The 57,671-nt window shown below is 31.1% G+C and carries 55 protein-coding genes, 2 tRNA genes and 2 pseudogenes (1 of these 59 running past the window's edge); 10 read left to right on the forward strand and 49 right to left on the reverse strand.

What is annotated here, in order from left to right; genetic code table 11:
* Positions 1 to 394: 394 nt before the first annotated feature.
* From B0A75_RS15765 to idi, 8 genes and pseudogenes are all read right to left on the reverse strand, one after another.
* Positions 395 to 816 (reverse strand): annotated as a pseudogene (locus B0A75_RS15765) (DUF4294 domain-containing protein); the annotation flags it as partial.
* A 127-nt stretch (positions 817 to 943) separates the two neighbouring features.
* Positions 944 to 1,020 (reverse strand) — tRNA-Thr (locus B0A75_RS15770).
* A 106-nt stretch (positions 1,021 to 1,126) separates the two neighbouring features.
* Positions 1,127 to 1,200: transfer RNA gene (locus tag B0A75_RS15775), tRNA-Thr, on the reverse strand.
* 76 nt (positions 1,201 to 1,276) lie between these two features.
* Complete coding sequence (locus tag B0A75_RS15780) at positions 1,277 to 1,543, reverse strand: hypothetical protein (protein ID WP_068843886.1); 267 nt, start codon at positions 1,541 to 1,543, stop codon at positions 1,277 to 1,279.
* 57 nt (positions 1,544 to 1,600) lie between these two features.
* Positions 1,601 to 2,569, reverse strand: a complete 969-nt coding sequence (locus tag B0A75_RS15785; protein ID WP_089055251.1) for a type I phosphomannose isomerase catalytic subunit — start codon at positions 2,567 to 2,569, stop codon at positions 1,601 to 1,603.
* 57 nt (positions 2,570 to 2,626) lie between these two features.
* On the reverse strand, positions 2,627 to 3,085 hold the full coding sequence (locus tag B0A75_RS15790) for a peroxiredoxin (RefSeq protein ID WP_089055252.1): 459 nt from the start codon (positions 3,083 to 3,085) through the stop codon (positions 2,627 to 2,629).
* Positions 3,086 to 3,088: 3 nt separating this feature from the next.
* Positions 3,089 to 3,499, reverse strand: coding sequence for a 6-carboxytetrahydropterin synthase (locus tag B0A75_RS15795; RefSeq protein ID WP_089055253.1), 411 nt, complete (start codon positions 3,497 to 3,499; stop codon positions 3,089 to 3,091).
* Between the two features lie 20 nt (positions 3,500 to 3,519).
* Positions 3,520 to 4,047 carry an isopentenyl-diphosphate Delta-isomerase gene (gene idi / locus B0A75_RS15800; protein ID WP_089055254.1) on the reverse strand — a complete coding sequence of 176 codons (528 nt, stop codon included), beginning with the start codon at positions 4,045 to 4,047 and terminating at the stop codon, positions 3,520 to 3,522.
* A gap of 300 nt (positions 4,048 to 4,347) precedes the next feature.
* Between idi and msrB the strand changes: the two genes are divergently transcribed.
* Both msrB and msrA read left to right on the forward strand, forming a co-directional pair.
* Positions 4,348 to 4,905 (forward strand): peptide-methionine (R)-S-oxide reductase MsrB, encoded by a 558-nt coding sequence (msrB, locus tag B0A75_RS15805; RefSeq protein ID WP_089055255.1) that lies wholly within the window; start codon positions 4,348 to 4,350, stop codon positions 4,903 to 4,905.
* Positions 4,906 to 4,913: 8 nt separating this feature from the next.
* On the forward strand, positions 4,914 to 5,522 hold the full coding sequence (gene msrA / locus B0A75_RS15810) for a peptide-methionine (S)-S-oxide reductase MsrA (protein ID WP_089055256.1): 609 nt from the start codon (positions 4,914 to 4,916) through the stop codon (positions 5,520 to 5,522).
* Positions 5,523 to 5,583: 61 nt separating this feature from the next.
* Here msrA and B0A75_RS15815 read toward each other — a convergent pair whose 3' ends face one another.
* The gene (locus B0A75_RS15815; RefSeq protein ID WP_089055257.1) at positions 5,584 to 6,021 is read right to left on the reverse strand and encodes an META domain-containing protein; all 438 of its coding nucleotides are present in this window, start codon (positions 6,019 to 6,021) and stop codon (positions 5,584 to 5,586) included.
* Between the two features lie 502 nt (positions 6,022 to 6,523).
* Here B0A75_RS15815 and B0A75_RS15820 point away from each other — a divergent pair.
* Positions 6,524 to 7,480: a quinone oxidoreductase family protein gene (locus tag B0A75_RS15820; RefSeq protein ID WP_089055258.1), complete on the forward strand. Its 957-nt coding sequence runs from the start codon at positions 6,524 to 6,526 to the stop codon at positions 7,478 to 7,480.
* 67 nt (positions 7,481 to 7,547) lie between these two features.
* On the opposite strand, the gene B0A75_RS15825 is transcribed toward B0A75_RS15820, so the two are convergent.
* Together B0A75_RS15825 and B0A75_RS15830 are read right to left on the reverse strand one after the other, a co-directional pair.
* On the reverse strand, positions 7,548 to 8,627 hold the full coding sequence (locus B0A75_RS15825) for a DUF6630 family protein (RefSeq protein ID WP_089055259.1): 1,080 nt from the start codon (positions 8,625 to 8,627) through the stop codon (positions 7,548 to 7,550).
* A 163-nt stretch (positions 8,628 to 8,790) separates the two neighbouring features.
* The gene (locus B0A75_RS15830) at positions 8,791 to 10,350 is read right to left on the reverse strand and encodes an NAD(P)/FAD-dependent oxidoreductase (protein WP_089055260.1); all 1,560 of its coding nucleotides are present in this window, start codon (positions 10,348 to 10,350) and stop codon (positions 8,791 to 8,793) included.
* 477 nt (positions 10,351 to 10,827) lie between these two features.
* Between B0A75_RS15830 and B0A75_RS15835 the strand changes: the two genes are divergently transcribed.
* Positions 10,828 to 11,067 (forward strand): hypothetical protein, encoded by a 240-nt coding sequence (locus B0A75_RS15835; protein ID WP_089055261.1) that lies wholly within the window; start codon positions 10,828 to 10,830, stop codon positions 11,065 to 11,067.
* Positions 11,068 to 11,127: 60 nt separating this feature from the next.
* Here the strand turns inward: B0A75_RS15835 and recQ are convergent, their stop codons facing one another.
* Entirely contained in the window at positions 11,128 to 13,323 is a 2,196-nt protein-coding gene (gene recQ, locus B0A75_RS15840; protein ID WP_089055262.1) for a DNA helicase RecQ, read from the reverse strand.
* 88 nt (positions 13,324 to 13,411) lie between these two features.
* Between recQ and B0A75_RS15845 the strand changes: the two genes are divergently transcribed.
* From B0A75_RS15845 to lptB, 4 genes are all read left to right on the forward strand, one after another.
* Positions 13,412 to 14,377 carry a KpsF/GutQ family sugar-phosphate isomerase gene (locus B0A75_RS15845; protein WP_164975037.1) on the forward strand — a complete coding sequence of 322 codons (966 nt, stop codon included), beginning with the start codon at positions 13,412 to 13,414 and terminating at the stop codon, positions 14,375 to 14,377.
* Positions 14,377 to 15,192, forward strand: coding sequence for a twin-arginine translocase subunit TatC (gene tatC / locus B0A75_RS15850; protein ID WP_089055263.1), 816 nt, complete (start codon positions 14,377 to 14,379; stop codon positions 15,190 to 15,192). The genes B0A75_RS15845 and tatC overlap by 1 nt, the downstream gene beginning before the upstream one ends.
* A complete protein-coding gene (locus B0A75_RS15855) occupies positions 15,185 to 15,538 on the forward strand; it encodes a carboxymuconolactone decarboxylase family protein (protein WP_089055264.1) in 354 nt (117 codons plus the stop codon). Before tatC ends, B0A75_RS15855 begins: the two co-directional genes overlap by 8 nt.
* A gap of 87 nt (positions 15,539 to 15,625) precedes the next feature.
* A complete protein-coding gene (gene lptB, locus B0A75_RS15860) occupies positions 15,626 to 16,366 on the forward strand; it encodes an LPS export ABC transporter ATP-binding protein (RefSeq protein ID WP_089055265.1) in 741 nt (246 codons plus the stop codon).
* A gap of 152 nt (positions 16,367 to 16,518) precedes the next feature.
* Here the strand turns inward: lptB and B0A75_RS15865 are convergent, their stop codons facing one another.
* Both B0A75_RS15865 and B0A75_RS15870 read right to left on the reverse strand, forming a co-directional pair.
* Positions 16,519 to 17,376, reverse strand: a complete 858-nt coding sequence (locus B0A75_RS15865; protein ID WP_089055266.1) for a glycoside hydrolase family 25 protein — start codon at positions 17,374 to 17,376, stop codon at positions 16,519 to 16,521.
* 10 nt (positions 17,377 to 17,386) lie between these two features.
* Entirely contained in the window at positions 17,387 to 18,103 is a 717-nt protein-coding gene (locus B0A75_RS15870; RefSeq protein WP_089055267.1) for a CDP-alcohol phosphatidyltransferase family protein, read from the reverse strand.
* 191 nt (positions 18,104 to 18,294) lie between these two features.
* Between B0A75_RS15870 and B0A75_RS15875 the strand changes: the two genes are divergently transcribed.
* Both B0A75_RS15875 and B0A75_RS15880 read left to right on the forward strand, forming a co-directional pair.
* Positions 18,295 to 19,362 (forward strand): putative type IX sorting system protein PorV2, encoded by a 1,068-nt coding sequence (locus tag B0A75_RS15875; RefSeq protein ID WP_449404169.1) that lies wholly within the window; start codon positions 18,295 to 18,297, stop codon positions 19,360 to 19,362.
* Between the two features lie 37 nt (positions 19,363 to 19,399).
* Positions 19,400 to 20,536 (forward strand): lipoprotein N-acyltransferase Lnb domain-containing protein, encoded by a 1,137-nt coding sequence (locus B0A75_RS15880; RefSeq protein WP_089055269.1) that lies wholly within the window; start codon positions 19,400 to 19,402, stop codon positions 20,534 to 20,536.
* Here the strand turns inward: B0A75_RS15880 and B0A75_RS15885 are convergent, their stop codons facing one another.
* The 35 genes and pseudogenes from B0A75_RS15885 to rfbG form a co-directional block, all read right to left on the reverse strand.
* Entirely contained in the window at positions 20,537 to 21,931 is a 1,395-nt protein-coding gene (locus tag B0A75_RS15885) for a sugar transferase (protein WP_089055270.1), read from the reverse strand.
* A gap of 63 nt (positions 21,932 to 21,994) precedes the next feature.
* Positions 21,995 to 23,338: an O-antigen ligase family protein gene (locus B0A75_RS15890; protein ID WP_089055271.1), complete on the reverse strand. Its 1,344-nt coding sequence runs from the start codon at positions 23,336 to 23,338 to the stop codon at positions 21,995 to 21,997.
* Between the two features lie 4 nt (positions 23,339 to 23,342).
* Positions 23,343 to 24,413, reverse strand: a complete 1,071-nt coding sequence (locus B0A75_RS15895) for a glycosyltransferase (protein ID WP_089055272.1) — start codon at positions 24,411 to 24,413, stop codon at positions 23,343 to 23,345.
* The gene (locus tag B0A75_RS15900; protein ID WP_089055273.1) at positions 24,410 to 25,525 is read right to left on the reverse strand and encodes a glycosyltransferase; all 1,116 of its coding nucleotides are present in this window, start codon (positions 25,523 to 25,525) and stop codon (positions 24,410 to 24,412) included. The genes B0A75_RS15895 and B0A75_RS15900 overlap by 4 nt, the downstream gene beginning before the upstream one ends.
* A gap of 76 nt (positions 25,526 to 25,601) precedes the next feature.
* The gene (locus B0A75_RS15905) at positions 25,602 to 26,747 is read right to left on the reverse strand and encodes a glycosyltransferase family 4 protein (protein ID WP_089055274.1); all 1,146 of its coding nucleotides are present in this window, start codon (positions 26,745 to 26,747) and stop codon (positions 25,602 to 25,604) included.
* Position 26,748: 1 nt separating this feature from the next.
* Entirely contained in the window at positions 26,749 to 28,128 is a 1,380-nt protein-coding gene (locus tag B0A75_RS15910; protein WP_089055275.1) for a CDP-glycerol glycerophosphotransferase family protein, read from the reverse strand.
* A 9-nt stretch (positions 28,129 to 28,137) separates the two neighbouring features.
* Positions 28,138 to 29,019 carry a hypothetical protein gene (locus B0A75_RS15915; protein ID WP_089055276.1) on the reverse strand — a complete coding sequence of 294 codons (882 nt, stop codon included), beginning with the start codon at positions 29,017 to 29,019 and terminating at the stop codon, positions 28,138 to 28,140.
* Positions 29,019 to 30,452 carry an MBOAT family O-acyltransferase gene (locus tag B0A75_RS15920; RefSeq protein ID WP_089055277.1) on the reverse strand — a complete coding sequence of 478 codons (1,434 nt, stop codon included), beginning with the start codon at positions 30,450 to 30,452 and terminating at the stop codon, positions 29,019 to 29,021. Before B0A75_RS15920 ends, B0A75_RS15915 begins: the two co-directional genes overlap by 1 nt.
* Positions 30,453 to 30,606: 154 nt before the next feature.
* Positions 30,607 to 31,266 (reverse strand): acylneuraminate cytidylyltransferase family protein, encoded by a 660-nt coding sequence (locus tag B0A75_RS15925; protein ID WP_089055278.1) that lies wholly within the window; start codon positions 31,264 to 31,266, stop codon positions 30,607 to 30,609.
* A gap of 1 nt (position 31,267) precedes the next feature.
* Positions 31,268 to 32,359: a glycosyltransferase family 4 protein gene (locus tag B0A75_RS15930; protein WP_089055279.1), complete on the reverse strand. Its 1,092-nt coding sequence runs from the start codon at positions 32,357 to 32,359 to the stop codon at positions 31,268 to 31,270.
* 53 nt (positions 32,360 to 32,412) lie between these two features.
* Positions 32,413 to 33,414: a glycosyltransferase family 2 protein gene (locus B0A75_RS15935; RefSeq protein WP_089055280.1), complete on the reverse strand. Its 1,002-nt coding sequence runs from the start codon at positions 33,412 to 33,414 to the stop codon at positions 32,413 to 32,415.
* A gap of 36 nt (positions 33,415 to 33,450) precedes the next feature.
* Entirely contained in the window at positions 33,451 to 34,365 is a 915-nt protein-coding gene (locus B0A75_RS15940) for a glycosyltransferase family 2 protein (RefSeq protein ID WP_089055281.1), read from the reverse strand.
* The gene (locus B0A75_RS15945) at positions 34,366 to 35,229 is read right to left on the reverse strand and encodes a hypothetical protein (protein WP_089055282.1); all 864 of its coding nucleotides are present in this window, start codon (positions 35,227 to 35,229) and stop codon (positions 34,366 to 34,368) included.
* The gene (locus B0A75_RS15950; RefSeq protein WP_089055283.1) at positions 35,222 to 36,514 is read right to left on the reverse strand and encodes an ABC transporter ATP-binding protein; all 1,293 of its coding nucleotides are present in this window, start codon (positions 36,512 to 36,514) and stop codon (positions 35,222 to 35,224) included. Before B0A75_RS15950 ends, B0A75_RS15945 begins: the two co-directional genes overlap by 8 nt.
* A 39-nt stretch (positions 36,515 to 36,553) precedes the next feature.
* Complete coding sequence (locus B0A75_RS15955) at positions 36,554 to 37,420, reverse strand: ABC transporter permease (protein WP_089055284.1); 867 nt, start codon at positions 37,418 to 37,420, stop codon at positions 36,554 to 36,556.
* 94 nt (positions 37,421 to 37,514) lie between these two features.
* Entirely contained in the window at positions 37,515 to 39,482 is a 1,968-nt protein-coding gene (locus tag B0A75_RS15960) for a polysaccharide biosynthesis protein (protein ID WP_089055285.1), read from the reverse strand.
* Positions 39,483 to 39,565: 83 nt separating this feature from the next.
* Positions 39,566 to 40,450 (reverse strand): glucose-1-phosphate thymidylyltransferase RfbA, encoded by an 885-nt coding sequence (gene rfbA / locus B0A75_RS15965; RefSeq protein ID WP_089055286.1) that lies wholly within the window; start codon positions 40,448 to 40,450, stop codon positions 39,566 to 39,568.
* Between the two features lie 56 nt (positions 40,451 to 40,506).
* The gene (gene rfbD, locus B0A75_RS15970; RefSeq protein ID WP_089055287.1) at positions 40,507 to 41,352 is read right to left on the reverse strand and encodes a dTDP-4-dehydrorhamnose reductase; all 846 of its coding nucleotides are present in this window, start codon (positions 41,350 to 41,352) and stop codon (positions 40,507 to 40,509) included.
* Positions 41,352 to 41,900 (reverse strand): dTDP-4-dehydrorhamnose 3,5-epimerase, encoded by a 549-nt coding sequence (rfbC, locus tag B0A75_RS15975; RefSeq protein WP_089055288.1) that lies wholly within the window; start codon positions 41,898 to 41,900, stop codon positions 41,352 to 41,354. Before rfbC ends, rfbD begins: the two co-directional genes overlap by 1 nt.
* Before the next feature lie 10 nt (positions 41,901 to 41,910).
* Entirely contained in the window at positions 41,911 to 43,044 is a 1,134-nt protein-coding gene (locus B0A75_RS15980) for a DegT/DnrJ/EryC1/StrS family aminotransferase (RefSeq protein WP_089055289.1), read from the reverse strand.
* The gene (locus tag B0A75_RS15985) at positions 43,034 to 43,465 is read right to left on the reverse strand and encodes a WxcM-like domain-containing protein (protein ID WP_089055290.1); all 432 of its coding nucleotides are present in this window, start codon (positions 43,463 to 43,465) and stop codon (positions 43,034 to 43,036) included. The genes B0A75_RS15980 and B0A75_RS15985 overlap by 11 nt, the downstream gene beginning before the upstream one ends.
* Positions 43,455 to 44,426 (reverse strand): MraY family glycosyltransferase, encoded by a 972-nt coding sequence (locus B0A75_RS15990; protein WP_089055291.1) that lies wholly within the window; start codon positions 44,424 to 44,426, stop codon positions 43,455 to 43,457. The genes B0A75_RS15985 and B0A75_RS15990 overlap by 11 nt, the downstream gene beginning before the upstream one ends.
* Before the next feature lie 98 nt (positions 44,427 to 44,524).
* Entirely contained in the window at positions 44,525 to 45,430 is a 906-nt protein-coding gene (locus tag B0A75_RS15995; protein WP_089055292.1) for an NAD-dependent epimerase/dehydratase family protein, read from the reverse strand.
* Position 45,431: 1 nt separating this feature from the next.
* The gene (locus B0A75_RS16000) at positions 45,432 to 46,187 is read right to left on the reverse strand and encodes a glycosyltransferase (protein WP_394335291.1); all 756 of its coding nucleotides are present in this window, start codon (positions 46,185 to 46,187) and stop codon (positions 45,432 to 45,434) included.
* Positions 46,188 to 46,208: 21 nt separating this feature from the next.
* A pseudogene (locus B0A75_RS20860) lies at positions 46,209 to 46,463 on the reverse strand (glycosyltransferase); the annotation flags it as partial.
* Between the two features lie 193 nt (positions 46,464 to 46,656).
* A complete protein-coding gene (locus B0A75_RS16005) occupies positions 46,657 to 47,472 on the reverse strand; it encodes a glycosyltransferase family 2 protein (RefSeq protein WP_089055294.1) in 816 nt (271 codons plus the stop codon).
* A gap of 2 nt (positions 47,473 to 47,474) precedes the next feature.
* Positions 47,475 to 48,377 carry a glycosyltransferase family protein gene (locus tag B0A75_RS16010; RefSeq protein WP_089055295.1) on the reverse strand — a complete coding sequence of 301 codons (903 nt, stop codon included), beginning with the start codon at positions 48,375 to 48,377 and terminating at the stop codon, positions 47,475 to 47,477.
* 34 nt (positions 48,378 to 48,411) lie between these two features.
* Positions 48,412 to 49,620 (reverse strand): O-antigen polymerase, encoded by a 1,209-nt coding sequence (locus tag B0A75_RS16015; protein ID WP_089055296.1) that lies wholly within the window; start codon positions 49,618 to 49,620, stop codon positions 48,412 to 48,414.
* Positions 49,621 to 49,631: 11 nt separating this feature from the next.
* Positions 49,632 to 50,456 carry a glycosyltransferase family 2 protein gene (locus B0A75_RS16020; protein ID WP_089055297.1) on the reverse strand — a complete coding sequence of 275 codons (825 nt, stop codon included), beginning with the start codon at positions 50,454 to 50,456 and terminating at the stop codon, positions 49,632 to 49,634.
* A 62-nt stretch (positions 50,457 to 50,518) separates the two neighbouring features.
* Entirely contained in the window at positions 50,519 to 51,445 is a 927-nt protein-coding gene (locus B0A75_RS16025) for a glycosyltransferase family 2 protein (protein WP_089055298.1), read from the reverse strand.
* A 29-nt stretch (positions 51,446 to 51,474) separates the two neighbouring features.
* On the reverse strand, positions 51,475 to 52,839 hold the full coding sequence (locus B0A75_RS16030; protein WP_208861281.1) for a polysaccharide biosynthesis protein: 1,365 nt from the start codon (positions 52,837 to 52,839) through the stop codon (positions 51,475 to 51,477).
* 1 nt (position 52,840) lies between these two features.
* Positions 52,841 to 54,145: a lipopolysaccharide biosynthesis protein RfbH gene (gene rfbH / locus B0A75_RS16035; RefSeq protein ID WP_089055300.1), complete on the reverse strand. Its 1,305-nt coding sequence runs from the start codon at positions 54,143 to 54,145 to the stop codon at positions 52,841 to 52,843.
* 34 nt (positions 54,146 to 54,179) lie between these two features.
* Positions 54,180 to 55,898 carry a thiamine pyrophosphate-binding protein gene (locus B0A75_RS16040; RefSeq protein ID WP_089055301.1) on the reverse strand — a complete coding sequence of 573 codons (1,719 nt, stop codon included), beginning with the start codon at positions 55,896 to 55,898 and terminating at the stop codon, positions 54,180 to 54,182.
* A gap of 4 nt (positions 55,899 to 55,902) precedes the next feature.
* Positions 55,903 to 56,814, reverse strand: a complete 912-nt coding sequence (locus B0A75_RS16045; RefSeq protein WP_089055302.1) for an NAD-dependent epimerase/dehydratase family protein — start codon at positions 56,812 to 56,814, stop codon at positions 55,903 to 55,905.
* Positions 56,807 to 57,671: the 3' portion of a CDP-glucose 4,6-dehydratase gene (gene rfbG, locus B0A75_RS16050; RefSeq protein WP_089055397.1), read on the reverse strand. 227 nt of this gene lie beyond the right edge of the window; 865 of the gene's 1,092 nt are visible here — the last part of the coding sequence; its start codon lies off the right edge, out of view; it ends in the stop codon at positions 56,807 to 56,809. Before rfbG ends, B0A75_RS16045 begins: the two co-directional genes overlap by 8 nt.

The raw sequence follows: 57,671 nt of genomic DNA on the forward strand, positions 1-57,671 counted from the left end.
TTTTCTAACTCCTATTTTGAGGAGTTCTTAGCTGTTTTGGCTGTTTTTCTTGTTTTACAACACGAACTCTTGGAAGTAAAAGCTGATTTTCGGTGTTTTCCAATCGTCTTCCAACACAAAGAAGCCGCGTTTTCTCTTTTTAACTCGGCTTATCTTCTCAAAATAGACTTCGTAATTAAAATCGAAACATAAATCATTCTGCTTGCAGAGACAAAACAAAAGATTCTAGCCTTCTCCGCAAATTAATCCCTTTTCAAAATCTCAAAACTATCCTATCTCATCCCTTTTTTACTCGTACATATATTATAGTACATTTTTACACTTATATATGTATAAAAACAAACCCGACAGGTTTTGAAAACCTGCCGGGCTATGATTACTATATATTATAGTATTAGTTTTTATTAAATGCTTTTGCTTTCGCTTCCCAATACTCCATCAAATTATCATAATTCACAGGATTAACTGGTGTTTGATTGAGCAAACGCCCAGATTCAAAAGCACGAACCAGAATTGTTTCTATTAGATAGCCTTCATTTACTTCATATATGGCTTATACTCGGTTTTTAGACTTATATCAAATAAATTCGCTGTTGTATTCGACACAAATGCCTTGAAACCGCTTTTTAAAGTCTTTATCAGCTCATAGGTCGTGCCCCCCCCCCTTTGACGATAAATCAATTTTACAAGGATCTGACCTTGCTTTCTAGACAACATCTTTAACCTGTCTTCAAATTCATTATTAAGGTAACCCTCAACGATCTTGAAATACTTTTTCTTTTCGCGATTACTACTCAAACGTACCATACCTTTATTCCAAAAAAAACCAAAGCCACAATTCAAATCCCTTCAACAAGAAACAAACCTCATCCTTCACCCCTCTAAACACAATTACCAGAAGGCACAAATAAAAAAAACCATCACAAATGTGATGGTTTTCTTTTGGAGCCGATAGAGGGACTCGAACCCACGACCTGCTGATTACAAATCAGCTGCTCTAGCCAGCTGAGCTACATCGGCCTATTTTCCGGGTGCAAAGATAAAATTGTTTTTTAATATTCCAAAAAAAATTTCACACCACTCTTTATTATTAAAAAACCACCACATTTCTGTGATGGTTTTGTTGAGCCGATAGAGGGACTCGAACCCACGACCTGCTGATTACAAATCAGCTGCTCTAGCCAGCTGAGCTACATCGGCCTCATTACGGGTGCAAATATAAAGCGGTTTTTCGTTTTACCAAAATAATTTTGCCCTTTTTTATACTTTTTTTTGCTTACAATTCGTTGATTTTAGCAATCAATTGATTAGCAGTTTCTTCCAATTCAACATTTATTTGTTTGAAGTGCGCTTTTTTATTTTCAACGTTCTTTGCATTCACTTTTGTGATCAAAGTATCAAAAGCCGTAATCGCTTCATCAACTAAAGCATTCGTTTCTGGAGTAGGATTTCCTGTTGTAGACATTTCAAACAAGTAAACCGCCTCAATAATATCTCCTAATACAAAATTGATGTCTTTCTTTAAATTTTTAACGTTTGCCATTTTTATTATAATTTTAATTTGCGTCTGCAAAAATACACATAATCTTTATATTACACGCTATGAAATGTAAATTTCTAAAATTGAAGCTTTTCCATTCAAAACAAATGATCTTACAGCGGCAGGAATTAATACTGTATCTCCTTTTATATAAGTATGCTTGAAGTCATCATATTCAATTTCAAAACTTCCATCGATACACATATAAACGGTAAATGTTTCACCAGATTTAAAAATTTCAGTATTACTTTCTAATGGAATATAATTCGTAGTAAAATAAGGACAATCAACTACAACATTTGAAGTGTTTGTTTTTGAATCGTATTCTTTCTGTGTATTAACTTTATTGTAGTTAATTGCATCAAGTGCTAAATCTACATGAAGCTCTCTTTTATTTCCTTGTGCATCTACACGATCAAAATCGTATAAACGATAAGTAATATCTGATGTCTGTTGAATCTCTGCAACTACCAAACCTGCACCAATTGCATGAACAGTTCCTGTTTCTAAAAAGAAAACATCTCCAGCTTTTGCTTTTACATTGTCTAGAATAGAAACTAAAGTATTATCTCTTAAATGTTTTAAATATTCCTCTTTACTTGAGTTCTCTTTAAAACCAACAATAATTCTAGAATCAGTATCAGCCTGCATTATATACCACATTTCGGTTTTGCCAAATGAATTATGACGCTCTTTTGCTAATTTATCATTTGGATGAACTTGAATTGAAAGATCTTCTCTTGCATCTAAATATTTAAAAAGCAACGGAAATTGTTTACCGAAACGCTCATGAACTTTTGTTCCCAAAAGCTCATTTGGAGTTTCACCAATAAGCTCCATTAATGTTTTTCCTTTTAATTCTCCGTTAGACACAATACTAATATCACCTTCTACTGTAGACAATTCCCAACTTTCACCAGTAATTTTAGAAGAAATGGGCTTATTTAATATTGTTTTTAATTTTTCGCCTCCCCAGATTCTTTCTTTTAAAATTGGTTCAAATTGCAAAGGGTATAAACTTGATTTCATATTTTAATTTTGAGACTAATAGCTTAAATAAACATAAACTAAAAGCTTTTATTTTATTTATAGTACTAACTCTTTAATTATTTCTAATGCTTTTGGAATGTGCTTTGATGCATTTACACTATCAAAAATATAAATGACAACACCATTTCGATCAATAATATAAGTAACACGTCCTGGCAGAAGACCAAACAAGTTGTTACGTACACCAAAAAGATGTCGCAGTTTTTTATCTTGATCTGAAAGTAAGATAAAAGGCAGCTGATGTTTATCTGCAAATTTATGATGCGATTTTACACTGTCACTGCTAATACCAATTACTTCTGCACCTAAAGTCGCAAAATCTTCATATTGATCTCTAAAACTACAGGCTTCAGTTGTACAACCAGGTGTATTATCTTTTGGATAAAAATAAATCACTAAAGGCTTGCGGCCTAAAACACTCTGGCTTTCAAAAATATCCCCGTGATTATCTTTTGCAGTAAAATTCGGAACTATATCTCCTATTTTTAATGACATTTATTATTCTCCTTTATAAGTTACAAAATTGCGATCTGTTTCATAAAGCACGATTTCTAAATCAAAATCAGGCTGAATTCTTTTTCTAATTTTATTCCATATCACAACAGCAATATTTTCTGCGGTTGGATTCAAATCTCGAAATTCTGGAACATCCAGATTCAGATTTTTGTGATCAAACGGAACTTCTACTTCTTCAAGTATAATATCCGCTAATACTTTCACATCTAAAACAAAACCAGTTTCTGGATCAATTTTACCTGTAACACTTACTGTTAAACCATAATTATGACCATGAAAATTGGGATTATTACATTTTCCAAAAACAGCAGTGTTCTTTTCTAATGTCCAATCTTTTCTATGTAATCGATGTGCAGCATTAAAATGTGCTTTTCTTGATATGGTTACTCTCATTTAGGTTTGGTTAGCTTTGGTTATAATTTGTGATCTTCGAGATAATGATCAAATTCATCAAAAATTATCTTAAACCACACAGTATAAAGTTCAGGCTGTTTTTCAATATCAGCTTTAACATCTTCTATTTTCATCCATTTCCAGTCTTCAACTTCATCTGGATTTATTAAAGGCTCTTCATTATAATACCCAATCATTACATGATCAAGCTCGTGCTCTGTCAAACCGTTATCAAAAGGTGCTTTATATATAAAGTGAAATAATTCTTTCAGCTCCGCTTTAAAACCCATTTCTTCAAACAGTCTTCGACTTCCTGCTTCTATATTGGTTTCACCTTCACGCTGGTGACTGCAGCATGTATTAGTCCAGAGTAATGGAGAATGGTATTTATGATGTGCACGCTGCTGCAGCATCATTTCATTTTTATTATTTAAAATAAAAACTGAAAAAGCACGATGTAAAACAGCTTTTTCATGAGCTTCTAATTTTGGCATCAAACCAATCTGCTCATCATTTTGGTTAACTAATATTACGTTTTCTTCTGTCATATGGCGCATTAATCAAACAAAAATACGAAAAAAGAAATGGCTTAAAAATCTCAGCAGACATTGTGAAAAGTTTAACTTGTCTCGAATCTACACAAAATACTGACTTACAACATACTATATATTACCTTTTCTTTTAAAATCCTTTAAAAATAAGATTTAAAAACTGTATTGATGAGTTTTACGTAGATAATAAAAAGTTAAAACATACTTAAATATATCTGAATTGTAAAATACACGACATTTGAAGGGAAAATGTAGTCGTATCTTTGAAAAAGAAACAGAATTAAAGCTTTAAAAAAAATGAAAACAAAAAAACAAATTCTTAGTCTTTGCTTTTTAATTCCACTTTTTATTTTACAGGCATGCGGGCAAAATACTAAAAAACAAACTGCAAATACTGTTACTGCTATGGAAAATAAAATCAGCAAACCCGGAAATCCATACTATTCAAATACTGACACAACTAAATTAAATGTGAGTAATGCTGCATGGAAAAAAGTACTTCCTGAAGATGTTTATGCGGTCATGCGCGAAGCTGACACTGAAAGGCCTTTTACCGGAAAATATTGGAATACTGATGAAAAAGGAACTTATTACTGCGCTTCATGCGGAAACAAACTTTTTAGATCTGGTGCAAAATTCGCAAGCAGCTGCGGCTGGCCAAGCTTTTTTGAGCAAGACAATAAAAAAAGTGTGGTTTACAAAAATGATAATTCTCTCGGGATGGAAAGAATCGAAGCGCTTTGCGGCCGCTGCGGAGGGCACTTAGGACATTTATTTGATGATGGACCCGCTCCTACTGGAAAACGTTATTGCATGAATTCGATCGCTCTGGATTTTATTCCTGACAACAAATAAACTGAAAAATGAAAAATACAATTTTAATCTCCCTTTTTGCGCTAGCCTTAAACGGATTTTCGCAAACTAAAAAAGCTTCAAATCTAGATACTATTACACTTGGCGGAGGATGTTATTGGTGTGTTGAAGCTGTTTACGAAAATCTGGATGGGGTAAAATCTGTTGTTTCTGGATTCTCTGGCGGAAAAAATGCAAATCCTACTTATGAAGAAGTCTGCACAGGTACAACTGGTCATGCGGAAGTAGTTCAAATTACATTCGACAAAAATGTAACAGATATAAACGAAATCTTCAAAGTATTTTTTACTGTCCACGATCCGACTACACTAAACAGACAAGGTGCTGATGTTGGAACACAATATAGATCTGTGATTTTTTACAAAAATACTGAACAAAAAAAAGCGGCTGAATCTATTATTTCCGAATTGAACAAAGCAAAAGTTTACAGTAATCCTATTGTAACTAAAGTTGAACCTTTTAAAGCTTTTTATAAAGCTGAAGATTATCATCAAAATTATTATTCAAACAACAAGAATCAACCCTATTGCAAAATGGTAATTCAGCCTAAACTGGAAAAATTTGAAAAAGTTTTTAAAGACAAACTAAAGAAGAAATAAAAAAAGAACATAAAAAAGGGGAAATGATTTTTAATTTCCCCTTTTTTATGCCCTTTTAAAACTATTGTTTAGCTACTTTTTTAAATCTCATCATTGGCACATCGCCTTGAATTAAATTTAATTTTCCATCTTTATCAACAGAGTAACTTGTAATTTTTCTCATTTGTTTTAAAAATTGCTGTTCACCGCCGCCTTCACAAAACATCATTGTAGTTGGTCCCGGTTCTCCAAAAGTCAGCGATTTTCCATTTAAAGTATATGGCGCACTATAACCATTACATCCATTATTACCAAAAACTTTTGTTTCTTTCTGATCAAAACTAATTTGTGGTTTTTTATTTGGATACAAACCTTCAAAAGCAATTCTAGGACCCGAAATATATTCTAATTCCCAAGTTGTATCATAAATATTTGCTGTGCTTTTACTCTCTTTTGATGCCATACATGAAGTAAGTAATAAGGTTAAAACTGAAACGACTGCAAGTGTAAGTTTTTTCATAAAGATGTTTTTTTTAGATTAATATTTTTTGTTCTCGAAAATTTAAATTCTTCTATAAACATTGCTTTCTCAATATTCATGCCTGTTTGCACAGATTGCTAAAAATTCTAAATCTTTAAAAATTTAATTTAAGTCTGAAAAATGTACTTCAGTAATAAATTCTATTTCAATATAAATCACACTTTTCTGACATCTAAATTACATATTTTTTATTCAAAATACTACCAATCAATTATTTAATACAAAATATTCCGTTGTTCTTTTTTTAGTAATTTACGATAATCAAAAAAAACAAAACCATCCGCTAAAATCAAAAACTAACAAACCAGTTTTTTTTATTCTTATTCGTCTTAACTATTATTCATTCTCCAAAAAATCTTAATAATCCCTTTATATAGATAACTATTGGGAACGACTGAGAGAAAATAAATCTAAGCCTCAAATATTCTGAGACTTTTTCTTTTGATTTTTTCCGAACTTTACATTCTTAAATACATTAAAAATGAAAGCACTTACCTTCTCTACTTTTGGAGAATCAGATGTTTTAGAATATATCGAAATCCCGAATCCGCAGTTAAAGAGCGATGAAATTCTAGTTGAAATGAAAGCTATTGGATTAAATTTTGCGGATGTTTATAGACGAAAAGGAAATTATCATTTAAAAGGAAACCCACCTTTTATTGCTGGTTATGAAGGTGCAGGAATTGTTGTTGATTCTAATAATTCAGATTATAAAATAGGAGATCGTGTGGCTTTTGCCGATGTTCCTTTTGCTAATGCTGAATTAGTTGCTGTTAATACAAATCATGTTATTCCTTTGCCAGACGATATTTCTTTTGAAACTGCTGCTTCTGTTTTACTGCAAGGTTTGACTGCACATTATTTAGCAACCGACAGCCATAAAACCACAAAAGGCGAAACTGTTCTAATTCATGCAGCCGCGGGAGGTGTTGGTCAACTTTTAACACAAATCAGTAAACTGCTGGGCGCGAATGTTATTGGTATAACCTCATCTGCAGAAAAAGCAAAAATAGCAATTAAACACGGAGTAGATCATGTTTTACTATATAATGAGGATTGGAAATCAGATCTTTTTAAAATAATCCCAAAAGGTGTCGATGTGGTTTACGACAGTATTGGAAGTACTTTAATGCAAAGTTTTGAAGTTACGAAAGAATGCGGTCAAGTTGTTTTTTTCGGAATGGCGGGCGGAGATCCTGAATTTGTAAATCCTAGAATGTTAATGGACAGTTCTAAAACTTTAACTGGAGGTGATTTGTGGAGTTATTTAAATTCTAAGGAAGAAAGAATAAAAAGAGCCAATCAACTATTTAATTGGATATTAGATAAAAAAATCAAACTTTCAGAACCAACTTCATTCAAACTATCGGAAGGAAAAACAGCACACGATTTTTTAGAAAGCAGAAAAAGCACTGGAAAAATAATTTTGATTCCTTAAACTTTTTTTTCGCCACAAATTCATGAATTATTTAAAACAAAACGTGACTCGTGGCGAAAAATATACTTTACAATTGATCAATTTCTATTTTAGTCAATTCTGACAATTCTAAAATTCTGTCGACTTCATTTTTGTTGGCAACAAAAAACAAATAGCTGTCTCCTTTTGTGTCATAACTCATTAACTCTAATTCTTGTTTTGCTAACTCTTTTTGTATATAAGGAAACAAATCGTGACTGTAAGTTTCTTCAGGATAATCAAATTTAAAATCTTGATCAATCAAATCAGACACTATGGCTTCAGCTTCTTCTGCATCAAACTTCCAGTCGCTTTGCCAGCTGTTTATTCCTTCGAAAAAGTCAAACTCATCATCGTAATCATAGTCCTCAACTCCTTCCTCATAAGCTTCAAAAAGAGTCCTTGCTTGATCTTTTAACAATTCTTCTTTCATTTCGCCTCTCGAAATCAATCGCAAAAATTCTTGAAAATGCTCAATTGAAGTACTTTCAGCTATTAGACTTTCTGTTGAAGGTTTTACAACTGTTGCAGGTATTTCGGCTCCTAAATATTCGCAAATACCCTGCAAAACAATTTCAAAATCCTTAAAACCAATTTTCTGAATTTCATTAGTGGGTTCTTTTATATCAACTGCTTTAAGTTCTAAAAGTCCACGTGTATAATCATAAAAATAGCTATTATTATATAGTAATTTAAAATCGTTTGTTTCCATGCTGTCTGTACAACAAAAGAAAACAATGAAATTATTTAAAACATGCTTCAAATGTTTTTTCATTTCTGGAGCGGGCTTTGAGAAAAATTCGATGTGAATGTAGTAATAATTCAATCCTTCCTTTATCTCTTCATCTGAAAGCGGCCCTATATTTACCTTTTTATATACCTCATTTAAAATTTCGTATGCATTATTAAAACCTGCTTTTTTGATTTCTGCTTTTCCCTCATCATGATCAAATGAATCTGGAACAGAATATAAGGTTACAGAAACAGTGTCATGAATTCCTTTCATTTTGAAATTCAACCTGCTGGATTCGTGGTATAAATGAGAATAAACTTCGTATAAAACATCAAAAGAAACAATCGACTTTGGGTCGTTATTTCTATTAAACAAATTAGAGAAAAAACTGCTCATTAAAATTAGGGTTTAAAGAATCGAAACAATTACTAAATTAACTATTCAAAACTATGGTTTATTTACTACAAAAATAACAAACCAATATTTTTTTTATACCCAATACATTATACTATGCGACTTTTAAATAATTTATAAAAACGTTGTAACAAAAAACAAGCTCTTATTTCAATGTTTCTGCAATCATCAAAGCACATTTTTCCCCGTCGATTGCCGCAGAAATAATTCCTCCTGCATAACCCGCTCCTTCGCCACATGGATATAAGCCTTTTATCTGTAAGTGCTCTAAAGTTTGAGCATCTCTTGGAATTCTGACTGGCGATGAAGTTCTGCTTTCTGGTGCGTGTAAAATTGCTTCATTAGTCAAATAACCTCGCATTGATTTACCAAATTCCTTAAAACCTTCACGTAAAATCTGTGATAAGAAACCTGGAAAAACCTGTCCCATTTCGACAGAAGTTGTTCCAGGAACATATGATGTTTTTGGAATATCCGCAGAAACTTTGTTTTGTGTAAAATCAACCATTCTTTGTGCCGGAACTTTTTGAGTTTGTCCAGCTAAATGCCATGCTTTTTGTTCAATGCTTTTTTGAAATTCCATTCCAGCAAGAGCGCCAAATTTTGCAAAAGGTTTAAAATCTTCTAGCTTCAACTCAATTACAATTCCTGAATTTGCTGTTGCTTGATCTCGTTTCGATGGTGACCATCCATTTGTAACGACTTCGCCTGGGCTTGTAGCACAAGGTGCAATTACTCCACCTGGACACATACAGAACGAATACATTCCGCGACCATTTACTTGTTTTACAATCGAATATGGTGCCGGCGGCAAATGTTCCCCTCGGTAATCACAGCTGTATTGAATACTATCGATTAATTCCTGCGAATGTTCTGCACGAACTCCTAAAGCAAAAGGTTTTGCTTCAATTAAAATTTTCTTTTTATCTAATAATTCAAAAATATCTCGCGCCGAATGTCCAGTTGCTAATATTAATTTATTAGCAAGAATTTTATCGCTATTTTGAGTTACAACTCCCTCGACTTCATTGTTTTTTACCAAAATATCAGTTACGCGAGTATCAAACAAAACCTGACCACCAAACTCAATGATTTTATTTCGAATATCTTCAATAATTTTTGGCAGTTTATTAGTCCCGATATGCGGATGTGCTTCAATCAAAATATCTTCTGAAGCCCCAAAAGCAACCAAAAGTTCTAAAATCCTAGTAACGTCACCGCGTTTTTTAGATCGCGTATACAATTTACCATCAGAGTAGGTTCCTGCTCCGCCTTCTCCAAAACAATAATTTGAATCTTCGTTTACGATATGTTCTACATTTATTGCTTTTAAATCACGTCGGCGTCCGCGAACATCTTTTCCTCTTTCCAGTACAATTGGTTTCAAACCTAATTCAATTAATTGCAAGGCAGCAAAAAGTCCAGCTGGACCTGCACCAACAACAATGACTTCTTGTGCAGAAGAAACGTCTTTATATATAGGTAGTTCAATTTTGGTTTCCTGAAACGGTTCTCCTTTTAAATAAATAAGAACTTTCAAGTTTATTTTAATCGCTTTTTGACGTGCATCAATAGAGCGTTTTAAAATCGAAACATGCTGAATTTCTTGAGCAGAAATTTTAATTTGCTTAGACAAATGGTCTTTTAGCAATGATTCGTTTGCAGCAATTTCTGGTGTTACTTGAAGTAAAAGTTCTTTAGGCATTTTTTTGTGTTTATTCTATTAGCTTTTCTTTCTATGAAAAGAAGATGCAAAAGTACTACTTTGAACTGACTTTATGTAATTAACCGCAAAGTGCGCTAAGTTTTTTTTAGATACAGTTTTATAAAATACAAAGTTCGCAAAGCTTTATGTTGACGTAACTTTGCGAACTTTATGTTTTCCATGTTTAAAGAAAAAATAAATCTTAGCGCACTTTGCAGTTAATTTATGCAGCAACTTTCCATTTCCTAAAATCTTTACTATTTATTTTTAGCCACAGATTATTGGGATTAAAAAGATTTATTTAAGAACGGTTAGACATACTGTCGTGCGTCTAACCTATTACGGGCACACGTTACGTAAACACACTGCAGTGCATCTCTACACAAAAAAAACTTAGAACCTTAGCATCTCAGAATCTTAGAACCTTTAAAAAAGACTTTGTACCTTTGCCACTCTGAATCTTTTCACTTAAAAAAAATGTCAAGAAAAATAAAACTAATCTGGGATTTTCGTGGCCCAGCTTCTGCAAAAACAGCCGAACATCATGAAATTCATTTAAAAGAATATATTACAATCGAAAAACTTCCTTTAAATATTACGGGATTTAAAATCATAGACGATATGTACGCCATAGCTTTTATGGTGGTAACTGATGAAAATATGATTCAAGTTAGGGATGCTTTGAAACCACATCGAGGAGAGATTTATTCTGAGTAAGATGTAAAATGAAAAATGTGAGATNNATCTCACATTTTTCATTTTATATCTAACTTATAACTAGTTAGCTACTTCACTGATAAACTTAATACGCATCAAACGTAATTCATCAATATCGTAATCACCGTCGAATTCTTTTAGGGCATCTTCGATTTTGTCTGATTCTGATTCCATGAAATAATCGTGAATTTCTTCTTGCTGATCATCATCGAGCATATCATCAACCCAATATTTGATATTCAGCTTCGTTCCCGAATATACAATTTGCTCCATTTCTTTAATTAAAGCATCCATCGAAAGTCCTTTTGCAGAAGCGATATCGCTTAAGGGTAATTTTCGATCTATATTCTGAATGATATACAATTTATTGGCAGAATTTACTCCGGTAGATTTTACTACTAAATCATCTGGACGAATAATATCATTGTCTTCAACATATCTGCTGATTAAAGTAACAAATTCGCTTCCGTATTTTTTAGCTTTTCCTTCTCCAACTCCGTGAATGTTGTACAATTCAGTTAATGAAATTGGATATTTTAAAGCCATATCTTCAAGCGAAGGATCTTGAAAAACAACAAACGGTGGAACACCTAATTTTTTGGCGACTTTTTTACGCAGTTCGCGCAGCATTCCTATTAAAACTTCATCAGCAGTACCCGATGATTTTGATGAAGCAACAATAGCTTCATCATCAGCTTCACTGTATTCATGATCTTCTGACATCAGGAATGAAACTGGTTTTTTGATAAAATCTAAACCTTGTTTCGTGATTTTTATTACGCCATAAGTTTCAATATCTTTTGACAAATAGCCGCTTACTAAAACTTGTCTAAGTAAAGCCATCCAATATTTCTCGTCATGATCTGAACCTGAACCAAAAAAAGACTGCGTATCTGTTTTATGCGCTTTTATAACGGCATTAACACGACCAATTAAAGTAAAGACAATTTCTTTTGACTTATATATATGTTTGGTATCGCGAACAATTTCAAGCAATTTAACCACTTGATCTTTGGCTTCAACTTTATTTTTAGGATTACGAACATTGTCATCCATATCTGCACCTTCACCAGTTTCGCTGTCAAACTCTTCACCAAAGTAATGAAGTAAAAATTTACGGCGTGACATTGAGGTTTCTGCATAAGCTACCACTTCTTGCAAAAGGGCAAAACCAATTTCTTGTTCAGCAACTGGCTTACCAGACATAAATTTTTCTAATTTCTCTACATCTTTATAAGAGTAATATGCCAAACAATGCCCTTCGCCGCCGTCACGACCTGCACGGCCTGTTTCTTGGTAATAACTTTCTAATGATTTTGGAATATCGTGGTGAATTACAAAACGAACATCGGGTTTATCAATTCCCATTCCGAAAGCAATTGTTGCAACAACTACGTCAACATCTTCCATCAAAAACATATCCTGATGTTTTGCTCTCGTTTTTGCATCTAAACCTGCATGATAAGGAACAGCGCTAATTCCGTTTACTTGTAAAACCTCAGCAATCGATTCTACTTTTTTTCGGCTCAAACAGTAAATAATTCCTGATTTGCCTTTATGTTGTTTGATAAATCGAATAATATCCGACTCAATATTTTTAGTTTTTGTACGTACTTCGTAATATAAATTAGGTCTGTTAAACGAAGCTTTAAAAGTATTTGCATCCACCATATCCAAGTTCTTCAAGATATCTTCTTGTACCTTTGGTGTGGCAGTAGCAGTAAGTCCAATAATTGGCACTTTACCTAATTGTTTAATTATATTTCTAAGATTCCGGTATTCTGGTCTAAAATCATGTCCCCACTCTGAAATACAATGTGCTTCATCTATAGCAACAAATGAAATGGGTACACTTTGCAAGAAAGTAACATATTCTTCTTTTGTTAAAGATTCTGGAGCTACATACAAGAGTTTAGTCAATCCAGACGAAATGTCTTTTTTAACTTGTGCAATTTCTGTTTTGGTAAGTGAGGAATTCAGTACATGTGCAATTCCGTTTTCTGAAGATAGGCTTCGAATCGCATCTACCTGATTTTTCATCAAAGCAATTAAAGGAGACACAACAATGGCTGTTCCTTCCTGAATTAAAGCGGGTAATTGATAACAAAGAGACTTTCCTCCGCCAGTAGGCATAATTACAAAAGTATTCTTTTTATCTAAAATACTCGTAATGACTTGCTCTTGCAAGCCTTTAAATTGGCTAAAGCCGAAATACTTCTTTAATTCCTTATGTATTTCAATTTCGTTTGAATTCATTCTTTATTTAAATGGATATTTTTGTATAAATTTGCAACACATAAAGATACAACTTTCTTTTATACATACAAATTTTAAATATTCTGTTTTGATCACAAAAGAAAATATATTGGCGATTGCCAAAAAAACCATACTCTCTGAAAGTGAAGCAATTACAAAGTTAATCGATTTTCTTGATGAAAATTTCTTCGAAGCAACCCAGCGCATATATGAAACTAAAGGTCGTTTGATCGTTACCGGCATAGGAAAAAGCGCCATTATTGCTCAAAAAATGGTTGCTACTTTCAACTCTACCGGAACGCCTTCTATGTTCCTGCATGCTTCAGAGGCAATTCATGGCGATTTAGGAATGATACAAAATGAAGACATCATTATTTGCATTTCAAAAAGCGGAAACAGCCCTGAAATTAAAGTATTAGTACCGTTATTAAAACGCTTCGGAAATACTTTAATCGCTATTACCGGAAATATAACTTCAGCTTTAGCCAAAGGTTCTGACTATGTTTTAAATACCACCGTAGATACTGAGGCCTGCCCTATTAATCTGGCTCCAACAAACAGCACAACTGCACAACTTGTAATGGGAGACGCGCTTGCTGTATGCCTTATGGAAATGCGTGATTTTAAACCTGAAGATTTTGCAGTTTATCATCCGGGAGGTGCTTTGGGCAAAAAATTACTGCTTCGCGTAAAAGATATGATTGAGCATTCGTTAAAACCAATGGTAACTCCTGAAACGTCTGTTAAAAAGGTAATTTTCGAAATCTCTGAAAAAAGACTAGGAGTTACGGCAGTTATCGAAAATGATAAAATCGTAGGCATTATTACTGATGGAGACATAAGAAGAATGCTGAACGACAGAGATTCTATTGCAGATTTGACTGCTAAAGACATTATGTCTAAAAACCCAAAATTAGTATCTTCAGAAACTATGGCTGTTGACGCCTTAAATATTCTAGAAGATTTTTCTATAACACAGCTTATCGTTGCAGACAACGGCGAATACAAAGGAGTACTGCATTTACATGACATTTTAAAAGAAGGAATCGTATAATGGCAAAGAAAAATCTTGGCGAAATGTCATTTTTAGATCATCTTGAAGAACTAAGATGGTTATTAGTTAGAAGTACTTTTGCTATATGTATTATGGCATTTGTTACTTATTTTATTAGTGATTATTTATTTGATGAAATTATTCTAGGCCCAACAAGACCTACTTTTTTCACTTATCAGTGGTTTTGCGACTTATCTCATCAATTAGGATTTGCTGACAGTATTTGTATTACTGAATTGAATTTTATTATTCAGAATACAGAAATGGAAGGACAGGTTAATATTTTTGTATGGATGTGTCTATTGGCTGGTTTTATCTTAAGTTTTCCTTATATTTTATGGGAAGTTTGGAAATTTATCAGTCCTGCATTGTATGAAAAAGAAAGAAAAAATGCGAAGGTTTTTATATTTACTTCTTCGTTACTTTTCTTCTTAGGAGTAATATTTGGTTATTATGTTGTAATACCAATGTCAGTAAATTTCGTTGCTACTTTCTCTATAAGTAAAATGGTTGTAAATCAATTTACAATAGAATCTTATATGGGAATGGTAAAAACGAGTATTCTGGCGAGCGGATTATTTTTTGAACTGCCAATTATCATTTATTTCTTAACTAAGTTAGGTTTAGTAACTCCTGATTTTTTAAGAAAATATTGGAAATATGCAGTTGTTATCATCTTAATCGTTGCCGCAATTGTAACTCCGCCAGATGTAGTGAGCCAAACTATTGTAGCAATACCAATGTTAATTATCTACGAAGTAAGTATTCTAATATCTAGAATTGTTTATAAAAATAAATTGAAAGAAAATGTCTGATATTATTCAAGAATTCAACGACTACCGTTCTAAAATGAACGAAAAACTGCTTGCTGATAACAACAAAATTGTAAAGCGAATTTTTAATCTTGACACTAATGCTTATGCACCGGGAGCTCTTGATGTAAAAACCAAAGAACTTTTAGGTTTAGTCGCATCTGCAGTTTTACGCTGTGACGATTGCGTAAAATATCATCTTGAAACAAGTCATAAAGAAGGCGTTACAAAGGAAGAAATGATGGAAGCGATGGGAATTGCAACTCTTGTTGGAGGAACAATTGTAATCCCGCATTTAAGAAGAGCTTACGAATTTTGGGAAGCTCTCGAAGAAGCTGAAACTAAATAATTGTTAATAGGTTTATTTGTTGAATCGTTTATTCGTTAATTTGTGACGAATAAACGATTTGAACGTTTAAACGATTAAACTAAAAAAATGAAATTAAGAGCCGATAATTTAATCAAAACCTATAAAGGCCGAAGTGTTGTAAAAGGAATTTCTGTTGAAGTAAATCAAGGAGAAATCGTTGGACTTTTGGGACCAAATGGGGCTGGAAAAACAACTTCTTTTTATATGATCGTAGGATTGGTAAAACCAAACTCAGGAAACATTTATCTTGACGATTTGAACATTACTGATTACCCGATGTACAAACGTGCGCAACAAGGAATTGGCTATTTGGCACAAGAAGCATCTGTTTTTAGAAAATTAAGTATTGAAGACAATATCTTGAGTGTTTTACAGCTGACAAAACTTTCTAAGGAAGAACAATATGCTAAGATGGAGAGCTTAATTGAAGAATTCAGTTTAGAACATATTCGCACGAATAGAGGTGATTTACTTTCTGGAGGTGAACGTCGTCGTACTGAAATTGCTCGCGCATTGGCAACAGATCCAAAATTTATTTTGCTTGATGAACCTTTCGCTGGAGTTGACCCTGTTGCGGTTGAAGATATTCAAAGAATTGTGGCACAATTAAAGAACAAAAACATCGGAATCTTAATTACTGACCACAACGTTCAGGAAACTTTAGCCATTACCGATAAAACATATCTAATGTTTGAAGGAGGAATCCTTAAAGCAGGAATTCCAGAAGAACTTGTTGAAGACGAAATGGTTCGCCGTGTATATCTTGGACAAAACTTCGAACTTCGTAAAAAGAAATTGGAATTCTAATTTATAGTATTCAGTGTTCAGGTCTTTAGTGATCAGTTCTTAAAAAAAAAATCATTGATCAGTTTTTTAGTATTCAGTTTTGGGCTGGAACTAAAAAACTGATTTTTTTTTCGAAAAAGACTGAATACTAAAAAACTAACCACTGATCACTGTCAATCAACTGTAATAAACTGCAGCTGTTCTAAATCACCATTATAAATATTCACATCTACACGATGTTTTATTCCAGGCAGAGAAGCTTTTTCTGTAAACTGCCAAAACAGCCATTCTTCATCAATTTTTTCTCTATAAAAGTTATAATTGGCAATCCAAAATAAATATTCTCCAAATTCTTCTTTTAAAAAATCTGAGTAATAACGTTCTCCTGAGTAAATTATAGGGCGAACTTGATAATGTGCTTCTACTTTGTTAAGCCAGCGCTTTAATCCTTTTTTTAAACTATCTATAGATTGATTTTTTGGAAGTTTTTCTATATCAAGAACCGGCGGTAAATCACCTTTTTTCAACTTTACTGTTTTTATAAAAAGATCTGCTTGCTCGATAGAATTTTCATTCGGGCGATAATAGTGATAAGCGCCTCGTATGATTTTATTTTTTTTTGCTTCTTCCCAATTGTATTTAAACTGCCTGTCAACTCTATCATTTCCTGCTGTTGCACGAATAAAAACAAATTGCACAGGATATTTTTCTTCTAGAATCTCAACCTCATCCCAATCGACAGTTCCTTGAAATTCAGAAACATCAATTCCAATTACTTTTCCTTTATGATTTTCAAGAACTTGAATGTTTCTAACGTCTGAAAGGTGTTTGTCTACCTCATCTTCTTCTAAAACTTTATCTGACTTAAAACCTAAATAATAAGCCAATCCTGAACGATAATGATAAATCGTTCCAATGAAAATTAATCCTAAAAAACTAAATATAATGAAACGGAATAATTTACTAAAAACAGATTTGGCAGGTTTCGTTTTTCGTGTGTAAGAATTTCGTCGTGTCGTTTTTCTTGCCATTCGAATAAAACTACTTTTTCAAAAACATATTATTTATGATCGATAATAACACATAAAAAATAATGATTAAGGGAACGGCTCCAAATTGAAACAATAAAAGTAATACTAAAGAAATAACTAAAAATCCAACTTGCAACGCATTATCTTTAAGATTGAATTTCTTAAATTTTAAAGAAAACAATGGAATTTCGGCATTCAAAATATAGGCACTGCATAAAGTAATTGCAAGCAAAATCCATTGATTACTCAAAATTTCTAACAGCATTAAAGAATCTGAAAATTTCAAAACCAAAGGCAGACTTAAAATAAAAAGAGCATTTGCAGGTGTCGGCAGCCCAATAAATGAATCGGTTTGTCGTGTATCAATATTAAAATTTGCCAAACGATAGCAAGAACCTAATGTTACAATAAATCCTAAAAAAGGAATAAACTCAGATCCAATTATATCATGCGGATGTGCACTTTTTACAAATAAAGAATACATTACATATCCTGGAGCAACACCGCTGGTCACCATATCTGCAAGTGAATCTAATTGAAGTCCAAGCGGACTTGAAACTTTAAATAATCTGGCAAAAAAACCATCAAAAAAGTCAAAAAAGATTCCTAAACAAACCATATAAAAAGCCATTTCATAATTAGCTTTAGAAATAAAGACAACAGCTATACAACCACAAAAAAGATTAATTAATGTAATTAAATTTGGAATGTGCTTTTTAATATTCATGTTTTATAAATTTTGATAATCTTGGTCAACAAATTTAGCATAATATGTCCATGAAAAACGTGTTTTTACAATTGTTTTTTAATACAAATTAAAGCTTTATCAATATTTCTCGAAACGAAGAAATTAGATGCATAAATTATTATATTTTTGAAAAAAATAAAAACAGGCTCTCGTCTGCAAAAAAATATCAGTTGAAGAAACTTTTAACGTTTTTACTATTTTGGAGTTTTACTTCTCAGTATGCACAAACTGTTCGAAAATACTCGAATGAGTTTATGAATATTGGTGTCGATGCGGCGGCGTTAGGAATGTCGAGTGCTGTTACTGCATCTACAAATGATGTTAATGCAGTTTATTGGAACCCTGCTGGTTTAACGCATCTAGAAGATCATCAGATTTCATTGATGCATGCCAGCTATTTTGCCAATATTGCTCAATATGATTTTATAGGTTATGCAAGCCCAATTGATGATCAAAGTGCTTGGGGAATTTCGATGATTCGTTTTGGTGTTGATGATATTCTTGACACCACACAATTAATCGACAATCAGGGCAATATTGATTATAATCGAATTCGTTTATTTTCTACGGCTGATTATGGTTTTACTTTTTCTTATGCCAGAAAACTGCCTGTTGACGGGTTTCAATATGGTATTAATGCAAAAATAATTAGACGAATTATTGGGAAATTTGCCAATTCTTGGGGTTTTGGTTTTGATGTGGGATTGCAATTCGAACGCAATAATTGGAAATTTGGCTTAATGCTTCGTGATATTACTACTACTTATAATGTCTGGAATATTGATGAAGATGAATATGCCAAAATTGCAAATGCTATTCCAGGCGAAAACAATGAATTACCAGAAAGTACTGAAATTACTTTGCCAAAAGCGCAATTAGGAGTTTCTAAAAAATTTGAATTCCATAATGATTACAGTCTTATGGCGGCGGCCAATTTAAATATGCGCTTTGAGCAGACAAATGATATTATTTCATCAAAAATTGTTAGTATTGATCCCGCCGTTGGTTTTGAATTTGGCTACACTGATCTGGTTTTTCTAAGAGCCGGTGCTGGAAACTTTCAAAATGTAATGCAATTAGACAATACTGAAAAATTAAATTTTCAGCCTAATATTGGGCTGGGTTTCAAATACAAAGGTATCCAAGTAGATTATGCCTTAACTGATTTAGGAAATCAAAGCGCAGCTTTATACTCAAATATTTTTTCACTAAAAGTAGATTTAGGTATCTTTAGATAATTTTTTCAAACCATTCAACTTTTTAAAATTTTAAATCATGAAAAATGTCCTTTTCAAAAAAACACTTTTTAGTTTACTATTATTACTAAGTTTTATTGGTTACAGCCAAAATATTCCTTTATCAAAAGATGCAAAAGCAAGTGTGATTACTTGTGGTTTAGGCAATGAAACCTATTCTTATTTCGGACATACTGCAATTCGAATAGCTGATCCTGCCAACAATATTGACGTTGTTTACAATTTTGGTGCTTTTGATTTTAGAACTCCAAACTTTGTAGCAAAATTTGCGAAAGGTGATTTACAGTATTTTGTAATTACACATTCTTTTTCAGAATTTCTAAACGAATATAATGAGGACAAACGAAGTGTTTTTGAGCAAGAGCTTCTTATTTCGCAAGATTTAAAACAAAAACTTTTTGATAAACTAAATTCTGTTCTATTATCTGAAGAAAGATATTATACCTACAAGTTCATTGATAAAAATTGTACTTCGATGGTGGTTGATATTATCAACTCAACTTTACATGGAAATGTTATTGTTAAGAAAGAGGACACAGATAAAACATATCGTTCTATTTTATTTCCTTATTTTAATGGGCATTTTTATGATCAATTAGGAACTAGCATTATTTTTGGAACTAAAGTTGATCAATTGGGAACCAAAATTTTTCTGCCTTTTGAATTAAAAAATAGTTTAGCGAAAACTACTTTTCAAAATCATCCTTTAGCAAAAGAGAGCCAAACACTTTTGAATTTTGAAAAAGAAACACCATCCTCATGGTGGAATAATATTTATACTTATTTAATTATTTTAGGTTTTGTCGTTTTAGCGCATAACAAAATTGTTGATAAAATATACTTATTCATTTTGTCTTTAATAGGTATATTTTTTGTCTTAATGGGATTTTATTCATTTCACCAAGAACTGGCAATGAATTACAATGTTTTACTATTTAGTCCGCTATTATTGATTTTAATTCTTTTTTCAATTGCAAAAAATAAAAGATGGACTTACCGATTTGCAGTTTTACATTTAATCTTCTTGATTGTTTATGCTATTTTCCTAATCAATAAAGCACATTTTTTAATTGTTTTACCAATGATAATTACAAGTGGTTTTGTGTTGGTTCGAGTTGCGATAAGAAACAAAAAACGCATCCCGATAATAATCTAATTACTGTCCGCGATAAAACAAAACGGTAGTTATAGTTTTGAAAGAGATGCTTAAATCTAGAAAAATACTTCGGTGTTTAATATAGTATAAATCATATTGCAGTTTTATCAAACTCTCGTCTATAGACTCTCCATAAGAGTAATTAACTTGTGCCCATCCCGTAAGACCAGGTTTTATAACATGACGGGTTTCATAAAAGGGCATTATTTGCGCGATTTTCTTAACAAAAAAAGGTCTTTCTGGTCTTGGGCCAATTATTGCCATATCTCCTTTTATAATATTGATAAACTGCGGCAGTTCATCAATCCTTGATTTACGCATAAATTTACCAAATGGAGTTATTCGCTTATCATTTGAAACTGCAAAAAATGCGCTTTGCGTTTCTTGAGCCTCTACCATAGTTCTAAATTTGTAAATTTTAAAAACTGATCCATTTTTACCTACCCGTTCTTGCGTATAAAACAAACTTCCTCTATTAGTAAAAAAATTAGCGAAAGAAATAAAGGGTATAAAAACAATACAGATTATTAAACCGGCAAATGAAAAAACAAATTCTAAAAGGCGGATTAAAGCCAAATACAATTTATTACTATTGCTGCGGCTAAACGGAAAAAACCGATAGAAGTCTCTTGCAATATAATGGACTGGTATTCGCTGTGTTTTACTTTCATAAACCTGCGTATACTCTCTAATACTATTTCCAGATTCTAGTAAATGGAGTAACTGTTGATACAAATCGGCATTGATTCCATCTGTCTTTTGAGATGCAATAACAATTTCAGAGATACTTTGATTCGCGACGAAATCTTCGAGTTCATTTTTCTTAATTTCTTTTACGTAATAAAAATCAGTATTCTCCTCAGAATCAGAATCAGGATTAACGAAACCTACAATTTTATAATGCGGATCGACATTTTCGAGTCCTAAAACCAGTTCTTCAACCTGATTTTGGCCGCATATCAATACAACATTTTGTGAAAAACGATGAGACGCCAAAAAGAAGGCATAAAAAAACCGCCAAAGTAGCACGGTAATTAATATTGTGAAATAAAAGATAAAGATAGCCAATCTCTGACTTGGAAGTTCAGGCGATAATACCGGTGTAAAAAAATAAATTAAAACTGTAGTTGAAACCGCTAGAATAACATTTTTAAGTATTTGAAATTGATTACTGGCCGCCTGCAAATTATATACCTCAAAAATAGCTCCAAAAACAGATAGATATGCAACAAGGATCAAAGGGCGATAGAAGGTCTTTTTTTCAAAAGCAAGATAATTATAATCAAAAATGCTGTTTAATAAATATAAAGCTGTCAAAACAAAAAAGATATCAAAAACAAAAAGTAATACTTTTCGTTCTGAAATTTCAAAGTGCATTTTTTTATTTGAGGACATTTACTTTTTTAGCAGATTTAAAAGCTTTACTTCAAAGCAAATATATTGCAAAAAACATAAACTTTATCTTACAAACGTGCTGTTTTTTTCTGGGGATTTTATTTGAACAAATAAAAGTGTCAAAGCATATATAAATGCAGGAGCTGCTGTTCGCATAGCCGCATGATTTATTGTAAGAAACCAAAAAATGAAAAAAGATAAAAAATACAAATGCTGTCGATTGTTGATATATAATATAAACGGGGTAATAAGTAGTATCAAAAGTCCAAATATGCCCAATACACCATGTTCGCTTAGCATTCTTGTTATTTCGTTATGAGAAGCAACTTCTTGTCCTAATGAATCTTTTCGCAATTCTTTTCCCATTCCTGCTCCTACTCCAGTAATGGGGTTGTCAAAAAACATTTTAAGATCTGCCTCTATAACTGCTTCTCTCCCGCCCAATCGATCTGTTTTCTGTCTTCCTTTAGCATCTTGATTAGCATATCTTTTTTCGATTAGTCCGCTGGTTTCCGAAATAGTATATCCCCAAATACCAATTCCTAAAAGGCACGACAAAATTACAACTAAACCGACCTTCGCTTTTCCAAGAGAATTCGAGACGTAATAAATTACAAATATAAGACAGACAATCATGGCAATTCCAGTAATAACACCACCTCTCGAAAAGGTAACAATTGCACGATAGCTTACCAAGATCAGAAGAATTCCATTTAAAATAATCTTCTTTTTTGATTTTGAAAACAAAAGCAATTGAGAGAAAAAGACAAACATTCCTAATCCTAAAATAGTAGAAACTTGATTAGGACCAAATCCGCCTGAAGTTTCAAAATTAGACTGTGTACCCGTAACAACATCTTTTACGCTTGGATTATACAAGAAAAGATAAACTACTGTTGAAATAATAGGAAGTCCCATTACTAAAATAATATTTTGAAGATCTTTAAATAGAATTTTTCTTTTAAACATATAGATTGAAGAAACTGCTAAACACACTGGACCTGATAAATTAAATACTAAAGCTTTTTTAATATCTATATTGAGATCAGCTGTACTTACAGAAACAAAAATCCCAGGTATTAACAACAATAAATAAAAGAAATAAACGAACGATTTAGTTGAAACAGTACTATAAAACATACCTGTTAACATAAAAAAGACAACAAGCGTTTTTACATATTCATTACTGAAATTACCTCCTGTCATTCGCAAAAAAACTTCAACACCTATTAAGTAAGCACTTACATAAAGAACTTCGTTATTCTTATTCTTGCTTCGAAAAACAACAAAGAGGCCAACAACTGGAATTAAAAGAGCATAAAGCATTGATAAAAAAGGTAACACAAAAACCATCAATGCAATTATAACATGGACTAAAATAAGATAAGAAAATGAGATTCTTTTCATTAATTTAATTCTTATAAAGCTGTATTACTTTTTTGATTACAGCCTCTTTTGAATACTCCTTTGCTGCTGATTTTGAAAAATTTTCTGCTAAAGTAGTTCTCAATACTTCATCGTTAGTGAGTAATTTCAACTGATCCTTCAATTCTAAGAAGTCTAACGGGTCAAATAACAATCCGTTAAAACCATTTTCAATAATTTGCGAACAATAACCAACATTGGAAGAAAGAACTGCCAATTTTTCTGATGCGTACTCTAATAGAGTTATAGGGAATCCCTCGTTTGTCGAAACCAAAACTCCAATTGAAGATTGCGCTAATATATATTTGATATCGTTCCTTTCTCCGTACAAATGTATATAGCTTTCTAATGAATTAAACTTTACAAACTCTTTTAAATAGGCTGAATAAGAGTCGAAACAATCTTTTCCGATTAAATGTAAAGTCCATCCTGATTCCTGTAATCTTAAATTTTGAAAAGCTTTAAGCATCAGAATGTGATTTTTGGGTTCTTTTAAATTTGCTAGAAAAACTATTCGCCTGCCTAGAATTCCTTTTAGTTTTGTTGTTTGTAAATTATCTTTTGTATCTAAAATGAAATTTGGAATAAAAAAAACGTTTTTACAAAACATATTTTTTTTGCTCCAATCTTCTAATTGCAGATTTGCTGCAAAAATGGAAGCAAAAAAGAAAGAACAAAAAATCAACATTTTATTCTTACTCTTCGATTCAACAGCTCTATTTCCAAAATGATCGTGCCAGAAAATCTTAGTTCTGGGCAATGTCAATTTTACTAAAACTGCGCTAAAAAAAGAAGTACTGTGCGCATGGATAATTTCGATTCTATTATTTAATATATACCTTCTTAACTTTAAAACAGCTTTAAAATCAACTTTGCCCTTTTTGTTTAAAAACAAATACGAAACATTTTCATTTATCTGATCAAACAATTGTCCCTCTTTCCGAGTTACAATCAACCCTGAAAAAGTCACTTCTTTTGATAAAGCATTGGCATAATTCACCGCCATTCTTTCAGCACCACCCATTTGAAGTGAATCTACAATTTGCACCACTCTCATTTCTCAAGTACCTTTTTAAGTTCTGTTTCGAAGATTTCAATTGTATAATACTGTGACCAATCAGCAGCTCTCCTACTAATTTTTAGAAAAAGTTTTTCATCTAAAAAATCAATTATTTGATCCCGATCTTTCTCTAAATTCATTCTCAATACTATTCCTCTTTCTCCATAATCTAGCATAAATGGAACACACGAAACTTTTGTCACAATAGGTATACAACCCCAAAACATTCCCTCGGCAATAGCTTTTGGCCATCCTTCACTCTTTGAAGGTAAAATAACAAAATGGCTTTTTTTGTAGACTTTTTTTAATGTTTCTTTATCTTGATTACCATGCAAAAAAACAATGTTTTGGAGTTGATTTGCTGCAATATATTTTTCTAAAGAATCTCTTTCATTTCCTTCTCCGTACAAACTTAAAACCGCTTTATTTCCTTTTTTCACAAGTTGTTCGATTAACTTAACAGCATATATCGGATTTTTACCTTCAACTAAACTGCCTGCAAATACAAACTCAATTGTTTGATCTAAACTCTTTTTTGTGATCAATTCTTTTTCAGACTCTGAATAAGTTGCGGTAAAAAACGGTCTTATATTTTTTGATTGATTTTCCCAGTCTCCGTAAACCAAAACCTGTATATTCCTGCTCAAAAAAGTATTAGTTAAAATATACTTTTGTAAACGGTATGTCCAAGGCTGTTTACTTTGAGGGTCCCAATTCCCTGCATACTTCGCCGATTTTATTTTATTTGGAAAAAGTATTTGAACAAAACAGCCCAATAATCCAATATTTCCTGGACATCGCAAATGTATATGATCAGCATCTTTCATAGCCCAAAAGAGCTGCCAAAGGATAAATGGAATTTTGAAAATCGATAAAAAACTGTTTTTAAAACTAGTAAAGCTAAAGTTAGAAACGCTTCTAAAATCAATCTTGCTATGTTGATAAGCGCTGTCAATTTTTGTTATCCTGTTTTTTTTTAATGGAGCAAAAATAATAACCTCATCAACATATTTCAACCAACTATTCATTTCAGTCACATACGGCGCATAACCTAAATACTCATTTCTTTTTTGAATATGATTAACATTTGTAATTATTAAAAACTTCATTTTATATCTGCTTTCATCCTTATTTTCGTAGAATTCATTTTATAACTCGTACATAAAAACAAGAAGCCTTACATAGTTAATTCTGTAACTCTTTAAAAAAAGCAATAGTACGAGTTACTATATCATCAACTTTATACTTTTGAAGCACAAGCTCTCTTGCACTTTTTCCTATTTCATTTACTTTTTGTTTGTTAGAAAGAAACCATATAATTTTTTCAGCAATATCTGTTGGATTGTATGAATCACACAACAAACCTGATTTATAATCTTCAATAGTTTCAGGACCTGAACCGTATTTTGTAAAAACTACCGCTTTTCCCATTGCCATTGCTTCAAGCGCAACAATACCTTGAGTTTCTATATGAGATGGAAAAACACAAACCACAGCTTTTGCATATGCATTCGGAATATCTTCAAAAGGAATCACTCCGTGAAAATGAATATGTCTTGCCAATTGTCCTAATTGAGGTAATTCCTTTTCTTTAAGCATCTGTATGTAAGAGCTTCCATCTGGAAAAAACCAATCTCTTCCATAAATTTCTAATGAAACATTAGGAAACTTTTTATTTACTAACGGAAAAGCCTGAATCAACTGCCGGATTCCTTTTTTCTCGCAAACCGTCCCAACAAAAACAATTTTGTTCTGAGATTCATTTTCATTTACAGGTTTAAAAAAATCCGTATCAATTGGATTACTTAAATATACTAGCGGTTTGTTATTGTAACTCAAATACTTTTCGGTATGATTTTTTACATAATGAGAAACTGCTATAAATGCATCAGTTTTTTTGAAAGATCTTTTTTCCTGGAACCCTTTCCATTTGTCAATTTTTCTTTTTTCACTTTCTGCAAAAAAATGATGACCTCCATGCAGACGTATCACATATTTTACATCTGGCAGCTTATTTATAAAAGAGAGACCAAGCTCAGATGATTCAACAATTTGTATTGAATTACTTTGATGTATTTCTTTGATTTTATTATTAATCAATTTAGAGTTTAAATACCACGTAAAGCCTTTTACTGTATTTTTCTTTAATCTATAAATTTCTACACCCTCAACAATTTCAGTTTCTTCTGTTGCAATGTAATTTATCCCAACAACTGATACTTTCATTCCTTGTTTGACTAGTGCTGGTGCCAATGTTCTAACAAAACTTCCTATTCCTCCATGTGGGAAACCTTGTTTCGGAAATTCGTTTGTTATAAAACAAATATGCATCTTAAACAGCAATGAGTTTTTGCCTTATGTTGTTTGATGCATTTTTATAATCTCCAAGTATTTTCACTTTCCATTCTTCCATAGCAGCATTTTGACTTGTCTCTAAAACTATTTTTTTTGAAATTTCTTCTTTGCTGTTCAGCCAAATAACCGCTTTTTTATTTGGCATACTCTTAAAATGCTGCAACTGATAGATTGTCTTTACATACCAATTTTCTTCTTTTTTATTTTGCTGATCATAATTAATGAAGATGCAAGGTTTATTAAACATCCAAAAATCAAATGCCATTGTTGAACCGACATTTACAACTAAATCAGAATAAAAAACGGTGCTGACAAGCAGTTTTACATCTTCGAGAGATGGATAGACAGCATTCCATTCTTTTGATTTACTAAAATACCATGATGGTGAAGCTTCTTTTATTAGATCTTTAAATTCATTTACAACTTCATCAAATCTTCCTGAAAAATCAACTGGACATCTTCTAAATAGTATTTGATACTGGTGCTGTAAATTTGCTTTAATAATTTCTTGAGCAAGATCTTTTAAGTAACTCGGATCATCTGGAGATGTTTTTAGATCATCTCCTGAAAAACATATTATTTTCTTATTTGGGTCTAAATTATATCTTTTATAAAAGATCTCTTTTTCAATTATATTTTCTGCTTTTTGATAAAACTCAAACTGAGGTGTTCCTGTGACAGAAATTTTATCCGCAGAAATTTCAGGATAATATGTATTCAGCTCATTTTTCATATAATCTGACCAAACTAAATAATTATCGGCTCTTAAAGCTAAACGGGCTTTAGGCAGATTATCCCAAGAATAAATTACTGTTGTTGTTGGAATTCCTAAATCTGATGCCGCGGCAAATATTGCTGCTGCTTTTAAAGCTCTTTGATGGGAACAGAAAACAGCACTAGGCCGCTCTTTTTTTAGAATTGTTTTTACCTCATCGTAAAGAGGATTTTGACGAAGGGCATTCTGATATCTTTGTTCTAATTTTAAAATGCTGGAATACTTTTTAAAAAAAGGAGCAATACACTCAATTACTTTGTAGAAAATCTTTTTAGAAAATGTCTTTTGATTCCAATTCCAGTTATTTAACAAAGTTGGATTCTTCACCTGTTTCTGATTGTAATACAATCTTGACAAACAAATTAATTCCCTCAGAAATTTTTCCTTTACAAATTCTTTATAATCAGGAATTACAATTTCACTTTCTATTGCTACATGCTGCTTAATTGCTATTATGGTCTCTGGATCAAAATTATGAAACAGAATCAATTCTTCGTTTGTATTCGTAAATGTGTTTGAATAAAGATAATTTCTAATTCCGACTCCATCAGGAAAGAGTAATAAAATTTTATTCTTCTTCATTCAAGAACCTTACTTATTAAAAAAGTCTTTTAAAATTCTAGCCGTAAAAATTTTAGCACCTTCATCTGTCATATGTCCGCAAGACGAGAAATACTTGTTTTCGATCACTATGTTCTCGTAATTATGAATCTCGGGATAAGCTTTTTTAACTTTCTCAAAATAATTCATTCCCACAACGTTTTCGCACATTGGCGTCATTACTGCAATAAAATTAATGTTGTTTGCTTTGCAGATATTTTTAATTTCTTCGTAATATTTATTATGAGGAAGCGGATTTAAATTGACAATATTATTTTTCATATTGCCATTTTTATGTTTTTCTAATGGATAATACCCTAGGTTGTCTAATGCATTTGTTTTTTCATTTTTCATGATTTTACAAACTTCTCTAAAACCTATTTTACTATCAAACTTTATGAATCTATAAAATGGAATATAATAGAGTTCATTAAAATTTTCCTGAGATTTAAATTGTTTTTTTATTACTTCTGAATTATGAATGTAAGGTAAAAACTTTGCCGAAACGCCATCAGATTCTTTGTCGTTTGACAAATTTAAATCGGCTTCGAGAATAATATTTTTAATTTTGTATTTTCTTTCAATCATTAATTTCAGCATCAATGAAGCTTCAAATAAATGTCCGCCGCTCATACCGTAATTAAAAGTTTTTAATCCTTTGTCTTCAAACATTTGCGAAACAAAATGATTGTTTGCTCTTGAGGAACCTAGAATAACTACATCATAATTTTGAGGTTTGGAATTGACAACTTCTTCAATTTTCCCACGATTTTTTGATTGAAAAAAAACTGCTGTATAAAGTCCGTCTAAAACAACTGCTATTAAAGCTGTTATTAGAATAATTTTAGCGGTATAAGTTAAAAAACGTTTCATTAAAATTGAAAATATATAAATTCTTTATAATCAGAGAAAGTTCCAAATGCAAGTATTGCTGTAATAGCCAATGCAATTTTAAGCATACTATTTCGTCCTGAAAGCGGTTCGATCTTAGCACGACTATTCCACTCTACTGCAACAAACAATACTACTAAGAGTATTAATTCGTAATTATATCTTTCATTATCTAAATATTGAAAACTAAAATCTTGATTTAAAACTAATCTTTTCAGGTACAGCAAAGCATCTGATATGGTTCTTGCTCTAAAAAATACCCAAGCGATACACGTAATTATAAACGTTGATAAAATACTTAGAATTACTTTTACGGAGTCTAAATCTCTTTTTAAAACTATTGTATCAATGTTATTTCTGTTACTTTTTGCCAGAAGCAGCGGCAAAAAATAAACAGCATTTATAAATCCCCAAGCTATATAAGTCCAATTTGCTCCGTGCCAAAATCCGCTGACAATAAAAATTATAAACGTATTTCTAATTTTCATCCAAAGTCCGCCTTTGCTTCCTCCTAACGGGATATATAAATAATCTCGAAACCATGACGAAAGCGATATGTGCCATCTTCTCCAGAACTCAGCAATATCTCTAGAAAAATAAGGGTAATTGAAGTTTCGCAACAAATCGATTCCAAACAATTTTGAAACCCCTAAAGCAATATCTGAATATCCGGAGAAATCTCCATAAATTTGAAATGCAAAATAAACGGCTCCCAATATCAATGAAAAAGAGTTCATCGTTGAATAATTATCGAAAATGGCATTAGCATAAGTTGCGCAAGTATCGGCAATAACTACTTTTTTTACTAATCCCCAAATAATTTGACAAACTCCATCTTTTGCAGTTTGAAAATTAAATTCGCGTTTTACTTTTACTTGCGGAAGCAAATGTGTAGCTCTCTCAATTGGACCAGCGACCAGCAAAGGAAAATAACTTACAAACAAGGAATAATCTACAAAGTTGTATTCGGCTTTAATTCGTTTATAATAAATATCTATTACATAAGACAGTCCATGAAAAGTGTAAAACGAAATCCCGACTGGAAGAATCACATTTAGTAAAATTGGACTTGCCTTAAATCCTGCTGCACTTAACAAATCTGCAAAAGAGGCTGCGAAAAAATTATAGTATTTAAAGATTCCCAGAAATCCAAGATTAACAATAATACTTAACCAAAACCAAAATTTCCTGCTTTTTTCCGATTTCCCTTTCTCAATTTGAATTCCTGTATAATAATCTAAGAAGGTTGAAAACACTAATAAGAATAAAAACCTCCAATCCCAACAGGAATAGAAATAATAACTAGCTATAATTAATACAAAATTTTGAGTGCTTTTGTTTTTGTTAAAAACAAACCAATACAATAAAAATACTATTGGTAAAAAAACAGCAAAAGCTATGGAGTTGAAAAACATAATTGCTTAAAAGTGGAAATTAGTTAAGAAACATAATTTAAATATCTCTAAATTGTTTTTTGATGATTGAGCTGACAAATATCCGATTTCTGCCGACAACTAAGAAATAATTCAGTACTATTTCTATATAAGAATTCTCAGAGCCGTAAATTAATTATATCTTTTTAAATAAATATTCAGCGTAATCAAAATCCTCTTGGGTATCAATATCAACACTTGCAAACATATGATTTACTTCGAATGGTAATGCATCTTTTGAAATAATTATATCTTCAAAAATTAATTTTGCTTTTGTTATATACAGCAATCCATTTTCAAAAAAAAGAGGTTCCAAATCTTGGCTCCTTTGTCCAATTTTATAAGTAAACGGAATAAACTTGTTATCGACTATTTTTCCAAACTTTTTATCATTCCCAGTAACCGTAAATAAACTATCATGCCTCTCTCTTTTATATATACTAAAAGCATCTTTCAATAAATTTTCTGGTCTTAAAGGATTTGTAGGCTGCAGTAGAATAACATTTTCAACCTCAACATTTATCGTCTCTAAAACATGTTTCAATGCAGTTACGGTTGGTTCTAAATCTCCTGATAGCGATTCTGGCCGGTCTATAACTTTTGCTCCAAATTGTAATGCAATTTCTTTTGTTTCTACATCATTAGTCGAAACATAAATTTCATCGATTATTTCGCTATTTGCTTGTGCATACAAAATACTATGCACCAGTAAAGGAATACCGCCAATTAATTTTATGTTTTTTTGATACAGCCTTTTAGAACCTCCTCGTGCTGGAATTATGGCAATTGTTTTCACTCTAAGGCATGCTGTTTTTAGCTTTGGTTATAAGTTCATTCATTCTAATATTCCATTTTTCTGAAGAATACAATTCTGAAGAAAATTCAGGAAGTTCAAATCTTTCATCCAAAAAATCATTTATTGCATCGACCCATTCTGAAACAGAATCTGGATTTTGGATGAGTCTTCCCAGTTTTCCATATTGCAAAACTTCTGGGACTCCTCCCATTACAGAGGCAATGCAATAATTACCGCAGTGCAAAGCTTCAATTAAACTTAGGCCAAAACCTTCTTGGCATAACGTTGGAAAAAGATAACAATCTGACGCTTGATAATACTCTGGAAGATCATGATTTGGAATTTTACCCAAGAATTTCACTCCATCTATGTCTTCTCGCGATTCACATCCAATGACTATTAATATTATATTTTTTTCTGTCTTATATATTTTTTTCCATGCTTCTAAAACAATGTGCAATCCTTTTTTTTGTCTATCTTGAGAACACCATATAAAGACTTTTTTATTATCAAACTCAAATATTTTCTTTAACTCTCGTTTTCTTGAAACTGAAACTTTTTTAAACTTATTAGTATCAATGCCATTATAAAGTATAGAAAAATGGCTGGGAAGTGTATTAATTGTTTCTTTATGCTGTTTATAACTATCAGTTGTTAATACGACCAATTCATTTATCAATTCATAAAAATTTGATTGTGAATTTAGCTGAGCATACGGGGAGAAACCATGATAAAAGAACTGAATGTAACAATTCTTTGAAACTCCTTTTGAAATAAGATACTCTTTAAGAGGTTTAACCATTCCATAATTATCAACAATTTGAATTATATAGTTTTCTTTTGGAACTATTATCTTGTTTAACGCTTTTAAATATTCTATGTTTTTTTTCTTAAAAATTTTATTTTGAATGCCGCTCCAAAATGTTACTTGTATGAAACTATATTTTACTCCCTCAAACAGATCTTCTGGCTTAGGGCAAACTATATAATCTATTTCATTATTTTTCTCTAGGTAATTATTATATAGGGTTGTCCAACTTCCAATCTTTGAAAAAGGCAGCGGAACTTGCGAAAGTAAAATCACTTTTGCCATTAAATTTTTCTCATTAATCGTTTCAACATTTTTACACTACATTATATAATTATTTAGTCTTTAATTCTAATATCAAATCTTTTCAGATGTATTAAACGAAAACCTTTTTTGGTTAAAATAATTGTCGTAATTCCAACATAAAGTCTTACTGCATCATAATAGTTAAGATTTACATCCTTTAAGTTTTCTAAAATGGATTTAAAATTTCTTATACTTTTATTAAATTTTAACAGCAATCTTATCTCGTAGAAAAAATGCAATTTCCTGTATATTATATATTTCTTAAGCTTTTTGATTTTATCTTCTTCTATATTACATTCATTGGAATTTAAAACTTTATAAACTTTTTGAAAATAATCAAATTGTGATTGTAAACTGATCGGATTAGTTGATGCTTCAGAATCGATACTTTTATGTCCTCTTCGCACAAAAAATAATGCTTCTTCAATATAACAAAACCTCACATTTTCGGTCAATCTTCTAAAGTTAAAATCAGTTTCCTGAGCATTTGACAAAGTCTCATCAAAGAGTTCTTTATTATCTAGTACTTCTCTTTTCCAAAGTGAAGAAGGAGTCAAAAAATAAAGTTCTCCTATTATAAAATGAAACATAGCATTTGTATCATAAATCATTTGAGGATTAAAATCGTCATAGGCATCATGAATTGATTTTGCGAATATTTTCGAAAACGCTGCACAAAATCCTAATTCCTTATTTTTTTCTAAAACAGTAACTTGTTTTTCAAGAAAATCAGGATGCATAATATCGTCGCTGTCAAACCATTTTATGTATATTCCGTTAGATAATTCGAAACCAAAGTTCCTGCAGGCATTTGCTCCTTTTACTTTGTCTGCTGATCTTTGATGATATTGAAAACGTTTGTCCTTATCAATATAAGCAGCAATTAAATCAGCTGTTCCGTCGGTACTGCCATCGTCAATAATAAGGCATTCCCAGTTTGTATAAGTTTGGTTTATTATACTGTTTAACGTTTCCGCTATTAAATATGCTCGATTAAAGGTTGGGATGATTATGGAGACTAATTTATCGGGCATTTGATCAAAAGATAAAAAGAGCGAATTTTATAACTTTCATGTATTTCTTAACAATCTTTTTGTAAAGTAGTGTGCAACCGATTTTATAAACTTCAAATAATTTATAAAGGAATTATAATTGAAGTAGAGCCAACTTATTTTTAAGAAATAAACGATTTGCTTTTTTTCATTTATATAACAATTTGAGATTTTGTAAACTAGAATTTGTCTTTGCTTTTTTGAAAAACAATTTGTTCTTCTCGTCAAAAGAAAATAATAAAATGTAAACTTTGCTTTGTTCTTGATTCTTTCTTTTGTTACATCTCCGGAAATACTTAGAGATGAAAATCTCACAAAAATTACTGCGTTATTAATGCTATAGACATTTTTAAATTCAGAAAACTCCAAAATGGCCATATCGTCACTATACCACGCTAATGGATAATCTCTAAAACCAATCTCTAAAGCCTTTTCTTTCTTAAAAACATACTCACTTAATGAACTGCGAGTTTTATTTGTTATTTTTCTAATCAGGAAATCGGCTGATTTTTCTATTTCTGGATGTGTATAGACATCCGAAATGGTTTCATTTCGCTCATTGATTAATTGTGTCGAGTACCTTATAACATTAATCTCTTCATCGATTTGAGGCAGACTTTTATAGAACTGCGCAATAGCATTATTCCCCAAAACATCGTCATCGCCCAAAACCATAATCCACTCTTCATTTCCTGACAAATCAATACAGCGCTGCCACTGTTTTGTTAATGACTTACTCCCCAAATTTTCATTAAAACGATAATAGTTAACATCAAACTTATCCCGATATTTTTCTATTATTTTTTTTGGACACTCAGGACTTGCATCGTCTCCGATATAAACCCTAAATCGCTTATCTGATTGATTAACTAATGATTGAATTGTTTCTTCAAAATAAGCTAATTTGTAAAACGGAATTATAATAGCCAGCATTTACTTAAGCCTTATTAATCTTTTTATACCGGCTTTAAAAATCATTTTATTTGATAACAATCGTGGAATTTGACAATTACTAATTTCAAATTTTGCGATAAAATCATCAATAGAATTTGACGGCATAAATTCTAACACATTCCATACTTCTGGTGTTATGGGGTGAATATCTTTAAACTCTTTGTAATTAGAACTATTTAAGCCTTTCCAAAACTGAAAATATATTTCAGTATCAAAATCATCTCTATGTCCCCAATTTTTAATCTTTAAATGAATTTGTTCGTCCCTTCTAGCCCAAGATTGATGAATTACTTTAATATTCGAAAAATGATTTTTGATTTTATTATTTCTTCTTGTATGTGTGTTTGTCGTCTGATTTGTAATAAACGGAAATTTCTCTTCATTATCAATATACAAATAACCGTCTGGCAATTCTCGAAATAAAGTAATCAGCTTTCCTTGAAAACAAATTGGTGTAAGTTTAGGGAATAAATTTAGATACCAATACTTTTTTAAATATTTTGCAATCTTTTTAAAATCATAAATGTATTCATCAACATCCAACTGAATTTTCCAACCTTTCCCTAACTTCTTCAGCACCATATTTCGTTCTCTTGATTCGCATTCCATCGGAGTCAAATCTGACATATAAAATTGATCCAAATAGAGTTGAATTTTATCCTTCTTATCAAAAAGTTTAACTTCCTCAAAAAAAGAATCGGGTATTTTAAATGTATTTCCGCTCCATGTTTTACTTTCATTATCAATTGCTAAAACAATTTTATCGACATCATCATACAATTGTTTAATAGAAGTAAGCAATAGATCATAATCATAAGATACCAAATAACTCACACTAATCATTGCCTATAACTTTTGAATTCCACTTTGTAGGTAAATACATTTTCGAATGTTTAGGGAACGGTTTTGTCCTTTTTGTGAAACTGCTTTGTTCTAAATAAAATCCCACTAAGTTTTTAATGGTATAAAAAGTATCAACCTGACCACTTCCAATCCAAAGATTAATGGTATAAAAACCAGGAATGAATAACAAGTGATCTGTCTTAACGTGAATTGTAATTTCCTTTCCTTTTTCTAATTTCTCAAACAGCAAACCATCATCTTCATTTGTAATATGGGCAAATAACTCTTGATTTGTATTTAAAACATCCATCGCAATAGATAAATCTGTAACACGATCTAAAACCTTAAAGTTAATTTCGAATTCTAATTTATCCCCCAATTCAATAATCTGACCTTGTAAAATTGAAATACTATTATTTGTGACTTTAAAATAATTAAATTCTATTCTATTCAAATGAGATTTATGAATACACTCTGACAAGAGTTCTTCTGTTGTTATTTTAGAATAAAAATCTATGCTTTCGCTAATTTCACCTTCAAAAACAACCTTTCCGTGTTCCAAAACAATTCCTCTTGTGCATAGGCTCTTTATGGCAGCCATATTATGGCTTACAAACAAAACAGTTCTGCCTTCACCTTTTGCAATGTCTTGCATCTTACCGATTGCTTTCTTTTGAAATTCTGCGTCACCAACTGCCAATACCTCATCAACAACCAAAATTTCAGGCTCTAAAAAGGCTGCTACAGCAAATGCCAAACGAACATTCATTCCTGAACTATATCTTTTTACGGGAGTATCAATATAACGTTCGCAGCCTGAGAACTCAATAATTTCGTCAAGTTTTGAAATGATCTCTTTTTTGGTCATTCCAAGAATTGCTCCATTTAAAAAAATGTTTTCCCTTCCCGTCAATTCTCCATTAAATCCGGTACCAACTTCTAGTAATGAAGCAATACGTCCTCGAGATTTTATACTGCCGGTAGTTGGGGCAGTAACTTTTGATAATATTTTAAGAAGTGTAGATTTTCCTGCGCCATTCTTACCAATAATTGCTAAAACTTCACCGCCCTTAACTTCAAAATTTATATTCTGTAAAGCCCACACATAATCTGAAGTTCCTTTAATGGAGCGGTCATTAGTCTCTCCTATTTTTAAATAAGGATCCTCTTTGCCTCTTATCTTATACCACCAGCGATTTAAATCATGGCTTATGGTTCCTGTACCAACTTGCCCTAAACGATATTGTTTAGAAATCTTTTCGACCTTTAAAATAATGTCTTTCAATTTTAGAATAAACTAGATATAAAAAATATTGAACTCTTTTTAAACTGTATCTATAAAACTTTTCTCAGTTCTATTAAAAGTTAAAAGACCAATAAAAAAAATAATGATCGCAACAGAAACGGTATAAACTAATCCTAAAACAGAAACTTCCCCCACATTTAAAAGAATGTATCTTGAAGTCTCTATTATATATGCCAGCGGATTATATTCAACAATCCATCCGTATTTTGGCAGCTTATCTTTCACCAATTCCATTGGATACATTACAGCTGACAAATACATTAATAATTGGATTCCGAAACTTACCAAATAACTAAAATCTCGATATTTAGTAATCATTGAAGAAATCAACATTCCTAATCCAAGTCCTAAAATCCCCATGGTGATAATTAAAAAAGGGAAAAACACTGCAAAGCCATTTAAAATTAAATTCACACCTTTTAAATAATAGAATATGTAAAATGCAATAAAAATTAAAAATTGGATTCCGAATTTAATTAAGTTAGAAATCACAATTGATAATGGAGTAATAATTCTTGGAAAATAAACTTTTCCAAAAACATTGGCATTTGCTTTAAAAGTATCAGAAGTTCCATTCAAGCAAGCCGTAAAATAATTCCAAACCGTAATTCCTGTCAAATTAAATAAAAAAGGCGGTACAGATCCCGTACTGATTCCCGCTACATTATTAAAAATAATAGTAAAAGTAAGTGATGTAAATAATGGTTGTATCAAATACCATAATGGCCCCAAAACAGTTTGTTTATAAACCGTTATTATGTCTCTTTTTACAAAAAGAAATAATAGATCTCTATATTGCCAAACTTCTCTAAAATTTAGTGATAGAAATTTGTTCCTTGGTTTTATAACAAACAACCAATCCTCTTGCTCATTTTTACTGTCCATTATCAGAAATATTTAACAATGGAAAAAGGCGCTAAAAAAGCACCTTTTTTCTTACAAATTATATTTGTAGATAACATCCTATAGTTTATCCATATTATTTATCCAAAACTTCAAAAGTTGAATTCATACTCTTAAATTCAGGAACAATCTTTTTCATCTTAGCGACAATATCGTCATTGTCATAAAAATCAGCAATTCCAATTAACTCATCGATATCAATATGTAAGTTTTCATATTCATCTTGTATTTCTTGAGCAATCATAATTTTATTATGATAAGTTGGCAGCGTTTTAGAAGTATCATTCAATAACTCTTCGTATAATTTTTCGCCTGGTCTTAAACCAACTATTTTAATTTTAATTTCTTTGTCAGGGATAAAACCTGCAAGCTTGATCATTTTTCTAGCTAAATCAATAATTTTGACTGGTTTTCCCATATCAAAAATATAAATTTCTCCACCATTACCCATTGCTCCTGCTTCTAATACTAACTGACAAGCTTCTGGAATGGTCATGAAATATCTAATAATGTCTTGATGTGTAATTGTAACTGGGCCGCCTTCAGCAATTTGTTTGGTAAATAAAGGGACTACAGATCCATTAGAACCTAAAACATTTCCAAAACGAGTAGTAATAAACTTTGTTACCCCTGGAATATTTTCACTTTGATTTTTTAAGAATAAAGACTGCACGTATTTCTCTGCAATACGCTTACTCGCTCCCATAACATTACTAGGATTGACCGCTTTATCTGTTGATACCATGACAAACTTTTTGACATGATATTTACATGATAAATCGGCTAGATTCTTAGTTCCTTTTATGTTAGTTAAAATAGCCTGTGAAGGATTATCCTCCATTAGCGGCACATGTTTATATGCAGCAGCATGAAAAACAACATGTGGATTATGATTTTTAAATACTTTCTCTAATGCTTTTTTACTTTTTACATCAGCAATTACTGCAATTATTTTTGTGTCTGAATTCATCGCCAATGTCTCCAAACATAAGTTATGAAGCGGCGTTTCAGCATGATCCAAAACAATCACAGCCTTTGGATTAAAACCAAGAACCTGTCTCACAATCTCACTTCCTATTGAACCAGCGGCTCCAGTAATAAGAATTGTTTTGTCTTTTAATTGCTTAGAAATTGATTTACTGTCTAGAACAATTGGTTTTCGTTCCAGCAAATCTTCAATTTGAATATTTTTTACTTTTTGCGAAATCTCTTTTTGATTTTCCCAATCTGAAATCAATGGAACGGTATATACTCGATAATTAAACTCCAAACATTGATCAACAATAATTAATTGTTCTTCTTTAGATAAACTTTTGTCCGCTATAATTACACCTTCAGCAGCTACAGAACGCATTAATGCAGGCAGCTTTTTTCTTAATATCAAAATCGGAAGATCCAACATTCGTTTAGATGCATTCTGATTATTTTTATCAACGAAACCTACTATTTTAAATCTAGAAGGAGTTTCAAACTTCAAAGCATTGGCTACAGAGATTGCATTTGCATCTGTACCATAAATTACTGTTCGAATTAACTTAGAGTTTGTCTTTTCCGAAAAGTACATTTCAAAAGTCTGTTTTACGACTACTCGGTACAAAAACAAACTACAAAAAGATAAAACCAAATTGATAAAGAGTCCTGTATTCAAAAAAGCCTTATGCCCTGTATACAATTCAAAAACTAAATTGAAAAACAAAAAGAAAACTAAAACTGACATTTGAGAAAACAACAGTTTTATAGCGTCAATAAAAGAAGAATGTCTAATAATACCCGAATAGGTCCTAAACAACCAAAAGAAAAATATGTTTACGACCAATAAACTAACAACAAAATAAGACTGATGTGATGTAATGATATACCCCAATCCAGTCCCTTCAAAAAGCATATAAGTAAAAGTGAAGGAAAAAATCAATACCATTATATCAATGGCAATAATAATCCAACGAGGCAAATAACTAAGGTTGTTAATATTTGCTCTCAAATTCCTTGGTGAAAAAGAATTGTACAATATAGAGGCTATTTTGGTTGGTTGATCTGTCTCCAATTTGGTCTGATTTCGTTCTGTAAACTTTGTATATCTTACAAAAATACAAATTAAAGGGTTTAAAAATTTATTTCTATAATAAATTAAACTTTAACTCCTTTTTTCTTTTGTTTTAAAAACTCTATTAAATATGCTCCATATCCTGATTTTACCAAAGGCAATGCTAATTTCTCAAGCTGAGCATCATCAATAAATCCTTGTCTCCAAGCAATTTCCTCAATACAACCAACCTTTAAACCTTGTCTTTCTTCAAGTACTTGGACAAATTGTCCGGCCTGCATTAGACTATTAAAAGTCCCTGTATCTAGCCAAGCCGTACCTCTACTTAATATTCCAACTTTTAGCTTTCCTTTTTCAAGATAAACTTTATTAACATCTGTGATCTCATATTCACCGCGCGCACTAGGTTTAATATTTTTAGCAATTTCAACTACAGAGTTATCGTAAAAATACAACCCTGGAACTGCATAATTGGATTTTGGCTCTAAAGGTTTTTCTTCAATTGAAATGGCCTTTTTATTTTCGTCAAATTCAACAACACCATATCTTTCTGGATCTGCAACATGATAAGCAAAAACAACACCTCCATCTGGATCAGCGTTATCTTTAAGCAATTGCTGCATATTTGTTCCAAAGAAAATATTATCTCCAAGTACTAAAGCCACCTTATCTTTACCAATAAATTCCTCACCAATGACAAAAGCTTGTGCCAACCCATTTGGGTCTGGCTGTTCAGCATAACTAAACTTACAACCAATTGAACTACCATCTCCTAAAAGCTTTTTAAAATGTGGCAAGTCATGAGGCGTAGATATAATCAAAATTTCACTTATTCCTGCCATCATCAAAGTTGATAATGGATAATAAATCATGGGTTTATCGTAAACAGGCATTAGTTGCTTACTTACGGCTAACGTCAATGGATGCAATCTTGTGCCAGAACCTCCAGCTAATATAATTCCTTTCATCTTTTTTATTTTTTATTTTAGATTTCTCTCTAAAACTTTCAAATCTAAAATTATCTTTATGCAAACATTTTTTTTAGACTCTCTTTGTAATTTGGAATGTCTAGATTAAAAACCTCTTTAATTTTTCTCTTATCTAGTAATGAAAACTCAGGACGCTTTGCTGGTGTTGGATAAGAGGACGATGGAATTCCTCCAATTTTGCAAGTATACGCTCCTAATTCTTTTATAGAAAGTGCAAATTCATACCAGCTGATTTCACCTTCGTTCGAATAATTATAAATTCCTGGGATCCATTCTGAAGATTCAACTATAGCAATCATTACCTGCGCTAAATCTGCAGCATAAGTTGGTGAACCAATCTGGTCGTTTACAACATTGATCTCCTCTCTTTCCTGCATTAATCGCTGCATCGTTTTTACGAAGTTATTCCCAAACATACTATATACCCACGATGTTCTAATAATAATTGTTTCTGGATTTTCTTTTATGCATACGATTTCACCTGCCAGTTTACTTTCACCATAAACGTTTACAGGATTTGTTTCTGCCTTTTCATCTAACGCAATTGAAGATGAACCATCAAAAACGTAATCTGTCGAAATATGAATTAATTTGACATTATTTTTCGCGGTATATTTAGCAATTAATTCTACCGCTAAATGATTGACCTTAAATGCCAATTCCTTTTCTGATTCAGCTTTATCAACAGCAGTATAAGCCCCGCAGTTAAATATTACATCTGGTTTAATTGCTACTAATTGTGATTCTAATAAATCTAAATCATTCAATGTCGCTTTTGTTCGATCAGCAAATATCCATTCATACCTCGAATAAGAAGGGGACAAGACCAATAGTTCTGATCCTAACTGACCTGTTGCGCCGGTTACAAGAATTTTTTTCATTAAAACAAACTATTACAATTTTCTATAAAAGGCAAAATTTGATCTTTTTCTGAAACTATTGCTTCATCTAAATTCATTCCCCAATCAATGTTTAAAGAGGGATCATCAAATTTAATTCCGCCTTCTGAAGCTTTATTATAAAACTGATCGCATTTATACATTACCGATGCCGTTTCGCTGATAACAGAAAAACCATGAGCAAATCCTTGAGGTACTAATAATTGTTTTTTATTCTCGGCTGATAATAAAACACTAAATGCTTTTCCATAAGTAGGCGAATCTTTTCTTAAATCTACTGCAACATCAATAATTTCGCCATCTAAAACACGAACTAGTTTCGTTTGTGCAAATGGCGGGTTTTGATAGTGCAATCCTCTTAAAGTGCCTTTTTTTGAAAATGATTGATTATCTTGTACAAACTCAATATCAATTCCTAAATCTTCAAATTTAATTTTGCTGTAAGATTCAAAAAAATAGCCTCTCTCGTCTCCAAATACTGTTGGTTCTACAGTTACCAAATCCTTTATAAATGTTTCTTCAACTTTCATGTTTATTGTTTTATTCTTTAAAGAAACTAATAATAACTTCTTTTATTCTCTCTTTATCTTTAGTACTTAAATTTGATCCAGATGGTAAACATAATCCCTTTTCAAATAATTCTTCTGCCACTTTAGTTCCATAATAGGGATAGTTGCTAAAAATAGGTTGCAAATGCATGGGTTTCCAAAGCAGTCGACTTTCAATATTTTTTTCTTCCAGAGCTATTCGCAAGTTTTCTCTATTTTTATTATCATGATTAATCAAAATCGTATTTAACCAATAGCTTGAAACGTAATCTTTATTTAAAACTTCGAAAAGCTCTACTCCTTCTATTGATTTAAAAATCTCTTGATAAAAACTATGATTTTCTTTCCTTTTTATAACATTCTCATTAAGAATTTTCATTTGCCCAAGACCAATTCCTGCACAAACATTACTCATTCTGTAATTATAACCTATTTCACTATGTTCATAGTGTACCTCCTTATCTTTGGATTGAGTAGCATAAAAAATTGCTTTTTCTTTGAACTCTCTAGAATTAGCAATCAATGCTCCACCACTGGAAGTTGTAATAATTTTATTGCCATTAAATGACAGAATACCAAAATGACCAAAACTGCCACATTTTTTTTCTTTATAACTACTTCCTAATGCTTCTGCACTATCCTCAATAACTGGAATTTCATACTGATCAGCAATTGCATGTATTTCATCAATCTTATATGGATTTCCATAAAGGTGAACCGCTATAATTGCTTTTGGTTTATTCCCTCTCTTAGTTCTCTCTTTAATTGCAACCTGAAGATTTTCAGGACAAATGTTCCATGTATCCTTTTCACTATCAACAAAAACAGGAACTGCTCCTTGATATAAAATTGGATTTACTGATGCAGAAAAAGTCATGGTTTGACAAATGACCTCATCACCAGCTTTAATTCCCAATAAAACTAATGCTAAATGTATGGCTGATGTTCCTGAATTTAATGCCGTTACAAAGTTTTCATTTTCAAAATAATGTTCCAGTTCCTTTTCAAAATCATCAACGTTTGGGCCGCCTGAGGTAATCCAGCTAGATTTCAAAGCCCTTTGAATGTATTCTTGCTCATAACCACACTCTTGTGACAATGACAAATAAATTCTATTATGATCCATTATTAATAAGCCAATAATCTGACGGATAACGAGCATCATCTTCACTTACATTCGTCAATGGCAATGTAGAAAAAGAGATTAATTTTGAGTTCTCTTCCAAAGATTGTATTGCGTTTGCATATCCTGCAGGAATATGAACAATTTTGCTATCAGATTCTGAAACAAAAATAGTCTCAATTACTAAATCTTTAGAGGGATTCTCCCAATTATCAATTTTTATAAAATGAATTTTAAAAGAACCTGAAATACAATAAAAGTTTTTAGTATCTAACTTATGTCCCTGCCAAGCACGAATTGGATTCTCCTTAGAATTACTTATAATATAAAATCTTTCGATATCTGCAAAACTAAAATCATTTACATACGAAATTGTGCCACGATGATCGGAGAAATTTCCTCCCTGAATTATCTTAGGCTTCATGATTCAATCGTAAATCACTCTTGTTTAACAAATAAAACTTTAATGAATAAAGCAATAATAAAGGCAGAATTATTATTACAAAAATAATTGATTCGTGAACTTTCTGATAAAGGGAAATTACCAATATAGAAATTCCAGTCTGAACTAAAGCATAAAGCAGCGATACTAACCTATGCTGTATTTTATATTCATTACTAAGTATTTGATATAAATGCAATCGATGTGCTTCAAAAATATTTTGTTTAAGATAGAGTCTGTGCAAGATGGTACAAACTGCATCAACTCCATATACTGCTAAAAATAACAACCAAATAAGTGATTCTGTTACAAGAATTAGTTTGAGAACCAAATAAATTACCCAAAAAGCAATTGCAATACTTCCAACATCACCTGCAAAACATTTTGCTTTTTTTCTATAATTGAAAAACAGAAAAACTAGGCTCGCGATTATCGCGTATTTTATAAAATCACCATCTATAAAAACCTGAACGGTTGTATTGACATATAGCAATGCTCCCATTACCACTAGAGTATACAGCCCTGTAATACCATTAATTCCATCCATGAAATTATAGGCATTAATAAGTCCAGTAGCTAATATGTAACTTACTAAAACTCCCCAAAATGGAACTAAAGCAAATAAGTTTAAATCATAGAAGATTAAGGTAATGGAAAGGAAATGAATTGAAATTCGAATTTTATTCGACAAACTTTGAATATCATCCCAAAAACTAACTAAGCTAACTAGAGTTATTCCTGCAAAGAAAAATAAATAAGGTTGTATATGCTGTACAAAATATAGTAAAGCAGAAAACCAGAAAATCACTCCACCCCCTCTTAAAGTTACTTCTGTGTGAGAACTTCTTAAATTAGGTTTATCAATTATATTAAAATGATTGGCTACTTTAAAATATAATAATTCAATTAAAAATAGAATAAGAAGGATCAGGATATAAATCATAAAAAAAAAATAAGAGAAAATGAAATCAGTAAAAAGCAATTAAACAAATTTTAAAATTTTAAAAAAAATAATTACACAAAGCAATAATATTCCAAACGTTATAAAATGTTTTTTTTAATATATTCCAAAACAGAATTAGGCTTCCATTCTTTGATACTTCTAGATTTACTGTCGTCAAAAGTCAATTCGGAACAAATTTTTGCAACTTTCAAAGAATTTATTGGAGATTTACTTCCAAATATATCTCCACATTTACCCAAAAGTTTAGCGAAAATAATTGGCATATTTAATGGGACTGATTTATTATTAATTTTTGCAATTGCCAAGCTTAATTCTTTAAAATTAGGGTCAATACTATCTGTTAAATGATAAACTCCACCGATCTTAGCAACATAAATTATAAATTTAGCAACATCTTCTGCTAAAACCATACTTTTTTTTGCCTTTCCTCCCCCAATATTAAAATAATAACCTTTCTTTATTGCATTCGACATAGAACCTAAGTTCCCTGGTGGATTAATACCTACCAATAAAGGCAATCTCAAAATAGTACACTTAATTTTATTCTTATCACACCAATTCTGCACTATTTTTTCGGCTTTAATCTTACTAATTCCATAAGCGTCCTTAGCCAATAAAGGATAGTTCTCATCAATTTTAACTCCATGATGCAAACCATATACGCTTACTGAACTAATGAATATAAAATATTGGGGTAAAAAATTACTTCTCTCCAGACCTTCCAATAAATTTTGTGTTCCTTTTACGTTCACATCATGAAATTCCTGTTTTTCAGAGTCAGACTTAGGAACAACATGTGCTTTTCCTGCTGCATGTATTACATAATTAAAAGATTGGCTAAAATTTGGAAGTTCTTTGCTAATATCACAAACTATATCTGTACTAGGGTTTCCTAATGTTACAATTTGATATTCTTGTTCTTTTAAAACTTTTATAATATTTCTTCCAAGAAAACCAGTAGATCCCGTTAATAATACTTTCATTTTATATATTCAAATTCTCAGAAATTAAATCCCAAATTTTAGTTTGTTCAAAATTTTCTTGTACAAACATTCTTCCATTTTTACCATGTATTTTCTCAATATCTCTATTTTTTAAATAATAAAATATTTTAGAAGCAATATCTTTCGGTTCATAAGTAATAAAAACTCCCGTAATATCTTCTTTTATCGCCTCAATGCATCCCGTCGCTTTAGTTATTAAAACAGGTTTTCCCATTGAGGAAGCTTCCAAAACTACTGTAGGAAACCCTTCCCTATATGATGGCAAAATAAAAACATTCATTAAACTGTAATAAGGTGCAGCATCCAAAACAAAATCTGTAAAAATAATGGTATCATCTTGATAAATTTTACTTTTTGATATCTCTGAAATGGAATCTCTTGACTCTATTGGCCCAACCAACAATAATTTAACATTAGCATGAGATTCTTTTACAATTTCCCAAGCTTGAATTAATTCATTAATCCCCTTGTCTTTCACTAATCTTCCTACAAAGCCGACTACAAAATCTTCTTCTTTTATTAATAATTTAGATTTTAAAGAATTTATAGTGTCTTTCTCATAAGTATCAGGATTATATTTATATTCTGTATCAATACCATTACAAGTTCCTAAACCTAAAATAATATTTTTACTTGCACTATTTAATTTGTCTTTTTCGCTTATTTCTCTTATGGAATTACTTACACAAACTACTTTTGTTGCTAAAAAACCAGACAATCTATCAACATTTTTCAAAATAATCTTCTTTAATCCGCTGCTTGTTTCATAAATTATTCCATGTCTAAAATAAATTCTATCTGATACACCTGCCAAAAAAGAAGCAATCATTGCAATCATTCCTCCTTTTGGAGTATGGCCAATGACCTTCTCAATTTTATTTTTTTTAATATATCTATAAACTGAAAATATTGCCTTAAAATCTTTAAAAGGACTAATTTCTCTAGTAATATTAACCTCGAAAGGTATATAATCTAGTTCCTTAGACAATTCAAGAAATTCATTTGAAGGCGAACAGCCTAAATGGTATTGGTTATTTTTTTTTTTTTTTTAAATAAACAAACTGATTGCCAAAAAAATAATTAATCGAAAATGAAACGGCAATAATATGTAAAACTTTACTTTTTCTCATTTTAATAATTTACAACTATACTTACAAGCATCATTTTTGTCTCTAAATTAAGAAAGACAACTTTTTGCCCATACTTCAACAAAAATCTATTTTTTTAAAGTAAGTTAAAAGTACTCGACGAATATATTTTACAAATGAATAAGAAGAAACTGCCATAAAAGTCAATAAACTTATTTTTTTTTTCTTACAAAAATAGATGTAATTTGACATCTCTCCTTTTGTCATTTGCCAAAGATTTGCTGATAAACCAGAATCTCCAAAACTATTTTTATTATTTTGATTTCTCGCAAGTATTTCATTAATGAAAATACAATCACCTTTTAAACTAATTTCAAGCCATAATCTATAATCTTCAGAATATCTTTGATTAGAATTAAATTTAATTCCTTGTAAAAAATTGCTTCTCACCATAATTGTAGGAGTAGAAAAGAAGTTTTTAAATAATAACATTCTAAAGAGAATAACTTTATATTCGACAACATCATTAAATTTCTTATTATCGAAAGCACCAGCAACTAATATAGCATTAGGAAAATTTTCAAAATACGTCAATTGTAAGCGCAACTTATCCTTACTCCAACAATCATCAGCATCTAAAAAAGCAATAAAATTTCCTTTAGCCTTTCTAATACCAAGATTTCTTGAATCCGAAGGCCCTGAATTTTCCTTAATAAGATAAACAATTTTTTGTTTATCCTCGTCAGTAATTGTATCTATATATTGTCTTATTCTTAAATCAGTATCATCAGTAGATCCATCATTAATAATAATAATTTCAAAATTTTTAAAACTCTGTTCGAAAACAGATTTTAATGCAAATATTATCGTTTGATAATTATTATAAGTAGGTATAATTACTGACACGAATGATTCTTCAAGAAGAACGCTCATAATTAAAAGGAATTAGTCTTATTTATTTTTGAAAAGTTGTTTACTAAAAACTTTAGGTTATGTGCAAAAATTTTTAAAAATTCGAAATTTTTATATTTTATTGAGAGTTTTATTGTATCCAAAAAAAGTCTAGAAATGCCAATGAATTGGAAAATAAAATTCAATCGAATAAACAATATATATAACCAAGCGTACGAGTTAGATTTATATCTCTTGATTTTTATACTTACATCTTCTTCATTCATAAAAGACAAATCGTGTTTAAGCTCATAATCAATAATATAAAAATAATTATGCAACTCTCCATAATCCAAAACAAACTTATAATCAACCCCATAAAAGCTTAAGTTTTCGTCAAATTTCAAATTTCTGTTTTTAAAAATTTCAGTTTTTAAACACATTCCGCTCCCAAAAGCGATTCCTTTTTTCGCTTTTGTTCTGCCAAATTTAAATTCTCTATCAAAAAAACTGTAATTTACTGCAATTTTAAATTTACTTGGGCTTATAACCTTTCCATTCTTTTCAACATACGGTAAAAATAGTCCTATATCATCATTTTGAAAAGCCGCTTTTTCTATTAAATTAAAGTATTCTTTATCAACGATTGTATCTTGATCAAATATAAAAATTTTACTAACTATTTGACAATAACAATTAATAATTTGATTGTATATTCTTGAAAGACTAGTATTTTCTTTCTTATGTATATAATCATACTGAATATTCTTTCTCTTAAGTATATTTAGTTCATCCTCCGCAATAACTTCAAAAGAATTATCCCATATAACTAAATAAAAATCATTTTCTAAACAATCATTTTTTATTAAGGAAGAAATGGTAATTGATGAAGTTATATTCTCGTTATAAAGAACCACCAAGATTATATTTTTAAAACCTTTTATCATTTTATACAAATAAAATTTTGTGCAAACATGCAATCTAGTCAGGTATGATTGATTTTTTGCAAACTAAAATATATTTAAATTTATATGCTATAATTGACAATATAATTAACTGAAGTAAAAAAGATAAATTTGAAAAAATAAACTCCCCAAAAAATTGCAAAATTAACACACTAAATAAAAAACAGTATGGTATAGCAGCCCACACTACACCAGCTTGCATTAGCCTATAATAATAGCCAGATAAGCCTCCAATTATAAATCCAAAAATCATAATTCCCCAGTAGCCAAAATCCCACCAAAAAGGACCAATCACTGTAAATACATTTGTAGGTAAAGGCAAGTATACATAGCCTTCATCAGTAATATCATTATTCAGATCTAAATCTTCACTTTGGTTTTTTTTTCCAACAAATGCTCTAGTAAAAGTTTTAAAAAATTTCATAGAAAACTGTCCCCAATTTTTTGAACTAGTTTCTGCAATAACTACTTTATCTAAAGCAGGGACTCCTCCCAAAGTATAAGAATATAGCATATCACTAACAACATTATCTTTTTCTTCACCGGAACGTAAAATTTGAGTCAAAGACATTAAAAACATCAAAGATGATAAACTAACAATTACAATAGTTTTAGTAACTCTTCTTTGTAAAAATAAGATTGCAAAAATTGATAAAAATAATATAAAAAGGCCTGACTTTGACATCGTAATAATAGCTTGAATTAAGTTTAGCAGAAACAAAATTCTTATTCTTTTTTTATTATCATTACAATAAAGTTCCATTAAAAATGAAACATATGCAAAAGTAAAGGCATACCTCCAAATACCATAATTATATTCACTTTCAGACAATCCTGCACCGGCAAACCTTAAGTTTAGGAAAATGTTTCCCATTCCCATGGTAGTAGCTTGCATATATGCAACATAAAAGCCTGGAATTGATCCAAATAATGCAATATAATAATAGACGTTTCTAACAAATGGGTTAAACCTTTTTTTTACAATTTTTCTACGACCGACTTCACTAAATAAGTACATTCCAGTGAGAAGCGACAAAACCCAGAGTAAGACCACCAATAACACATTTATGGAAAGTGAAGGCATCCCATGATCTAAAGTTCCATATATTAACAAAATTCCCGCCCATGAAACAGGAGCTATAAAAGTCGGAGCTAAATAGCTTTTAGAACGTAAATATCCTAAAAGAGAAAATAAAAGAAATAAAAAACCAAAAACTAATGTCATTACTAAAAGTTCTAAAAGAAATTAGTTAGATTGAAAATCTTATAAATTGGAGTTAACAATATTTTCCCTAAACGATACTCTCTAGAATTAACAACTTTTAAATATTCATGAGACTCAACTGGATTGAGGTAATTCTCACTATATAATTCCTTATGATTCTCCCACAATTTTTTTCGCAATTTTGAATAGTTCTTTATTGCCGAAGAAATATTGCGTGAATCTTTTTTTGGTTTTATCCTATAAAAAAAATTAATCCCTTTAATATATTTAACATCTCCACCTTTTTTCATTATAGAAAGCCAAAAATCCCAATCTTCTAAACCTTCATTCATATTAAAATTAAATCCTTCCACAATGTCAAAGTCTCGTCTGCGAAACATTGTTGTTACAACAAATAAATTATGTCCCATTAATCTTTCAATAGAATATTCTTCTAAATTAATAATACGATTTATTCGTCCAAAATATTTATAGTCTGTCGCAACCAGTTTTACATCGTCATTTACTAACATTTCTTTAACAGCCAACTCTACAAATTGTGGAGAAACTAGATCATCACTATCCAAAACTAGAACAAACAATCCTTTAGAATTAGTAATTGCCTGATTTCTAGCTTTACAAACACCTTGATTCGGGGTAATTATTATTTGAATTTGTTTATCACCTTGGATTTCTTTTATGAAATCTAAAGTATTTTTATCAGTCGATCCATCATCAATAATTATATGCTCTATATTTGAATACGTCTGATTCTTTACTGAATCTATGCATTCTTTCAGATATTTTCCATCATTATAACAGGTAGTTATAATACTAACTAAAGGTTTTTGCTCCATAGAAACAATAGTTTAATATTCAAAATCAAATAAAAAAACAACTCTATCAAAAATTTCATCACCTATTTACCAACTACGAAATTAAATATTGATTGAGGAAGAATTAAATTTAAAAAAGTTCTTATTAATGGTTTAGGACAGTATATTAAAGCATTTAACAATCCTTGATTTTTTATATTATATAAATATAAATTCCAACGCTTGCTATAATTTACTTTAGATTCTTTTCTATCTAATTCAATTAACGAATAGTTAATAATGTAGCATCCTAAAGACAATTTATTATGTAAATTGCGAGACTTCAAACCTGAAAATGCATCAATAAAAAGCTGAGTCCTTAGTATGTATACACTATAGTCCCAACTTACTACATTGTCAAAATCTTTAACAACTATTAAATCCACAAAACGACAATGAGACAAATTATGGTTTTGAACATGTTTCAGTACCATAATGATTGTTCCCATCATACTAGATAAATTATTATAGTAGTTATGCAAAGATTTAGAAAGTATAGACATATTGTATAAACAAGATGACATCTGGAAAGAATTTACAAAAACTCTTGGACTTTTAAATTTAGCAGCTATTTCATCGAAATTACGTGTTGAAAAATTACTTACTGAACACAAATTAATGAAAACAGCCTCTTCATTTTTTTCTATCTCATTTAAAATACTTTCAACAGCATCTTCTTTTACTAAATCATCATCTGATAAGGTCCATAACCATTTCGTAGTACAATTTTCAAAACATCTTGCAATATTAGCATCTGCACCGACATTTACCCTATTCCTTACTAAATGAAACTGCAATATTTCATTTGGTTTAAACAATGTTTCTACTTTTGTATCAGAGCAATTATCATAGATAACCAAATGTACCTTATCATTTAACTGAGGTAATAAAACATTGACCTGTGCCTTTATTTTTTCTGGCCTGTTATATGTTGGTATAGCAATTGTTAAGATCGGTTGTTTACTTAGCATGTATATATTAAATCAAATTATTATAACTTTTAGTTATGCCACTTATTCTTATTTGTCGTAAAAATAAAATAAGTCCAAACAGAGCCTCCGATTGTTAATACCATATAACCTGATGTAATTCCTATGATACCAAAATAATTTCCTAATAAAATAGTTGAACTACAACACAGAATTCCCATAACTATACTTTGAATCAACATCGGTTCTTTTTTATGACACCGTAAATAAGTGGCCCATGAACCAACAATATGATTTAAAACAACGGCAATCATCATAAAAAACATAGGTAACAAAGGAAGAAATCTATCAGCTAAGTTTTTACCTCCAAATTTTAAATCAAAATAACGAAAGATGAAAATTACTACAAAAAACAATGTAAGCGTCAAAATGTTTAGTACTAATGATTGCAACAATGTTTGATTAAATAAAACATCCAATTGCTTATATTTTTCTTGGGCTATAAGACTTGAAAAATTTGGGATCTTTGTCGAAATCCAGCTAAACGTCAATGAAAAAACAGCATTTAAAACGGCTAAGGTCATTCCCATTTGTCCTGCAATTATTGCTCCTTCAGTTGCAAAAAGCACAGGATTAAAAAGCTGAAAGATAAAATATCCACTTATCCAACTTAATGCTATTTTCCATTGAAAAGGAAAAATTTCTACAAAATAATTTACTTTCCACTCATCTATTTTATTCCATATTAAAACCAAGAGTTTTATCTTAGAACTAAACAATATCCATATAGGCACAATAATAAACGATATTAATGCCGCTATTGGACTTGAGTATAATTTAAATCCAAGTAAAAACAAAAGCAAAACAAAAAAAAGCTGTGTAATTTGTTGAAAAAGTCTTATTTTCGAAACATCTTTAACCATTCCCAATCCTTCAAAAAAAGCTAATATTGGAGATACCATCAAAGACAAAGATGTGGTGATTGAAAGTATAAACCATGGAATTTGCCATTCAACTAATCTATCATCTTTTCCAAACTTAGCAAAGAAAAAGTAGCCTGCAATCACAAGTCCAAATAGCAATAATACTCCGAGTATAGCAAACCATTTTACTGTAAATCTTAATAATGAAGATAATCTAGAACTTGTTTCAAGCGAGCCTTTAAATCTGCTTTTTCCATCCCATACTAAATTAGCATTTTCATGAGCAACAAATTGAGTTATAATACCTGAGAGTCCTAATTCAAAAAAAATTTGAATTGCCAATATACTTCCGAAAGTATAATAATATCCCTGTTCAACCTTACTTAAGCATCTAGTAATAAAAATAAGAGTTATTATTCCTCCACTTGCTTGAATGACTCTTGATAGTAATGTAAAACCAATTGCGCCATCAATTCCTATCTTATTTAAACTTTTCTTTATTAAATTTAACACTTTAGGAATTTAAATATTCTCTAATCACTTTAGCAATATAATCATAGTGCCTTTCATTTAGCCCAGGCCATACACCCAACCAAAATGACTGGTTCATAATAGTATCAGTATTTTCTAATGTGCCAACAACTCTATGTTCAATATTAGCATAAGCAGGTTGTCTTAACAAATTCCCGCCAAACAGTAAACGAGTTCCAATTTTATTTTTTTCTAAATGTTGTACTAACATATGACGATCATTTGCATCACCTTCTCTAAGCGTCAACAGAAACCCGAACCAAGATGGTTCTGAATTTGGAGTAGGTTCTGGTAAGACAAAAACTTCTTCAAATTCTTTCATACGTTCATACAAGGCAGCATAATTTTCTTTACGACGCTGTACAAATTGATCAATTTTTTTAATTTGTGAAACTCCAAAAGCAGCCTGCATATCAGTGACTTTTAAATTAAAACCAATATGAGAGTATGTATATTTATGATCATAACCATAAGGTAATGTCCCTAATTGCTGGCCAAAACGGCAACCGCAAGTATCGTCTTTTCCTGGTTCGCAATAACAATCACGTCCCCAATCACGAAAACTTTCTGCTAATTTTGATAAAACAGGGTTATTTATTAAAACGGCTCCACCTTCGCCCATTGTGATGTGATGTGCTGGATAAAATGAAAATGTTGAAATATCTCCAAAAGTTCCTGTTTTTTTTCCATTATAAGTTGCTCCTAAAGAATCACAATCATCTTCGACTACCCATAAATTATATTTTTTGGCAACACGCATTACTTCATCTAAGTCAAACGGATTACCAAGCGAATGAGCTATCATAATTGCTTTTGTTTTAGAGCTTACCGCTGCCTCGATCATATCTGCTTTAACATTGTGTGTTGCGATATCAACATCAATAAAAACTGGAATAGCTCCAAATTGAATTATAGGATTGATCGTTGTTGGAAAACCAGCTGCTACAGTAATTACCTCGTCACCTGGCTTGATCGCTCTTTCTCCTAACTTTGGAGAAGTTAAAGCATAAAAAGCTACCAAATTAGCAGAAGATCCTGAATTTACCAAAAGTGATCTATGAGCGCCAAAATAAGCAGCAAAATCTGCTTCAAATTTATTAGCAAAACGACCTGCAGTTAACCAACCATCAAGAGCGGCATCAACTCCCATTAAAATATCTTCTTCATCTAATACTTTTCCAGTAACGGGAATGTAATTTTCTCCAGCAACAATAACTTGAGTTGATTTTTTCTTTGCAATTTCTCTTAAACTATTTAATAGAGAATCTTCTTTTAAATTTTGTAACATATAATTTTATCTTTAACAATAATTTTAATTAATATTAAGTAGCTTCCATAGCTATTGGCTTAGCAAATGGTTCCATTTCAGTAATTGGTCTGCCAAAAGCAATTTTGGGATAAGTATTAGTATGAGGATCAATCATGACTTGCAATAGTTGTGGTTTATTTTCATTTTCACTATTCCAAAACCAATCTATAGCATTCTCAATCTCAGTCGAGTTTTCAATTGTTTTTGCATCTATCCCATAAGCTATAGCAACTTTAGCAAAATCAGGAGCGTCATATCCCCAATAGGTCGACTGATAACGAGATTCAAAATAACTATCTTGAAACTGTCTAATCATACCTAAAGTCTTGTTATTCAAAACAACAATTTTTAAAGGCAATTTATTCCTAACAATCGTTTGCAATTCTTGAATATTAATCTGCATACAACCATCGCCGACTAAGACAACAACTGGCTCTTTATTTAAAGCAATGCTTGCTCCAATCCCAGCTGGCAATGAAAACCCCATAGCTCCCATTCCTCCAGAAGTCAAAAAACTTTGATCTTTATACAGTTCTAATGATTGTGCTGCCCACATCTGATGACTTCCTACATCTGCTAAATACGCCCTTGCTTTTTTAGATTTATTAGAAAGCAAATGCATAAAAACATTTGGATTAATACCATTTGGATCCAGTTCTTTTGTATCTGGCCAAGTTTCCTTAAAGTCATGAATTTGATTGAACCATCCGTCTTTTAAAACAAAAGATTCATCAATTGTACGTGTTTTAAATTCAGTAAAAAATGACTTTAAGTCTCCTATAATAGCCTCGCAACCTTTTACACGGTTGTTAATCTCGCCTTTTTCACAATCAACATGATAAATTTTTCTATTCTCAATAAATTTAGCATCGGCACCTGTTTGTCTAATATCCAAACGACTTCCAAGTACAATCAATAAATCACATTCTCCGAATGCTATATTTGCCCATCTGTTACCATAACTACCTATAAATCCTACTCGTTGAGAATTATCATAACTAATTGTATCCAAACCTAATAAAGTCGTAATTACAGGTAATTTTGTTTTAAAGAGAAACTCCTCAAATAAATCTTGGCTTTTACTTGCTTTAATTCCTCTCCCAGATAATATAAGTGGCTTCTTTGCTTTTTTAATATCTTCAATTAAGTTATTAAAGATATTTATATCAAATTTTGAAGATTGGCCAAATTCATCACTTACGAAATTATTCTCAATCTGAAAACGCTGAACATCCATTGGAATATCAATAAGAACTGGCCCAGGTCTTCCTTCTAAAGCAATTTTAAAAGCATTTTCAAAAATAGTTGGAATTTCATCAGGGTCACTAACCTGGAAGCAAGCTTTAGTAATAGGTATGGCCATTGAAACAATATCAGTTTCTTGAAAACCTAATTGTCTGATTTCCCTATCACCCTTCAATTCATGTCTATTTACTTGACCTGTAATAAAGACAGCGGGAGTTGAGTCAAAAAAACAACTTCCTATTCCTGTCAATAAATTAGTTGCTCCAGGACCCGAAGTTGCCAAAGCTATACCTGGCAAACCAGTGATTCTACCATAACCCTCAGCTGCAAATGCAGCTGCTTGTTCATGATGCATTGTAATAATATTAATACTTGTTTTTTGATTTAAAGAGTCTAAGATATGTGTAATCATACCTCCTGATAATTCAAAAACACTTTTAATTCCTTTTTTTTCTAAAAACTCCGCAATAAAGTCAGATGCCTTCATAATTTTATTTTTTTAAATAATAACTTAAGGTGTTTTGCAAAGCAATATTATAATTAGAAAATTCAATTTTCCCAATTTGATTACTCAACTTTAGCATTTCACCTTCCATATGCATCGATTGCCCAGGTCTATAAGTTAAGACTCCAAAATTTAAGCGAAATTTGGGATTGACAATATTTTTTATATCCTCTATTATAGACTTAATTGTTCTAACTTCATTAGAAGATATATTATAAACTCCTGACTCCACATTTCTTAAAACAATTTTCCTCATTATTTCAGCATAATCCTTGACATATAAGTACGCATATTTTTGCTCACCCAAAGTAAAATCCATCTCATTTTTACTTTGCATCGAATTTATCAAAGAGGGTATTAACCAGTTTGAATTTTCTTTCTCTCCAAATACTGAAAATAATCTAAGCCAAACCCAGTTTATATTATTTGTATTAGAAAAACTTTTTAAAATTTCTAAACATGCTAATTTAGTAGCTGCATATGCATTTAAGGCATTTGTTTCAAAATTCTCTGATATTTTACTATTTATAATACCATATTCAGCTTGTGATCCTAAAAAAACTATTTTTTTTATTTCTAAAATTTTAGCTACTTCAAGTAACTCAACAAAAAAACTAATATTTTTAATTTGTTCCGTCCAATTATCTCTATCATTAGACTCAACACCAATCCAAGCCGCATGTATAATTGTGTCAAACGAATGATTAATTAATTGATTTAAAAAAGATCCATCATGAGAAATATCAACCCAATTAATTTGATCTTTAAATTCTTCACACCTCCATAAATCAGAACTTTCACGCTTTAACCCAACAATATTAATATTATTTGCAATTAAATTTTCAGCAATATGGGAACCTAAAAAACCAGTAATTCCAGTAATTAAGACATTACGCATTTAGAAATAGTTTAACCTGAGACTCTGTAAATAAATTAATATCCTCTTTTTTAGTAACAAATTGATTATACCATTCCATTGTCATATTAACAGCTTTGGTAGCATTCAATTTTGGCTCCCATTTTAATTCATTTATAACTTTGCTAATATCAAGTTTCAGCAATCCCGCCTCATGAGGTTGATTTTCTTCAATTTCTACTTTATATTCTCCTTTACCCCAACTTTGAATAGCCAATTTAAGCATATCTTCTACTGGAAGTGCATCAGATAAATGTGGTCCAAAATTGTATGCCTGGCTAAATTGCAATGGATTCTCAGATAAATTACCCCCTAACAATAAGTAACCTATTACCGGTTCCAAAACATGTTGCCACGGTCTAACTGATTTAGGGTTTCTTATAACAACAGCTTTATCGGCTGCAAAAGCCTTGGCAATGTCTGGTATCAAACGATCCTTTGACCAATCTCCTCCTCCTATAACATTTCCTGCTCTTCCAACAGCAATCGCTTTCTGGTGAAAACCGTATGATTTAACATTAAAAAATGAATTTCTATAAGAATCTATAACCAATTCGGCACAAGCTTTACTTGCACTATAAGGATCATAACCGCCTAATCTATCATTTTCGCGATAAGGATATATCCATTCGTTATTATGGTAAACTTTGTCGGTTGTTATAAGTATTACATCACATTTCTTTTCTAACAGGCGAACTGCATCTAAAACATTGGCTGTACCAATAACATTAACTTCAAAAGTTTCTGCTGGTATATCATAGGACAATCGAACTAATGGTTGTGCCGCAAGGTGAAAAACATAATCAGGTTGAAAATCCATGATCTCTTTTTCTAAGCGT

Origin of the sequence: Flavobacterium oncorhynchi, assembly GCF_002217355.1 — a bacterium.
In the GTDB taxonomy this organism is placed as follows: Bacteria; Bacteroidota; Bacteroidia; order Flavobacteriales; family Flavobacteriaceae; genus Flavobacterium; species Flavobacterium oncorhynchi.

What these genes read in the sequence shown, in the direction of transcription:
- B0A75_RS15780 (WP_068843886.1), bottom strand. Translation starts at nt 1,543, where the DNA reads ATGGCAAACGTTAAAAATTTAAAGAAAGACATCAATTTTGTATTAGGA.
- B0A75_RS15785 (WP_089055251.1), bottom strand. Translation starts at nt 2,569, where the DNA reads ATGAAATCAAGTTTATACCCTTTGCAATTTGAACCAATTTTAAAAGAA.
- B0A75_RS15790 (WP_089055252.1), bottom strand. Translation starts at nt 3,085, where the DNA reads ATGTCATTAAAAATAGGAGATATAGTTCCGAATTTTACTGCAAAAGAT.
- B0A75_RS15795 (WP_089055253.1), bottom strand. Translation starts at nt 3,499, where the DNA reads ATGAGAGTAACCATATCAAGAAAAGCACATTTTAATGCTGCACATCGA.
- idi (WP_089055254.1), bottom strand. Translation starts at nt 4,047, where the DNA reads ATGACAGAAGAAAACGTAATATTAGTTAACCAAAATGATGAGCAGATT.
- msrB (WP_089055255.1), top strand. Translation starts at nt 4,348, where the DNA reads ATGAAAACAAAAAAACAAATTCTTAGTCTTTGCTTTTTAATTCCACTT.
- msrA (WP_089055256.1), top strand. Translation starts at nt 4,914, where the DNA reads ATGAAAAATACAATTTTAATCTCCCTTTTTGCGCTAGCCTTAAACGGA.
- B0A75_RS15815 (WP_089055257.1), bottom strand. Translation starts at nt 6,021, where the DNA reads ATGAAAAAACTTACACTTGCAGTCGTTTCAGTTTTAACCTTATTACTT.
- B0A75_RS15820 (WP_089055258.1), top strand. Translation starts at nt 6,524, where the DNA reads ATGAAAGCACTTACCTTCTCTACTTTTGGAGAATCAGATGTTTTAGAA.
- B0A75_RS15825 (WP_089055259.1), bottom strand. Translation starts at nt 8,627, where the DNA reads ATGAGCAGTTTTTTCTCTAATTTGTTTAATAGAAATAACGACCCAAAG.
- B0A75_RS15830 (WP_089055260.1), bottom strand. Translation starts at nt 10,350, where the DNA reads ATGCCTAAAGAACTTTTACTTCAAGTAACACCAGAAATTGCTGCAAAC.
- B0A75_RS15835 (WP_089055261.1), top strand. Translation starts at nt 10,828, where the DNA reads ATGTCAAGAAAAATAAAACTAATCTGGGATTTTCGTGGCCCAGCTTCT.
- recQ (WP_089055262.1), bottom strand. Translation starts at nt 13,323, where the DNA reads ATGAATTCAAACGAAATTGAAATACATAAGGAATTAAAGAAGTATTTC.
- tatC (WP_089055263.1), top strand. Translation starts at nt 14,377, where the DNA reads ATGGCAAAGAAAAATCTTGGCGAAATGTCATTTTTAGATCATCTTGAA.
- B0A75_RS15855 (WP_089055264.1), top strand. Translation starts at nt 15,185, where the DNA reads ATGTCTGATATTATTCAAGAATTCAACGACTACCGTTCTAAAATGAAC.
- lptB (WP_089055265.1), top strand. Translation starts at nt 15,626, where the DNA reads ATGAAATTAAGAGCCGATAATTTAATCAAAACCTATAAAGGCCGAAGT.
- B0A75_RS15865 (WP_089055266.1), bottom strand. Translation starts at nt 17,376, where the DNA reads ATGGCAAGAAAAACGACACGACGAAATTCTTACACACGAAAAACGAAA.
- B0A75_RS15870 (WP_089055267.1), bottom strand. Translation starts at nt 18,103, where the DNA reads ATGAATATTAAAAAGCACATTCCAAATTTAATTACATTAATTAATCTT.
- B0A75_RS15880 (WP_089055269.1), top strand. Translation starts at nt 19,400, where the DNA reads ATGAAAAATGTCCTTTTCAAAAAAACACTTTTTAGTTTACTATTATTA.
- B0A75_RS15885 (WP_089055270.1), bottom strand. Translation starts at nt 21,931, where the DNA reads ATGTCCTCAAATAAAAAAATGCACTTTGAAATTTCAGAACGAAAAGTA.
- B0A75_RS15890 (WP_089055271.1), bottom strand. Translation starts at nt 23,338, where the DNA reads ATGAAAAGAATCTCATTTTCTTATCTTATTTTAGTCCATGTTATAATT.
- B0A75_RS15895 (WP_089055272.1), bottom strand. Translation starts at nt 24,413, where the DNA reads ATGAGAGTGGTGCAAATTGTAGATTCACTTCAAATGGGTGGTGCTGAA.
- B0A75_RS15900 (WP_089055273.1), bottom strand. Translation starts at nt 25,525, where the DNA reads ATGAAGTTTTTAATAATTACAAATGTTAATCATATTCAAAAAAGAAAT.
- B0A75_RS15905 (WP_089055274.1), bottom strand. Translation starts at nt 26,747, where the DNA reads ATGCATATTTGTTTTATAACAAACGAATTTCCGAAACAAGGTTTCCCA.
- B0A75_RS15910 (WP_089055275.1), bottom strand. Translation starts at nt 28,128, where the DNA reads ATGAAGAAGAATAAAATTTTATTACTCTTTCCTGATGGAGTCGGAATT.
- B0A75_RS15915 (WP_089055276.1), bottom strand. Translation starts at nt 29,019, where the DNA reads ATGAAACGTTTTTTAACTTATACCGCTAAAATTATTCTAATAACAGCT.
- B0A75_RS15920 (WP_089055277.1), bottom strand. Translation starts at nt 30,452, where the DNA reads ATGTTTTTCAACTCCATAGCTTTTGCTGTTTTTTTACCAATAGTATTT.
- B0A75_RS15930 (WP_089055279.1), bottom strand. Translation starts at nt 32,359, where the DNA reads ATGGCAAAAGTGATTTTACTTTCGCAAGTTCCGCTGCCTTTTTCAAAG.
- B0A75_RS15935 (WP_089055280.1), bottom strand. Translation starts at nt 33,414, where the DNA reads ATGCCCGATAAATTAGTCTCCATAATCATCCCAACCTTTAATCGAGCA.
- B0A75_RS15940 (WP_089055281.1), bottom strand. Translation starts at nt 34,365, where the DNA reads ATGCTGGCTATTATAATTCCGTTTTACAAATTAGCTTATTTTGAAGAA.
- B0A75_RS15945 (WP_089055282.1), bottom strand. Translation starts at nt 35,229, where the DNA reads ATGATTAGTGTGAGTTATTTGGTATCTTATGATTATGATCTATTGCTT.
- B0A75_RS15955 (WP_089055284.1), bottom strand. Translation starts at nt 37,420, where the DNA reads ATGGACAGTAAAAATGAGCAAGAGGATTGGTTGTTTGTTATAAAACCA.
- rfbA (WP_089055286.1), bottom strand. Translation starts at nt 40,450, where the DNA reads ATGAAAGGAATTATATTAGCTGGAGGTTCTGGCACAAGATTGCATCCA.
- rfbD (WP_089055287.1), bottom strand. Translation starts at nt 41,352, where the DNA reads ATGAAAAAAATTCTTGTAACCGGCGCAACAGGTCAGTTAGGATCAGAA.
- rfbC (WP_089055288.1), bottom strand. Translation starts at nt 41,900, where the DNA reads ATGAAAGTTGAAGAAACATTTATAAAGGATTTGGTAACTGTAGAACCA.
- B0A75_RS15980 (WP_089055289.1), bottom strand. Translation starts at nt 43,044, where the DNA reads ATGGATCATAATAGAATTTATTTGTCATTGTCACAAGAGTGTGGTTAT.
- B0A75_RS15985 (WP_089055290.1), bottom strand. Translation starts at nt 43,465, where the DNA reads ATGAAGCCTAAGATAATTCAGGGAGGAAATTTCTCCGATCATCGTGGC.
- B0A75_RS15990 (WP_089055291.1), bottom strand. Translation starts at nt 44,426, where the DNA reads ATGATTTATATCCTGATCCTTCTTATTCTATTTTTAATTGAATTATTA.
- B0A75_RS15995 (WP_089055292.1), bottom strand. Translation starts at nt 45,430, where the DNA reads ATGAAAGTATTATTAACGGGATCTACTGGTTTTCTTGGAAGAAATATT.
- B0A75_RS16005 (WP_089055294.1), bottom strand. Translation starts at nt 47,472, where the DNA reads ATGAGCGTTCTTCTTGAAGAATCATTCGTGTCAGTAATTATACCTACT.
- B0A75_RS16010 (WP_089055295.1), bottom strand. Translation starts at nt 48,377, where the DNA reads ATGATAAAAGGTTTTAAAAATATAATCTTGGTGGTTCTTTATAACGAG.
- B0A75_RS16015 (WP_089055296.1), bottom strand. Translation starts at nt 49,620, where the DNA reads ATGACATTAGTTTTTGGTTTTTTATTTCTTTTATTTTCTCTTTTAGGA.
- B0A75_RS16020 (WP_089055297.1), bottom strand. Translation starts at nt 50,456, where the DNA reads ATGGAGCAAAAACCTTTAGTTAGTATTATAACTACCTGTTATAATGAT.
- B0A75_RS16025 (WP_089055298.1), bottom strand. Translation starts at nt 51,445, where the DNA reads ATGCTAAGTAAACAACCGATCTTAACAATTGCTATACCAACATATAAC.
- rfbH (WP_089055300.1), bottom strand. Translation starts at nt 54,145, where the DNA reads ATGTTACAAAATTTAAAAGAAGATTCTCTATTAAATAGTTTAAGAGAA.
- B0A75_RS16040 (WP_089055301.1), bottom strand. Translation starts at nt 55,898, where the DNA reads ATGAAGGCATCTGACTTTATTGCGGAGTTTTTAGAAAAAAAAGGAATT.
- B0A75_RS16045 (WP_089055302.1), bottom strand. Translation starts at nt 56,814, where the DNA reads ATGCGTAATGTCTTAATTACTGGAATTACTGGTTTTTTAGGTTCCCAT.